This is a genomic window from Ruegeria sp. CF2, assembly GCF_056537385.1.
Map to the genome: position 1 here is coordinate 1,507,899 of NZ_JBQFRL010000001.1, position 56,673 is coordinate 1,564,571.

The 56,673-nt window shown below is 61.3% G+C and carries 53 protein-coding genes (2 of these 53 running past the window's edge); 25 read left to right on the forward strand and 28 right to left on the reverse strand.

Translation table 11 applies throughout. The features are described 5' to 3' along the window. Together ACR0IR_RS07490 and ACR0IR_RS07495 are read left to right on the forward strand one after the other, a co-directional pair. On the forward strand, positions 1–309 hold the final stretch of the coding sequence (locus ACR0IR_RS07490) for a cache domain-containing protein (RefSeq protein ID WP_170363273.1). 1,125 nt of this gene lie to the left of the window's left edge; only the last 309 of its 1,434 coding nucleotides appear in the window; its start codon lies beyond the left edge, outside the window; it ends in the stop codon at positions 307–309. Next, positions 309–953 carry a response regulator transcription factor gene (locus ACR0IR_RS07495; RefSeq protein WP_170363272.1) on the forward strand — a complete coding sequence of 215 codons (645 nt, stop codon included), beginning with the start codon at positions 309–311 and terminating at the stop codon, positions 951–953. Before ACR0IR_RS07490 ends, ACR0IR_RS07495 begins: the two co-directional genes overlap by 1 nt. Positions 954–983: 30 nt before the next feature. On the opposite strand, the gene ACR0IR_RS07500 is transcribed toward ACR0IR_RS07495, so the two are convergent. Then, on the reverse strand, positions 984–1,358 hold the full coding sequence (locus tag ACR0IR_RS07500) for a bleomycin resistance protein (RefSeq protein ID WP_170363271.1): 375 nt from the start codon (positions 1,356–1,358) through the stop codon (positions 984–986). A gap of 44 nt (positions 1,359–1,402) precedes the next feature. Further along, positions 1,403–2,248, reverse strand: a complete 846-nt coding sequence (locus ACR0IR_RS07505) for a HalD/BesD family halogenase (protein WP_170363270.1) — start codon at positions 2,246–2,248, stop codon at positions 1,403–1,405. A 418-nt stretch (positions 2,249–2,666) separates the two neighbouring features. On the opposite strand from ACR0IR_RS07505, the gene ACR0IR_RS07510 reads away from it, so the two are divergent. The 5 genes from ACR0IR_RS07510 (at position 2,667) to ACR0IR_RS07530 (ending at position 7,518) form a co-directional block, all read left to right on the forward strand. Next, complete coding sequence (locus ACR0IR_RS07510; protein WP_170363269.1) at positions 2,667–4,418, forward strand: acetolactate synthase 3 large subunit; 1,752 nt, start codon at positions 2,667–2,669, stop codon at positions 4,416–4,418. Between the two features lie 57 nt (positions 4,419–4,475). After that, the gene (gene ilvN, locus ACR0IR_RS07515) at positions 4,476–5,036 is read left to right on the forward strand and encodes an acetolactate synthase small subunit (protein WP_170363268.1); all 561 of its coding nucleotides are present in this window, start codon (positions 4,476–4,478) and stop codon (positions 5,034–5,036) included. A gap of 278 nt (positions 5,037–5,314) precedes the next feature. Continuing rightward, entirely contained in the window at positions 5,315–6,031 is a 717-nt protein-coding gene (locus tag ACR0IR_RS07520; protein ID WP_480779046.1) for a helix-turn-helix domain-containing protein, read from the forward strand. Between the two features lie 111 nt (positions 6,032–6,142). Then, entirely contained in the window at positions 6,143–7,300 is a 1,158-nt protein-coding gene (locus tag ACR0IR_RS07525) for an aromatic ring-hydroxylating oxygenase subunit alpha (protein ID WP_170390394.1), read from the forward strand. Beyond that, positions 7,297–7,518 (forward strand): hypothetical protein, encoded by a 222-nt coding sequence (locus tag ACR0IR_RS07530; protein ID WP_170338672.1) that lies wholly within the window; start codon positions 7,297–7,299, stop codon positions 7,516–7,518. The genes ACR0IR_RS07525 and ACR0IR_RS07530 overlap by 4 nt, the downstream gene beginning before the upstream one ends. Before the next feature lie 10 nt (positions 7,519–7,528). Here ACR0IR_RS07530 and ACR0IR_RS07535 read toward each other — a convergent pair whose 3' ends face one another. The 3 genes from ACR0IR_RS07535 to prfB all read right to left on the reverse strand — a co-directional run bounded on the left by ACR0IR_RS07535 (position 7,529) and on the right by prfB (position 10,990). Beyond that, positions 7,529–8,332 (reverse strand): DUF2189 domain-containing protein, encoded by an 804-nt coding sequence (locus tag ACR0IR_RS07535; protein ID WP_170363266.1) that lies wholly within the window; start codon positions 8,330–8,332, stop codon positions 7,529–7,531. Positions 8,333–8,356: 24 nt separating this feature from the next. Further along, entirely contained in the window at positions 8,357–9,757 is a 1,401-nt protein-coding gene (locus tag ACR0IR_RS07540) for an amidase (protein ID WP_170363265.1), read from the reverse strand. Between the two features lie 105 nt (positions 9,758–9,862). Next, on the reverse strand, positions 9,863–10,990 hold the full coding sequence (gene prfB / locus ACR0IR_RS07545) for a peptide chain release factor 2 (RefSeq protein ID WP_093962359.1): 1,128 nt from the start codon (positions 10,988–10,990) through the stop codon (positions 9,863–9,865). A gap of 78 nt (positions 10,991–11,068) precedes the next feature. Here prfB and ACR0IR_RS07550 point away from each other — a divergent pair, with 78 nt between their 5' ends. Beyond that, entirely contained in the window at positions 11,069–11,902 is an 834-nt protein-coding gene (locus tag ACR0IR_RS07550; RefSeq protein WP_170363264.1) for an aminoglycoside phosphotransferase family protein, read from the forward strand. Here the strand turns inward: ACR0IR_RS07550 and ACR0IR_RS07555 are convergent. From ACR0IR_RS07555 to ACR0IR_RS07565, 3 genes are all read right to left on the reverse strand, one after another. Further along, on the reverse strand, positions 11,896–14,385 hold the full coding sequence (locus ACR0IR_RS07555) for a penicillin-binding protein 1A (protein ID WP_170363263.1): 2,490 nt from the start codon (positions 14,383–14,385) through the stop codon (positions 11,896–11,898). The two genes, ACR0IR_RS07550 and ACR0IR_RS07555, sit on opposite strands and share 7 nt — an antisense overlap. Positions 14,386–14,480: 95 nt before the next feature. Next, complete coding sequence (locus ACR0IR_RS07560) at positions 14,481–15,701, reverse strand: N-acetylmuramoyl-L-alanine amidase (RefSeq protein ID WP_170363262.1); 1,221 nt, start codon at positions 15,699–15,701, stop codon at positions 14,481–14,483. A gap of 65 nt (positions 15,702–15,766) precedes the next feature. After that, entirely contained in the window at positions 15,767–16,930 is a 1,164-nt protein-coding gene (locus ACR0IR_RS07565; protein WP_170363261.1) for a pyridoxal phosphate-dependent aminotransferase, read from the reverse strand. Here ACR0IR_RS07565 and ACR0IR_RS07570 point away from each other — a divergent pair. Together ACR0IR_RS07570 and ACR0IR_RS07575 are read left to right on the forward strand one after the other, a co-directional pair. After that, positions 16,929–18,311, forward strand: a complete 1,383-nt coding sequence (locus ACR0IR_RS07570) for a M48 family metalloprotease (RefSeq protein ID WP_170363260.1) — start codon at positions 16,929–16,931, stop codon at positions 18,309–18,311. The genes ACR0IR_RS07565 and ACR0IR_RS07570 overlap by 2 nt on opposite strands. Further along, positions 18,308–19,066 (forward strand): DsbA family protein, encoded by a 759-nt coding sequence (locus tag ACR0IR_RS07575; RefSeq protein WP_170338145.1) that lies wholly within the window; start codon positions 18,308–18,310, stop codon positions 19,064–19,066. Before ACR0IR_RS07570 ends, ACR0IR_RS07575 begins: the two co-directional genes overlap by 4 nt. A gap of 43 nt (positions 19,067–19,109) precedes the next feature. Here the strand turns inward: ACR0IR_RS07575 and ACR0IR_RS07580 are convergent, their stop codons facing one another. The 4 genes from ACR0IR_RS07580 to hemA all read right to left on the reverse strand — a co-directional run bounded on the left by ACR0IR_RS07580 (position 19,110) and on the right by hemA (position 23,552). Next, positions 19,110–19,505 carry a hypothetical protein gene (locus ACR0IR_RS07580; protein WP_170363259.1) on the reverse strand — a complete coding sequence of 132 codons (396 nt, stop codon included), beginning with the start codon at positions 19,503–19,505 and terminating at the stop codon, positions 19,110–19,112. A 279-nt stretch (positions 19,506–19,784) separates the two neighbouring features. Beyond that, positions 19,785–20,906 (reverse strand): flavodoxin-dependent (E)-4-hydroxy-3-methylbut-2-enyl-diphosphate synthase, encoded by a 1,122-nt coding sequence (ispG, locus tag ACR0IR_RS07585; protein WP_170363258.1) that lies wholly within the window; start codon positions 20,904–20,906, stop codon positions 19,785–19,787. A 72-nt stretch (positions 20,907–20,978) separates the two neighbouring features. Then, the gene (locus ACR0IR_RS07590) at positions 20,979–22,199 is read right to left on the reverse strand and encodes a helix-turn-helix domain-containing protein (protein WP_170363257.1); all 1,221 of its coding nucleotides are present in this window, start codon (positions 22,197–22,199) and stop codon (positions 20,979–20,981) included. Positions 22,200–22,328: 129 nt separating this feature from the next. Next, positions 22,329–23,552 carry a 5-aminolevulinate synthase gene (gene hemA, locus ACR0IR_RS07595; RefSeq protein ID WP_170363256.1) on the reverse strand — a complete coding sequence of 408 codons (1,224 nt, stop codon included), beginning with the start codon at positions 23,550–23,552 and terminating at the stop codon, positions 22,329–22,331. Positions 23,553–23,893: 341 nt separating this feature from the next. Here hemA and ACR0IR_RS07600 point away from each other — a divergent pair, with 341 nt between their 5' ends. Continuing rightward, positions 23,894–25,279, forward strand: a complete 1,386-nt coding sequence (locus ACR0IR_RS07600; protein WP_170363255.1) for a dipeptidase — start codon at positions 23,894–23,896, stop codon at positions 25,277–25,279. 158 nt (positions 25,280–25,437) lie between these two features. Here ACR0IR_RS07600 and lpdA read toward each other — a convergent pair whose 3' ends face one another. Then, the gene (gene lpdA / locus ACR0IR_RS07605; protein ID WP_170363254.1) at positions 25,438–26,832 is read right to left on the reverse strand and encodes a dihydrolipoyl dehydrogenase; all 1,395 of its coding nucleotides are present in this window, start codon (positions 26,830–26,832) and stop codon (positions 25,438–25,440) included. 209 nt (positions 26,833–27,041) lie between these two features. On the opposite strand from lpdA, the gene ACR0IR_RS07610 reads away from it, so the two are divergent. Continuing rightward, entirely contained in the window at positions 27,042–27,473 is a 432-nt protein-coding gene (locus ACR0IR_RS07610) for a hypothetical protein (RefSeq protein WP_170363253.1), read from the forward strand. Here the strand turns inward: ACR0IR_RS07610 and ACR0IR_RS07615 are convergent. From ACR0IR_RS07615 to ACR0IR_RS07630, 4 genes are all read right to left on the reverse strand, one after another. Further along, positions 27,470–28,048 carry a DUF924 family protein gene (locus ACR0IR_RS07615; protein WP_170338132.1) on the reverse strand — a complete coding sequence of 193 codons (579 nt, stop codon included), beginning with the start codon at positions 28,046–28,048 and terminating at the stop codon, positions 27,470–27,472. The genes ACR0IR_RS07610 and ACR0IR_RS07615 overlap by 4 nt on opposite strands. A 108-nt stretch (positions 28,049–28,156) precedes the next feature. Further along, the gene (locus ACR0IR_RS07620; RefSeq protein ID WP_170338636.1) at positions 28,157–29,428 is read right to left on the reverse strand and encodes an MFS transporter; all 1,272 of its coding nucleotides are present in this window, start codon (positions 29,426–29,428) and stop codon (positions 28,157–28,159) included. A gap of 108 nt (positions 29,429–29,536) precedes the next feature. Beyond that, complete coding sequence (queA, locus tag ACR0IR_RS07625; RefSeq protein ID WP_170363863.1) at positions 29,537–30,583, reverse strand: tRNA preQ1(34) S-adenosylmethionine ribosyltransferase-isomerase QueA; 1,047 nt, start codon at positions 30,581–30,583, stop codon at positions 29,537–29,539. Between the two features lie 44 nt (positions 30,584–30,627). After that, positions 30,628–34,014, reverse strand: a complete 3,387-nt coding sequence (locus ACR0IR_RS07630; protein WP_367647647.1) for a YhdP family protein — start codon at positions 34,012–34,014, stop codon at positions 30,628–30,630. A gap of 68 nt (positions 34,015–34,082) precedes the next feature. On the opposite strand from ACR0IR_RS07630, the gene ACR0IR_RS07635 reads away from it, so the two are divergent. The 6 genes from ACR0IR_RS07635 to ACR0IR_RS07660 all read left to right on the forward strand — a co-directional run bounded on the left by ACR0IR_RS07635 (position 34,083) and on the right by ACR0IR_RS07660 (position 39,761). Next, positions 34,083–34,544, forward strand: a complete 462-nt coding sequence (locus tag ACR0IR_RS07635; protein ID WP_170363251.1) for a peroxiredoxin — start codon at positions 34,083–34,085, stop codon at positions 34,542–34,544. A gap of 77 nt (positions 34,545–34,621) precedes the next feature. Then, the gene (locus ACR0IR_RS07640; protein ID WP_170363862.1) at positions 34,622–35,440 is read left to right on the forward strand and encodes a ferritin-like domain-containing protein; all 819 of its coding nucleotides are present in this window, start codon (positions 34,622–34,624) and stop codon (positions 35,438–35,440) included. A 175-nt stretch (positions 35,441–35,615) separates the two neighbouring features. Next, positions 35,616–36,941 carry a DUF5930 domain-containing protein gene (locus ACR0IR_RS07645; RefSeq protein WP_170358803.1) on the forward strand — a complete coding sequence of 442 codons (1,326 nt, stop codon included), beginning with the start codon at positions 35,616–35,618 and terminating at the stop codon, positions 36,939–36,941. Then, complete coding sequence (locus tag ACR0IR_RS07650; protein ID WP_170338122.1) at positions 36,931–37,434, forward strand: bactofilin family protein; 504 nt, start codon at positions 36,931–36,933, stop codon at positions 37,432–37,434. Before ACR0IR_RS07645 ends, ACR0IR_RS07650 begins: the two co-directional genes overlap by 11 nt. Before the next feature lie 179 nt (positions 37,435–37,613). Continuing rightward, positions 37,614–38,303, forward strand: coding sequence for an aquaporin Z (aqpZ, locus tag ACR0IR_RS07655; protein ID WP_170338120.1), 690 nt, complete (start codon positions 37,614–37,616; stop codon positions 38,301–38,303). Between the two features lie 234 nt (positions 38,304–38,537). Next, positions 38,538–39,761 (forward strand): isoprenylcysteine carboxyl methyltransferase, encoded by a 1,224-nt coding sequence (locus ACR0IR_RS07660; RefSeq protein WP_170363250.1) that lies wholly within the window; start codon positions 38,538–38,540, stop codon positions 39,759–39,761. A 14-nt stretch (positions 39,762–39,775) separates the two neighbouring features. Here ACR0IR_RS07660 and ACR0IR_RS07665 read toward each other — a convergent pair whose 3' ends face one another. From ACR0IR_RS07665 to ACR0IR_RS07675, 3 genes are all read right to left on the reverse strand, one after another. Then, a complete protein-coding gene (locus ACR0IR_RS07665; RefSeq protein ID WP_170363249.1) occupies positions 39,776–40,738 on the reverse strand; it encodes a DUF3179 domain-containing protein in 963 nt (320 codons plus the stop codon). A 116-nt stretch (positions 40,739–40,854) separates the two neighbouring features. Next, the gene (locus tag ACR0IR_RS07670; RefSeq protein ID WP_170363248.1) at positions 40,855–41,400 is read right to left on the reverse strand and encodes a peptidylprolyl isomerase; all 546 of its coding nucleotides are present in this window, start codon (positions 41,398–41,400) and stop codon (positions 40,855–40,857) included. Continuing rightward, positions 41,393–41,899: a peptidylprolyl isomerase gene (locus tag ACR0IR_RS07675; protein ID WP_093962382.1), complete on the reverse strand. Its 507-nt coding sequence runs from the start codon at positions 41,897–41,899 to the stop codon at positions 41,393–41,395. The genes ACR0IR_RS07670 and ACR0IR_RS07675 overlap by 8 nt, the downstream gene beginning before the upstream one ends. Before the next feature lie 134 nt (positions 41,900–42,033). Between ACR0IR_RS07675 and ACR0IR_RS07680 the strand changes: the two genes are divergently transcribed. The 3 genes from ACR0IR_RS07680 to ACR0IR_RS07690 all read left to right on the forward strand — a co-directional run bounded on the left by ACR0IR_RS07680 (position 42,034) and on the right by ACR0IR_RS07690 (position 44,091). Further along, positions 42,034–43,224: a phosphoglycerate kinase gene (locus tag ACR0IR_RS07680; RefSeq protein ID WP_170363247.1), complete on the forward strand. Its 1,191-nt coding sequence runs from the start codon at positions 42,034–42,036 to the stop codon at positions 43,222–43,224. Positions 43,225–43,283: 59 nt separating this feature from the next. Then, a complete protein-coding gene (locus ACR0IR_RS07685) occupies positions 43,284–43,628 on the forward strand; it encodes a lysozyme inhibitor LprI family protein (RefSeq protein ID WP_170338113.1) in 345 nt (114 codons plus the stop codon). Positions 43,629–43,791: 163 nt separating this feature from the next. Beyond that, positions 43,792–44,091 carry an FtsB family cell division protein gene (locus ACR0IR_RS07690; RefSeq protein ID WP_170338112.1) on the forward strand — a complete coding sequence of 100 codons (300 nt, stop codon included), beginning with the start codon at positions 43,792–43,794 and terminating at the stop codon, positions 44,089–44,091. On the opposite strand, the gene ACR0IR_RS07695 is transcribed toward ACR0IR_RS07690, so the two are convergent. Then, the gene (locus ACR0IR_RS07695; protein ID WP_170363246.1) at positions 44,081–44,788 is read right to left on the reverse strand and encodes a hypothetical protein; all 708 of its coding nucleotides are present in this window, start codon (positions 44,786–44,788) and stop codon (positions 44,081–44,083) included. The genes ACR0IR_RS07690 and ACR0IR_RS07695 overlap by 11 nt on opposite strands. Before the next feature lie 224 nt (positions 44,789–45,012). On the opposite strand from ACR0IR_RS07695, the gene pdhA reads away from it, so the two are divergent. Genes pdhA through ACR0IR_RS07710 form a run of 3 tightly spaced genes read left to right on the forward strand, consistent with a single transcriptional unit; the run spans position 45,013 to position 48,719 of the window. Continuing rightward, positions 45,013–46,002: a pyruvate dehydrogenase (acetyl-transferring) E1 component subunit alpha gene (gene pdhA, locus ACR0IR_RS07700; protein WP_170363245.1), complete on the forward strand. Its 990-nt coding sequence runs from the start codon at positions 45,013–45,015 to the stop codon at positions 46,000–46,002. A 15-nt stretch (positions 46,003–46,017) separates the two neighbouring features. Next, positions 46,018–47,391, forward strand: coding sequence for a pyruvate dehydrogenase complex E1 component subunit beta (locus tag ACR0IR_RS07705; protein WP_170363244.1), 1,374 nt, complete (start codon positions 46,018–46,020; stop codon positions 47,389–47,391). Positions 47,392–47,405: 14 nt separating this feature from the next. Continuing rightward, positions 47,406–48,719: a pyruvate dehydrogenase complex dihydrolipoamide acetyltransferase gene (locus ACR0IR_RS07710; protein WP_170363243.1), complete on the forward strand. Its 1,314-nt coding sequence runs from the start codon at positions 47,406–47,408 to the stop codon at positions 48,717–48,719. A 69-nt stretch (positions 48,720–48,788) separates the two neighbouring features. On the opposite strand, the gene cysE is transcribed toward ACR0IR_RS07710, so the two are convergent. Then, positions 48,789–49,598, reverse strand: coding sequence for a serine O-acetyltransferase (gene cysE / locus ACR0IR_RS07715; RefSeq protein ID WP_093962389.1), 810 nt, complete (start codon positions 49,596–49,598; stop codon positions 48,789–48,791). Positions 49,599–49,684: 86 nt separating this feature from the next. Here cysE and ACR0IR_RS07720 point away from each other — a divergent pair, with 86 nt between their 5' ends. Then, positions 49,685–50,023 carry a TraR/DksA family transcriptional regulator gene (locus ACR0IR_RS07720; protein ID WP_170358783.1) on the forward strand — a complete coding sequence of 113 codons (339 nt, stop codon included), beginning with the start codon at positions 49,685–49,687 and terminating at the stop codon, positions 50,021–50,023. Here ACR0IR_RS07720 and ACR0IR_RS07725 read toward each other — a convergent pair. The 6 genes in view from ACR0IR_RS07725 to ACR0IR_RS07750 are tightly spaced (at most 15 nt apart) and all read right to left on the reverse strand, a layout consistent with a single transcriptional unit that may run on beyond the window. Then, positions 50,004–50,300 (reverse strand): DUF7742 family protein, encoded by a 297-nt coding sequence (locus tag ACR0IR_RS07725; RefSeq protein ID WP_170358782.1) that lies wholly within the window; start codon positions 50,298–50,300, stop codon positions 50,004–50,006. The genes ACR0IR_RS07720 and ACR0IR_RS07725 overlap by 20 nt on opposite strands. A gap of 7 nt (positions 50,301–50,307) precedes the next feature. Next, a complete protein-coding gene (locus tag ACR0IR_RS07730) occupies positions 50,308–54,273 on the reverse strand; it encodes a baseplate multidomain protein megatron (RefSeq protein ID WP_170363242.1) in 3,966 nt (1,321 codons plus the stop codon). After that, positions 54,273–54,716 carry a C40 family peptidase gene (locus tag ACR0IR_RS07735; protein WP_170363241.1) on the reverse strand — a complete coding sequence of 148 codons (444 nt, stop codon included), beginning with the start codon at positions 54,714–54,716 and terminating at the stop codon, positions 54,273–54,275. The genes ACR0IR_RS07730 and ACR0IR_RS07735 overlap by 1 nt, the downstream gene beginning before the upstream one ends. Then, positions 54,716–55,603, reverse strand: coding sequence for a DUF2163 domain-containing protein (locus ACR0IR_RS07740; protein WP_170363240.1), 888 nt, complete (start codon positions 55,601–55,603; stop codon positions 54,716–54,718). The genes ACR0IR_RS07735 and ACR0IR_RS07740 overlap by 1 nt, the downstream gene beginning before the upstream one ends. Further along, positions 55,603–56,235: a phage distal tail protein, Rcc01695 family gene (locus tag ACR0IR_RS07745; RefSeq protein WP_480779047.1), complete on the reverse strand. Its 633-nt coding sequence runs from the start codon at positions 56,233–56,235 to the stop codon at positions 55,603–55,605. The genes ACR0IR_RS07740 and ACR0IR_RS07745 overlap by 1 nt, the downstream gene beginning before the upstream one ends. A 15-nt stretch (positions 56,236–56,250) precedes the next feature. Continuing rightward, a protein-coding gene (locus ACR0IR_RS07750; protein ID WP_170363238.1) for a phage tail tape measure protein crosses the window boundary here: on the reverse strand, positions 56,251–56,673 show its 3' portion. Its footprint extends 240 nt past the window's final position; only the last 423 of its 663 coding nucleotides appear in the window; the start codon falls outside the window, past its right edge; its stop codon occupies positions 56,251–56,253.

The following is a 56,673-nucleotide window of genomic DNA, read 5'->3' on the forward strand; positions in this document are numbered from 1 at the left end:
GAGGCGCTGACGAATATCGAACGCCATTCTGGTGCAACCCGCGTCACGATCGACCTGCGCGGCCACAAGAAGGGCGCGACCATGCGCATCACCGACAACGGCCGTGGCCTTCGGTCACGACCGGGCCGGGTCAGCACCGGGATCGGGCTGCGCAACATGCAAGAGCGCATAGAACAGCTTGACGGATCCCTGCGTATCCTGTCATCACGCGGCGCACAAAGTGGTACAGTGATCGAAGTCAGCCTGCCGCTGAGCCACCTGTTGCCGCCGCAGGAAGACGCGACACCCAAAGGAAAGGCCGGTTCCTGATGACCGAAACGATCCGAGTCCTTATCGTCGACGATCACCCCATGGTCGCCGAGGGCATCCAGTCGATCCTCGAGAGTTTTGACGACATCAAGGTCGTCGGCACGTTGGGCAATGGCCGTGACGCCGTGGATCAGGCCGCGCGCCTGCAGCCCGATGTCATCCTGATGGATTTGAACATGCCGGGGCTCGGGGGGCTCAGCGCCACGGAGCTGATCCTCGAACGCTTGACCGACACCCGCATTCTCATTCTGTCGATGCATGACAGCCCGGAATACATCTCGACCGCATTGAGCCACGGGGCCAAGGGCTACGTTCTCAAGGATGTGCCGACGGACGAAATCAAGCAGGCCATAGACGCGGTCATGCGGGGAGAGCGCTATTTGTGCACCGGGGCGATCGGATCGTTGGAACCGAAAGAGGATGCGGCGCGCGAAGCGCTCACCGGACGCGAGCAGACGATCCTTCTGGAACTGGCGCAGGGCAAGTCGAACAAGGAAGTCGCGCTGGCGCTGGATATTTCGGTTCGCACGGTCGAAACCCATCGCAAAAACATCAAGCGCAAGCTGGGCATCTCATCGACTGCCGGCCTGACCCGATACGCGCTGGAACATGGCGTTCTGCAAGGAACCGGCGTGGCCTTCTGACGGCCGCGCCATCAGCGCAGCTTCCGCGCTTCAGCGGATTCCCTCGCCGAAAAAGATCAGCGTGCCGTCCTCATCCAGAACGTGAAACTCTCGCTGTTGATATGGCTGATCGAATGGCGCACGAACCCGCCCTTCGGGGAGGTCTTCGAGTTTGGGACGCAGGCTTTCGTACAAATCGTCTATATCCTCGACATCGATATAGAAGGATTGCTCGTGGCCCAGCGGCAGGCCATCCGCGCGCGGCGGGCATTCCAGCAGGCGAATTGCAACCGGGCCAAGCTTGAGAAAAGCATAGTTGTCTTGCGTGAACCCACACGCGAAACCCAGACGATCGCAGTAGAATGCAATTTGTCGGCTCAGCGAGGAACACAGGACAAAAGGGGTCAGCTGAAGAATACGTGGCACCTTGCACTCCCTGGCAGGATCTGACTGCTCCACCCTAGCACGGGTCAGTCCAGAAGCTCATCGTTTCGCAACCCCTCCCTGTCGCGATGACACGGCAGCACACGGCCATAGAGCTGCCGGGTACGCTCGACCCCGCCGCACATGCCTTCGGCCTCGACAAAGGAGAATATCCCCACGTAGCGCGGCCGTGCACCCGACACTGGCGCCACGCGATGCAAGGAATAGCGCCCCCGAAAGATCTGCAGATCACCGGGATTGAGCTCCAACTGGCGCACCATTCCCATATTGCCGTCTAGAACCGAGGCCACCTTGTCAAAGTTCTCCTCCTCAGCGGTGCGCAGGTTCGGCGCGTATTCAAAGGCGCCGCCTTGCTCGCCATTCTGGATCGCCAGAGTAACCGTGTAGTTGTTCGTGTCGAAATGCCACGGAAAGCCCTGCCCCTCTTCGACCACGTTGATGATCACATCCGCCAATGGATCATCGTAGCGAAAGAACCGATCCGCGGGTTCATTCAACGCGTCGCGGATGAAGGGCAGAAATCCTTCGAACTCGTAGATTCTGCGCAGGGGGCCGGTAGACGGGAAATTGTCGGCCGGAACAAAGGCGTTCGACCGGTCATAGAACCGACGGATCGGGTGGGCGATACCAAAGCGGGGATCGTCCTTGGTGAAATAGGCGTTGGTCCGGTTGAAACTGCGATGCGCACTCGGCGCGACGGCTTCGGCTTCGGTCAGCAACTGACTCAACCCGTCTTCGTGGACAAATCCGGGTAAAACTGCGCAACCATCTTTGTCGAGGTCACGACGAATGTCATCGATCAACCGATCATAGGCCGCCGAATTCGGACGATCGATCGGATAGCGCCCTAGGTCCACCAGATCCACCAGCATGCCGTCCTCCCTGACTTGTTCGCAGCCCCAGCCTGACCCAGCCCGGACCCCGCATCATGCCCGTTTCAGACATCGCTCTGACGCATTCTGACCTCGACCACCGCTCGGAACTCGGCAAAACTCGGCCAGTATTTCCGGAAATTTCTCCACATGCGGCAATCTGCGCAACAAAATGTCGCAAAATTCGAGATCAGAGTCAGGAAATTGGCCAGATTGCCTGTTGACGCCCCTTCGCGCCGCCCATAATGTCTGCCCCACGCAAAAAGGAGCCTCTGGCGATGAGAACGCTAGTCGTAATCGTAGGAACCACGCGCATGGGCCGGTAACGGTAAACCATAATCGAACCCATGCGCCTCCGAAACTTCGGGGGCTTTTTTTTGTCAAACGCAAGACACATGTCGCGAACGGAGCAAAGCAGATGACACGTGAGATGACCGGCGCAAAGATGGTGGTCCAGGCCCTCAAGGATCAGGGCGTGGACACGGTATTCGGATACCCCGGCGGCGCCGTGCTACCGATCTATGACGAGATCTTTCTGCAAAATGACATCCGTCACATCCTGGTGCGGCATGAACAGGGCGCGATACATGCCGCCGAGGGCTACGCCCGGTCGACCGGCAAACCCGGTGTTGCACTGGTGACCTCGGGGCCCGGCGCAACCAACGCGGTGACCGGCCTGACCGACGCGCTTCTGGATTCGATCCCGATCGTGGTTCTGACCGGTCAGGTGCCGACGTTCATGATCGGCTCGGATGCGTTCCAAGAGGCGGATACGGTGGGCATCACCCGGCCCTGCACCAAGCACAATTGGCTGGTCAAAGACACCAACTCGCTGGCGGAAACCATGCACGAGGCGTTTCATGTCGCCACCGCGGGCCGTCCCGGTCCTGTGTTGATCGACATCCCCAAAGACGTTCAGTTTGCCACCGGCAAATACAACGCGCCGAAACCATCGACCTCGCATTATCAACCGGCGCTCAAGGGCGACATCGAAGAGATCACCGAACTGGTCGCCGCCATCGAAACCGCCAAGCGGCCCGTGTTCTACACCGGCGGCGGCGTGATCAACTCAGGCCCCGCTGCCAGCCAACTGCTGCGCGAGCTGGTCGACGCGACCGGGTTCCCCATCACCTCGACCCTGATGGGCCTGGGCGCCTATCCGGCATCGGGCAAGAACTGGGTCGGGATGCTGGGCATGCACGGTCTGTACGAGGCGAACATGGCCATGCATGACTGTGATCTGATGATCAATGTCGGCGCCAGGTTCGACGATCGGATCACGGGGCGTATCGACGCCTTCTCGCCCAAGTCGAAAAAGGCGCATATCGACATCGACCCGTCCTCGATCAACAAGGTGATCCGGGTGGACATCCCCATCGTGGGGGACGTGGCGCATGTTCTGGAAGACGTGCTGAAGGTCTGGAAGGCGCGTGGTCGCAAAACCAACACCGAAGCGATCGCCAAGTGGCAGGCCCAGATCACGGACTGGCGCAAGGTCAACTGCCTTGCCTACACCAACAGCGAAAAGGCGATCAAACCCCAATACGCGCTGGAACGGCTCGAGGCGCTGACCAAGGACCACGATCGCTATGTCTGTACCGAGGTGGGCCAGCACCAGATGTGGGCCGCGCAATTCCTTGAGTTCGAAGACCCCAACCGCTGGATGACCTCGGGCGGGCTGGGCACCATGGGCTATGGCTTCCCGGCTTCGATCGGTGTGCAGATGGCACATCCCGACGCGCTGGTGATCAACGTCGCGGGCGAGGCCAGCTGGCTGATGAACATGCAGGAGATGGGCACCGCGGTCCAATACCGCCTGCCGGTGAAACAGTTCATTCTGAACAACGAACGTCTGGGCATGGTCCGCCAGTGGCAGGAACTGCTGCACGGCGAACGCTACTCGCATTCCTGGTCCGAGGCCCTGCCCGATTTCGTCAAGCTGGCCGAGGCTTTCGGGGCCAAGGGGATCATCTGCAAAGACCCCGCCGATCTGGACGACGCGATCATGGAGATGATCAATTACGACGGTCCGGTGATCTTTGACTGCCTCGTCGAAAAGCACGAGAACTGCTTCCCCATGATCCCGTCGGGCAAGGCCCATAACGAGATGCTGCTGGGCGAGGCCGAAACGAAGGGCGTCATCGATTCCAAAGGCTCGGTCCTTGTCTAATCGATCCATCGCCCCTTGCCGGCTTCCGGCGCACGAAAGTTGAAGAAAGGGACATAAATGTCTGCCCTACATATCAAAAAAGGTTCCACCCGCCACTCGGCCTACAACCTGCGCCCGACCTTCTCGGACGTGCAGGAACGCCACACGATCGCTGTTCTGGTCGAAAACGAACCGGGGGTTCTAGCCCGGGTCATAGGGCTGTTCTCGGGGCGCGGCTACAACATCGAAAGCCTGACCGTGGCCGAGGTCGACCACACCGGACACCTCAGCCGCATCACGATCGTTACCACCGGTACACCGCAGGTGATCGAACAGATCAAGGCTCAGCTGGGCCGCATTGTCCCGGTGCATGACGTGCATGACCTGACTGTCGAAGGCCCTTCGGTCGAACGGGAACTGGCGATCATCAAGGTCGTCGGCGAAGGCGACAAGCGGGTCGAGGCGTTGCGCCTTGCCGACATTTTCCGGGCCAATGTCGTGGACAGCACGTTGAATTCGTTCATCTTCGAAATCACCGGCGCGCCGGACAAGATCGATGCATTTGCCGATCTGATGCGCCCGCTGGGCTCTGTCGAGGTTGCACGGACAGGCGTCGCGGCCCTGCTGCGCGGCAACTGATTTTTCGCGAACCCATCAAAACGCCCCGTCGCGCAGATCGACGGGGCGTTTTGCGTTTTCGGATCGAATTCCGCGGGTGCGTAACTGAGCACTGATAGGAAAAAGACCATACAAATAGGCTTAATGCCTATTGCGTTCGCGCCTGAGCGCGTTACGCTTGGACCAGAATACGCAAACTGCGTGTTCCATGGGGTCAATTTTGCGATTTCTTGACTGGCGACCGGCCTTTCTGGCCGATCCGGTCGTGTTTCCCGAACCGTTGCAAACCAGAGTGAGACATGGCCGTAGACACTCGCACGCCCGCCGAGCTGCGCAGCATGCTGGGGGCGAATCTCAGGCAACTTGCCGACCGCTATCCTTCGGTCGCCGAACTGTGCAGACAGCTGGGCGTCAACCGCACGCAGTTCAACCGGTATCTTTCTGGCGAGAGTTTTCCACGCCCGGACGTTCTGGACCGCATCTGCCGGTTCTTTGACGTGGATGCCCGCATTCTGTTGAAACCGCTTGAGGAAATCCCCGCGCCCCGGCGCTGTGACCTGCCCGAAAGCGTGGTCCAGTTCCTTCGGCCCGGACTGGCAGCCTTGACCGAGGACACGTTTCCAAGCGGCGTCTATCTTGTGACGCAACATGGCGGCGAAGCCGATCCACGCGCCCATCATTGGCTGGTTCAAACCCGGCATTTGCATCAGTGTGCTGCCCTGCGCGGCTTCCTGCCGCCGGCCATGGCCGGTACGCGTTCCGCCACGGGCCGTGAACTTCGTGGCTTCGCCGCCTGCGCCGGACCCAATATCTACGCAGTCTTGTCGCGCGAGGCTGGTCGTGACAGCAAGACGATGGTGATCCGCAAGGACATGACCGATGGCAACGGCGTCTGGATCGGTTCGTGCATGGAGCACTCTGCGGCTACTCCGCACATCTACAGATTGGAAATCCGCCATCTGGGCCACGATTTCCGGGCAACGCTGGAGGCAGCAAGACTGGCGCGCCGGACATAGGAAACCGCCCAAACTCCCGTGCATGTCGTTGTGAGAAAAGCCGGAGTCGCAGAAGTGTAAGCGAGGACTGGCCCCGGATGCCTAGGCTGGTGGAGAAGCGAGGAGAACCAGATGGCCAGCACCCCAACCGAACTGTCGGCTGTTCGTCAGAGCATTGAAACCGCTCTGGGCCTGCCCAACCCACATTATACGGACCCTGCCCTGCACGCCGAAGAAACTCGCGCCCTGCTGCTGGATGGCTGGGCCGGTCTCGCGGTCACCGCCGATGTCCCCGAGCCCGGTGACGCGGTTCCGCTGGAGTTCATGGGTATTCCGCTCCTGTTGCTGCGTGACCGTTCCGGTACGGTCCGTGTGTTTCAGAATATCTGCCGTCACCGCGGCATGATCCTGGTCGAAGAGCCCCGCAAGATCGAAGGCGCCATTCGCTGCCCCTATCACAGCTGGTGCTATTCCACCGAAGGCCGGCTGGTCGCCACGCCGCATGTGGGCGGCCCGGGCCAGAACGCACATGACGCGGTCAGCAAATCGGAACTCGGCCTGATCGAGGTGCGTAGCCATATATGGCGCGACGTGGTTTGGATCAACGTCTCGGGCGACGCGCCGGCGTTCGAGGATGCCAACGCCAGGCTGATCGAGCGCTGGGCCGAGTTCGACAAACCGCTGTACCACGGCGGCCCGGAAAGTTCCTTTCGGTTGGACGTCAATTGCAACTGGAAGCTGGCGGTCGAGAACTACTGCGAAAGCTATCACCTACCGTGGGTGCATCCCGGGTTGAACAGTTACTCGCGGCTTGAGGACCACTATCACATCCAGGAGCCCGGCCTTTATTCCGGTCAGGGAACCTTGGTCTATCGGCAACTGAAAACTGAGGACGGTCGGGTTTTTCCCGATTTCGAAGGTCTCAGCGAGAAATGGGACACCGCAGCCGAATACATTGCCGCCTTCCCCAACGTGCTGCTGGGCGTGCACCGAGACCACGCCTTCGCCATCATTCTGCGGCCCGAGGCCCAGAACCGGACCTCGGAGCACATCCACCTGTTCTATTCGGCGCCGAATACCGATGCGGATCTGCGCGCCCGCAATGCCGAGCAGTGGAAAGTGGTCTTTGAAGAGGATGTGTTCGTCGTCGAAGGGATGCAGCGTGGCCGCGCGGCGCCGGGGTTTGACGGCGGTCATTTCTCGCCGGCGATGGACGGGCCGACCCATCTGTTCCACGACTGGGTGGCGCAGCGTCTGATGGCACATCGCAACGAACTGGCCGCTGAATGACCGACCTGCACACCCGCCTTCTGCAGGCGCATGCGGCGGGTGACATCACGGCTTTGGCTGAATTGTACGAATTGGCCGCCGCCAGCCAGCAGGACGACGACGCCCGGAGCTTTTTTCTGACCCACGCCTATGTCCATGCGCTTGAAGCCAACCTGCCCGGCGCGGGACGTCTGCGTCAGATGCTGGTCGACATGGGCCGCGAAGTGCCTGATTCCTGACCCCGAGAACCTAGGCTTGGGCCGGCTCGGCGACCGGCCCCGCCGCTGCATCGTCTTCGGTGATCTGCCGATACAGGTGCCAGCTGGCATGGCCGAACAGAGGCAACACGATCAGCAATCCCAAAAACCAGGGCACCATGGCGACAAAGGTCGTGACCGCAATGAAGGCACCCCAGCCCAACATGACCCGCTTGTTCACGCTGACATAGGCATAGCTTGAGATCATGGCGGTGACGAAGTCGAGCTCCCGGTCCAGCAGCATCGGGATCGACAACACGGTGATCATGTAAAGCAGGATGGCAAAGATCGCGCCTACAGCAGTGCCGACAGCCAGCATGGCCAGACCGTTGGGTGTCAGAAATACCTCAAGCGATGACGACACGTTTGTCATTGTCGACAGCCCCATGAACAGCGCAAAGATCATGTGGCCGAGAAAGAACCAGAACAGAAACATCACGACGATGATCGCGCAGATCGACGGCAACTGACGGCGGCTCTGCTGGATCACGACACCGAAGATGGCGCCATAGTCCAACGGCTCATTCCTCTCGAGCCGGTGCGATACCTCGTACAAACCCACGGCGGCGAACGGCCCGATCAGCGGAAAGCCGATGGCAGCCAGAACCAGCCAGAACGAGGTGCCCGTTTGCAGGGTTACCCAGGCCATCAACCACCCGACCAGAACGTAGAAGCCGCCGAAAACCAGGCCAAAGACAGGTGCGCGGCGATAATCCTGCCAGGCGCGATGCAGCGCCGTGCGCAACATGCCGATATCCGCCGGTTTCAGCGTTGGCACTCCGAATGGCTTTTCCATGTTCCGTTTCTCCTCCCCTTGCCCTCAGGCCATGGCCGGGCGTTTTTGCGGCCAATGCGTCACGGCATGATAGGCGGCCCCCAAAGCCAACAGTTGCGCGTCGCTGCCGCGCGGCCCGAACAGTTGCATTCCCATCGGCAGCCCTCCGGGGCCAAACCCCGCCGGTATCGAAAGGCAGGGCAGACCAATCAGGCTGACCGGTGTGACCACCTGCATCCAACGATGATAGGTGTCCATCGCGACCCCACCAATGCTGCGCGGATACGGCTGATCCACAGGGAACGGCCACACCTGAGCTGCCGGCAACACCAGCGCATCATACGCGGCGAACAGTTCGACCGCCCGACGGTACCAATCCGAACGGATGACGCTGGCTGCATGGACCTCCATCGCCGTCAGGGCCAGACCTCGCTCCAGCTCCCATTGCGCGGTGTCCTTCAGGACGTCTTTCCGGTCGGCCAAAGGCAGCAGACTTGCTGCTACGTTCCACGACCGCAGGGTGATCCAGCTGTCCCACAGGCGCTCGGCATCGAAGGGCGGCGGTACGTCCTCGACGGTTGCGCCGAGCCCCTCAAAAATCGCCAACTCGTTGCTGCATTGGGTCAAAATCCCCTCCTCGGTCGGGAATGCGCCGCCCCAATCTCCCAGCCATCCGATCCGCATCCCGTCCAGGCTTTCGACAGACAATGGGGTGACGGGTTCGCAGGGAACGCTCAAAGGCTGCCTCGGATCGGGGCCTGAGATCACATCCAGCAATAGCCCGATATCCTGCGGGCTGCGGGCCATCGGCCCCAAGGTCGAGAGCTGGTGCAGGAACAAATCACCCTGCGGTTCAGAAGGAACCCGGCCCCAACTGGGCCGGAAGCCGTACACGTTGTTCCACGCGGCCGGATTGCGCAGGCTGCCCATCATGTCCGACCCATCCGCCAGCGCGACCATCCCAGTGGCCAAGGCCACCGCTGCGCCACCCGACGACCCACCGCAGGACCGGGCCGGATCGTAGGGGTTCCGAGTTGCGCCATAGACCGGATTGAAGGTGTGCGAGCCCAACCCGAACTCCGGTGTGTTCGTCTTTCCGATCAGGATAGCCCCGGCAGCCCGCAACCGTGCTGCGATCAGGTCGTCGACGGCTGGGACGTGACCGCGAAAAACCGGCGACCCCTGGGTCGACGCGATGCCAGCCACATTGACCAGGTCTTTGACGGCAATCGGAAGCCCATGCAGCGGCCCGCGGCCCGACTTGTCGTCGGCGGCCCGGGCTTGTGCCATAAGCACATCCTCGTCCTGCAGCGCGACGATCGCATTGACATGCCCGTTCACCTGGGCAATCCGGTCGAGCGTCGCGCGCATCAACTCGGTGGCCGACAAATGCCCTGTCGCGAGTTTCTCGAGAAGATCAGCGGCTGAAGTATCGCTTAGGTTCATGGGGTTACGTCCGAGCTTTGCTTGCGCTCAGCCTAGCGACCCCATGTGTGCATTTAAACCCGGTGTTTTGGATATATCTTTTCCACGCGGATCAACCGCGCGGCATCAGTCGTCCGACTGCGCCTCGGCCCGGCTTTTGCCCGAGACCTTGAGAGCCAGAGTGGCCGCCATGAATGCATCCAGATCACCGTCCAGAACCCCTTTTGTGTCCGACGTCTCGTAGCTGGTGCGCAAGTCTTTGACCATCTGATAGGGCTGCAGAACATAGGACCGGATCTGGTTGCCCCAGCCGGCATCGCCCTTGGCTTCGTGCGCGGCGTTGATCTCGGCGTTGCGGCGGTCCAGTTCCATCTGGTACAGGCGCGATTTCAGCGCCTTCATGGCGATGTCGCGGTTCTGGTGCTGCGATTTTTCCGAACTGGTCACCACGATGCCGGTCGGGATGTGGGTGATCCGCACCGCTGAGTCGGTGGTGTTGACGTGCTGACCGCCCGCCCCCGAGGACCGGTAGGTATCGACGCGGATATCGGCCGGGTTCACTTCGATCTCGATATTGTCGTCCACCACCGGATAGACCCAGACCGAGCTGAACGACGTGTGCCGCTTGGCCGCCGAGTCATAGGGCGAGATGCGCACCAGCCGGTGCACGCCGCTTTCGGACTTCAGCCAGCCATAGGCGTTGTGGCCCGAGATCTTGTAGGCCGCCGACTTGATCCCCGCCTCTTCGCCCGGAGTTTCCGACTGCAGCTCGACCTTGTAGCCCTTCTTCTCGGCCCAGCGGACATACATCCGCGCCAACATCGAGGCCCAGTCGCAGCTTTCGGTGCCTCCGGCGCCGGCGTTGATCTCCAAGAAGGTGTCGTTGGCATCGGCCTCGCCGTCCAACAGCGCCTCGAGCTCTTTTTCGGCCGCCTTGTCGCGCAGTTTCTTCAGGGCCTCTTCGGCATCCTTGACGACCTCTTCGTCGTCCTCCATCTCGCCCAGTTCGATCAGTTCGATGTTGTCGCTCAGATCGGTCTTGATCGACTCGTAGGTTTCGATTGCATCGACCAGAACCTGCCGTTCGCGCATCAGCTTCTGCGCGTTTTCGGGGTTGTCCCACAGGTTGGGGTCCTCGACGCGGGCGTTGAATTCCTCCAGCCGGTGCGGCGCGGTTTCATAGTCCATACGCTGGGCCAGCAGCTCAAGCGATTTTTGGATCTCGGCCACGATGTTCTGGATTTCGGCGCGCATGGTCAGGTCCCAACTTGCTCAATCAGGCCTGCGTGATAGCAAGAGGTTCAGGCCACCACAAGATGACCCGAAAGGCAAATGCAGCACTTACCGGAGCAGTTCCTGAAGAAATGGCATCTGGCCGACCCGCGGCTGGTGGCGGATACCGGCGCGGCATGTGTCTGGCGGGCCAAACGTGAGGACGGGTCTGAAGTCGCGCTCAAACTCTATCGCCGCGCCGATCGCGGGAACGAGGCGCCGGGATGCCGCCTGCTGGCTGCCTGGCGCAACCGGGGCGCCGTCGCGATTCTGGCCGACGACCGCCGGGCGGTCATGATGGAGTGGCTCGAGGGTCCGACCCTCGGCGATCATGCACGGGCGAGCAACGTGGCCGACGCCCTGACACTACTGGCTGAAACGGCACGGAACCTGCACGCTGCACCGGTTGTCGAAGTGAGCGGGTTGAGGCCTTTGGAGCAAGTGTTTGCACCGCTTTTCGACGTCGGATTTGCCGGTCAATGTACGCGGCCCCTGCAAACCGATATGCGGCGCGCCAAAGCTTTGGCTCAGGAATTGCTGCAGACGCAGCCCGTGCATCGACCCCTGCATGGAGACCTGCACCCCGACAATGTCATACTGACTGCGTCCGGCCCGCGCGTGATCGATGCCAAGGGTTATGTCGGGGATCCGGCGTTCGAACTGGCAAATGCGCTGCGGCACCCAAAAGGCATGCCAGACCTTGTGCGCGAAGTCGGGCAGATTTCCGCGTGTCTGGATCTGTACGCCGCGGCGATGAATGTTTCGCGGGCGCGTCTGGCCCGATGGGCGGCGGCCAAATGCGCCCTGTCCATATGCTGGCGGTCCGGCGGATCGGTCGAGAGTGACCCGGAGGCCGATCTGCTGCGCCTGTTTCTAAGCGCTGCAGGTCAGTAAAGTCCGCCGCCCTGAAGGTCGCCCTGGCTGGCCTTGGGCCCCACGATGATGGTCTGCCCGGTCGAGGTCTGGACCTGGCGCCCGCCATTGGTCACTTCTTCGAACAACGGCAGATCGGACCCCATCGCAAAACCACCGTCATAGACACGGTCGATGAACCCGTCGACGCCATCACGGAAATACTCGGCCACCACATAGTCACCCGATGCGTCATCCGGCAGACGGGCACCGCTGAAACGGTCGATCTTGATGAACTGCCCACCCGGCGGGACTTCGAACGGACCGCCACCGTATTTCTCGACGGCCTTTTCCATAAAGCTCTGGAAGACCGGGCCGCACAGCGTACCGCCGTAAGCACCCCGCCCCATCGGGCGCGGGCGATCATACCCGATGTAGCACCCGGCAACGATGTTCGAGGTGAAGCCGATGAACCAGGCGTCCTTTGACTCGTTGGTCGTACCGGTCTTGCCGGCCGTCGGAACCGGCAGGTTGACTACACGAGACGCGGTGCCGCGATCGACCACGCCCTTCATCATCGACGTCAGCTGATAAGCCGTGATTGCATCCATCACCTGCTCTCGGTCGGTCACGATCGTGGGTGAGGCGTCGGGCTCCAGCCAGCTGGAGTTGCAATCCAGGCACTGCCGGTCATCATGCCGATAGATCGTTTTGCCGAACCGGTCCTGGATCCGGTCGACCAGAGTCGGTTCGACCCGCTCGCCGCCGTTGGCGAACATCGCATAGGCCGCCACCATCTTGTAGAGCGTCGTCTCCTCGGCCCCCAGCGCATTGGCCAGGTAGGGACCCATGTTGTCATACACACCGAACCGCTCCGCGTATCCCGCAACCACCGGCATCGAAACCTCTTGCGCCAGTCGGATGGTCATCAGGTTTCGCGACTGCTCGATCCCGGTGCGCAGGGGCGTCGGCCCGTAGAATTTGTTGGTCGAGTTCTTCGGGGTCCACAAGCCCTGCGGTGTGTTCACCTCGATCGGGGCGTCTACGACGATGGTCGCTGGGCTGTAGCCACTGTCCAGTGCTGCCGCATAGACGAAAGGCTTGAAGGCCGATCCCGGTTGGCGCTGCGCCTGGGTTGCCCGGTTGAACACCGAGTCCTGGTACGAGAACCCGCCCTGCATCGCCAGAACGCGGCCCGAGTTCACATCCATCGCCACGAAGCCGCCTTGGACCTCGGGAACTTGACGGGCGGACCACTGGCCCTCTTCCCCGGCAACGACCAGGATCACGTCGCCGCGTTTGAAGTTTGCCTTGAAGTCACCCTGCATCCATTTGATGTCGCTGCGCGGGATGATGCCGTCAGCCGGACCGTTCTCGATCCCTACCGTCAACTGCTGATCGGCCACATCCAGCACCACCGCGGGGTACCATTGCGTGGGCAGCACCACGTCCCGCGGAATTTCCATGATCGCCAGAGCTTCGCGCCACTGCGCTTCGTCTGCCAGTTTTTCCTCGGGGATGGTTTCACCCGTGCCGCGCCACTTGCCGCGCGACTGGTCATATTTCTGAAGCGCCTCGCGCAGGGCGCGTGCGGCTTCAACCTGCATCTCCTCGTCAACCGAGGCCCGGACGGTGAAACCACCGGTAAAGAACTCACCCTCGCCGAAGTCCTCGCTCAGCTGGCGGCGGATTTCGTCGGTGAAATAGTCGCGCGGTGGCAGTGCGGTGCGGAAGCTTTCGAAATCACCGTTCTGAACCGAACGCAGCGGTTGCGCCACTTCGGTCTCATAGGTTGCCTGATCGATGTATCCGTTCTGGTACATCTCGCGTAGCACGTAGTTGCGGCGATCCAACAGACGCTGTTTCTGGCGCACCGGGTGATAGTCCGAAGGCGCCTTGGGCATCGCAGCCAGCGTCGCGGCCTCATGCGGGGCCAGTTCCTGCAAAGTCTTGTTGAAATACGTCTGTGCAGCGGCGGTCACGCCGTAGGAGTTTTGGCCAAGGAAGATCTCGTTGAGATACAGCTCAAGGATCTGTTCCTTGTTCAGCGTTTTTTCCAACCTGGTCGCGAGGATAATTTCCTGAATCTTGCGTTCGACCCGCCGGTCGCCGGACAGCAGGAAGTTCTTCATCACCTGCTGGGTGATGGTCGACGCGCCGCGCAGCGTCTCACCCTTGGATTGGACCGCCTCGATCCCGGCTGCGATGATCCCGCGCGGGTCGTACCCCTGATGCGAATAGAAGTTCTTGTCTTCCGCCGAGATAAACGCGTGCTTCACGAGGTCCGGGATTTCCTCGGACGGGGTGAACAGGCGGCGCTCCTGCGCGAATTCGTCGATCAGTTGACCCTTGCCCGAATAGATACGGCTGATGGTGGGCGGCTTGTACTGGGCCAGCGACTCGTGGCTGGGCAGGTCGCGGCCATACATCCAGAAGACCGCGCCAATCACCAGCGCGACCATGAAAATACCCAAGGTGACGAGGCTGAAAACCGCCCCGAAAATCGAAAGAATGAACCGGATCACGTTGCTGCCTTTTGTTCGCGGTGACGCCTATATAGTGTCGCTGCACCCAAGGGTCAAAACACACGGGCGCATTCTAGCCACTTTGCGCCGCAGGGTCACTGCCCAATCAAGCCGCGGCGGATCAGATCCTGCTGGCGCCAGGCTTCAAGACCTTGGTGAATTCCTTGCGCCATTCCGATGCGCCACTCGGGATTTACGAGGTTTTTCAGGTCCCTGGGGCTGGAGATGAATCCGATCTCGACCAGAACCGAGGGAATGTCGGCAGCCTTGAGGACGGAAAACGACGCACTGCGGATCGGGCGCCGATTCATGGGGCCGCCCTGCTGCCCCATGCCGTGCGCCAGCGCATGGGCCAAAGCCTCTGAGCGCGGCTGGGTCTCCTGCCGCGCCATGTCCAGCAAAACGTCGGCGATCTGGTCGTCCGAGCCGCTCAGGTCGATACCCGCGATCAGGTCGCTGCGATCGTGCCGTTCGGCCAGTTTCTGGCTGGCCACGTCCGAGGCCTCATCGGAGAGGAAATAGACAGTGGCCCCATGAGCCTGCCCCTCGGACAATGCATCCGCGTGCAACGAAATGAACACATCGGCGCTGGCCCGATGGGCCAGAGAAATGCGGCGTTCGAGCGACACGAAATGATCGTCCACCCGGGTCATCACGACCTCGTATCCGCCGGCGCGCAGCAAGTGTTCCCGCAGTTCGCGCGCAAACGTGAGCATCAGGGTTTTTTCATTAACGCCACCCGACTCTGCGCCGGGGTCGATGCCACCATGTCCCGGGTCCAGCATAACGCGCAGCGGTCTTTCGCCATCTCGCGGCACAACCGGGGGCGTGACGGCAGGCGCAGGCAAATCCCAGCCCGGATTGCGCGGAGCACCCGCGCTGGCGGCAAAACTGTCGAAATCCGTACCTTTCAGATTCAGCGTCAGAACCGCGGCCCCGCTGTCGGGGTCCACGCGCATGGCCGCCGTATCGACGGTCAAGGGCGCCCCCAGATCCAGCACCATCCGGGACCATCCGGGCACATAGGCGCCGAACTGGACCCCGCTGATCCGACGGGTCTGCAACAGCTTGGCCCGGTCAAGGCCGCTCCAGTCGACCTCCTGGAAATCGATGACCATACGGTACGGGTCTCGAAGCGTGAAAACGCGATACGGGACGCCCTGACTGAGCCCCAGCTCAAGCGTCACCCCCGCCCCCTTGCCGTCTGTGATCCGGCTCTGCTCGGGCAGGACCCGCGCCAAGGCGTTGAATTCCTGCGCCAAAACGGCTCCGGCCAGCGCCCAAATCAGCGCACATACGAAGAAGATCCTGCTCATGGCCTCAAGTTTTCCCGAGATCGTTTGGCAGGAGCCTATCGCAGCGTGGCCGGTTTGTGAACGCCTCAGGCCGACTTCTGCGGGGTCTGGCGATCCGCCATGAAGCTGCGCAGCCGTTCAAGGCCCTGCTCGATGTCCTCGGTCGACCGGGCGTATGAAAAGCGCAGGGTCGTGTGGCCGCGCACCGGGTCGAAATCCAGCCCCGGCGTCACGGCGACGCCGGCTTTGTCCAGGATCTCGGCGGCGAAGGCACGGCTGTCATCGGTCAGGTCCGAGACATCGGCATAGACATAGAACGCCCCGTCGGGTGGCGCGATGTTGGTGAACCCGGCCTCGGGCAGGCCCTTCAGCATCAGGTCGCGGTTGCGGCGATAGACGGCGAGGTTGCCCTGCAGTTCGTCCTCGCAATCCATCGCGGCCAGCGCGGCAACCTGGCTGGCATGGGGCGCGCAGATGAACATGTTCTGGGCGATGCGCTCGACCACGCGAACCTGATCTTCGGGCACCACCATCCAGCCTACGCGCCAGCCGGTCATCGAGAAATACTTGGAGAACGAGTTGATGACATAACACTCGTCGGTCTGTTCCAGCGCGGTCACGGCCTTGGCCTCGTATTCCAGCCCGTGATAGATCTCGTCGCTGATGAACGAGGCCCCCTGCCCCCGCGCGGCCTCGATCAGCGCACCCATGGCGGCGTGGTCCAGCATGGTTCCGGTCGGGTTCGCGGGCGAGGCCACCATCAGCCCCTGCAGGTCGAGCCCGGCAAAGTCCTGTGGCACGGGTTGCAGGCGGTTTTCCGGCGCGGTCGGCAGATCGACCGGCACCAGACCCAGCGCCCGCAGAATCTGCCGATAGGACGGATAGCCCGGCGCGCCGATTCCCACCCGGTCGCCGCTGTCGAACAGCGCGGTAAAGGCCAGCAGGAATCCGCCCGAGGACCCGGGCGTGATGACCACCCGTTCGGGGTTCAGGTCGACGTCGTACCACTCGCCATACATCCGGGCGATGCGTTGCCGCAGCGCCGGCAGACCCAGCGCGACGGTATAGCCCAGCGGGCCTTGCCGCATCGCGCGGGCAAGCGCATCCAACGCGCCTTGCGGGGCGCCGGTTCCGGGCTGGCCGACCTCCATGTGAATGATGTGGCGCCCGGCCTCTTCAGCGCGGCGCGCGGCCTCCATCACGTCCATCACGATGAAGGGATCAACGCCCGACCGGGTTGAGTTTCGCATGCCCATCTCCCATGTTGCGACCATGGCTTTTGAACGCGGATCCCGGCTGGCGTCAATCCCGGCAATTCTGCTGGCGGTGGCGCTGTGGATGGCGTCGACCGCGCAAAGCCACGCGCAAAGCCTGATCCGCGACCCCGATATCGAACACGGGCTGCGAGAACTGGCCTTTCCGATCTTGCGCGCCGCCGGACTGAACACCAACCGCGTGCGGGTGATGGTCGTCAAGGACGGGACGTTCAACGCTTTCGTCATCGACTACAACACGATCTACTTGAACCACGGACTGATCCTGACGGTCGACAGCCCCGAGATGCTGCAGGCCGTGATCGCGCATGAGGCCGCCCATATCGCCAACGGGCACCTTGCCCGCCGGGCCGAGAACCTTCGGGCGGCTCAACGCGCGGCCGGTTTCGGCACCGCGCTGGCTCTGATTGCCGCCGCTGCGGGCGGCGGAGAGGCCGCCGCGGGCATTGCCGCCGGCACCCAAGGGGCCGCAATCCGCAGTTTTCTGGGCCATACGCGGGCCGAAGAATCCTCGGCGGATCGCAGCGCGGCCAGCTACCTGCGTTGGGCCGAGATTTCCCCCATCGGCATGGTCGAACTGCACCGCAAATTCGCAGGCCAGGAATTGCTGAGCGAGATCAATCAGGATCCCTATATGCGCTCGCACCCGACCAGCCGTGAACGTCTGCGCGCCGCCGAGGAATTTCTGTACCAATTCGGGGATCGGGCGAAATCTAACCCCAATGCCGACTACTGGTTTGCGCGGGTCAAGGGCAAGCTGTCCGCGTTTCTGCGCTCTCCCGGCTGGACCCTGCGGCGGGCCAAGGAAGAAACGGCGCAGGATATTCGCCTGATGCGCGAAGCCGCCGCCCATCATCAGAACCGCAACCTTTCGGCTGCGCGGGCAGCCATTGATGGTGCGCTGGCCATCCGCCCTGACGATCCGTTCTATCACGAACTGAAGGGGCAGATCCTTTTGGAGAACCTTCGGGTCTCGGAGGCGGTCACGGCCTATGCCAGGGCGTCCGAGCTGGCTCCGACCGACGCATTGATCATGGCTGGCTACGGGCGCGCCCTGCTTGCTGACGGACAGACGAAAAAGGCGCTGCAGGTGTTGGAAAGCGCACGCGCCCGCGACTACCGGAACGGCCGCCTGATGCAGGATCTGGGAATGGCCTATTCCAAGGTCGGCAACAACGGTATGGCATCCGCCGTCACTGCCGAGCGTTTCGCTCTTGAGGGGCGCCTGCTGGATGCCGGCATACACGCAAGACGAGCCATCGGTCAGTTGCCCGAAGGCTCGACGGGTTGGCAACGAGCACAGGATGTGCTGATTGCCGCAGAACAAGCTGAGAAATCGAAAAGGAACCGGAAATGATCCTCAGACACGCAGCACCTGCCCTTCTGGGGCTTTCCCTGATTGCCGGTCCGGCCAATGCGCTGGATCTGTCCTCGATGACCGAATCCGAAAGAGCAGAGTTCGGCGCGCAAGTGCGGGAATACCTCCTGGAAAATCCCGAAGTCATTCTCGAGGCGATCAACATCCTTGAGCAACGCAACGCCGCAGCCGAAGCACAGGCCGACCAGCAATTGATCGCTGAAAACGCCGACGAGCTGTTCAATGACGGCTATAGCTGGGTCGGTGGCAACCCGGACGGCGACATCACCCTCGTCGAGTTCATGGATTACCGTTGCGGATACTGTCGCCGCGCGGTCCCCGAAGTGGACGCGCTGCTGGCCGAGGATGGCAACATCCGCCTGATCATCAAGGAGTTCCCAATTCTGGGCGATGCGTCGGTTCTTTCGTCGCGCTTTGCCATCGCCACCAAGCAGGTCGCCGGGGATGACGCGTACAAGCAAGTCCATGACGCCCTGCTGGAATTCACGGGCGAGCCTTCGGAAGTGACGCTGCGCCGGATCTCGGACGGGCTGGGACTGGACAGTGACGCCATCCTTGCGGCGATGGACAGCGACGAAGTGACCGAAGAAATTGCCAAGACGCGGGCACTGGCGCAGCGCATGCGGATTTCGGGCACCCCATCCTTTGTTCTGGGCACCGAGATGCTGCGGGGCTTCCTGCCAGCAGATCAGATGAAACAGATCGCCGACGGTGTGCGGGCTGAACGCGGCTGAAGCAGCTGGGGCGGCTTGATCGCCGCCCCGTTGAAACGACGCCCTAGTCGTTTGGATACGGGGCGTCGCATTTCATCGACACGACCCATGTCGGAGTTCCAGTTTTTCTAAATTGGGTCGCGGGCACGGATTTGCCCCGAATTCCCGATGGAATGACGTCACGCCCCTGCCGTTTGCTTTCAGCCAGAATTGCCTGCAGGTCCTGGGGATTGTCGTACTTGCGAATACCGGTGTTTTCAGAAATTGGGCCGGTTGGGCAGTAGGTCGCCCTGGCGACCTGTTTCGCCAAAGCATAGGCCGCCTGGGCATCCTGACCGGTTTTGAACGATACCGCGACCCGAGACGCCAGCTGCGGGTCGACATTCATGATCGGGGTCAAACGGCCCCGCGGTTTGCCGGTTCCACCCGGGCTGAGCCGGACATCTGCGCGCGTTGTCACTCCGTCATTTCCGAAACCGGACACATGCACCGACATATACCCAAGTTGCGTCCCCGGTGCAGACTGCGGAACTGGAACACTGAAGAAACCGGGGCGTTTGTCCGACCCGGTAGAGGGGCTGCTGCACGCAGAAAGAAGGACGACGGCAAGGGCCGTCACGAAAGGCATTGGTTTCAAAGAATCGAACTCCGGTCCAGACAGTCGATATCGCGATTGATACCGCAAAAATGGGCCTAAAAATGGCTTATGATGAATTAGTTCCGGATCGAAGTTAAAGTACTACTCCGCCGCCTCGGCCGCGGCTTCCAGCTCGGCCGCCTTCTTTTCCACCTGCTCGACGATGTGGTCGATCATCTGTTCGTTCGACATCTTGTGGCTGGCCTTGCCCGCCAGGTAAACCATGCCCGAGCCCGCGCCCCCGCCGGTAAAGCCGACATCGGTCATCAGCGCCTCGCCGGGGCCGTTCACGACGCAGCCGATGATCGACAGGCTCATGGGCGTCTTGATGTGTTCCAGCCGCCGTTCCAGCGTCTCGACCGTCTTGATCACGTCGAACCCCTGCCGCGCGCAGGACGGGCACGAGATGATGTTCACGCCCCGATGGCGCAGGCCCAGAGATTTCAGGATCTCGAACCCGACCTTCACCTCTTCGACCGGATCGGCGGACAGGCTGACGCGGATCGTGTCGCCGATCCCCATCCACAGCAGGTTGCCCAGCCCGATGGCCGATTTGATCGTGCCGCTGACCAGCCCGCCGGCCTCGGTGATGCCCAAATGGATCGGAGCGTCGGTGGCCTCGGCGATGCCCTGATAGGCGGCGGCCGACAGGAACACGTCGCTGGCCTTCACGCTGATCTTGAATTCGTGGAAATCGTTGTCCTGCAGGATGCGGATATGCTCCAACCCGCTTTCCACCATCGCTTCGGGGCACGGCTCGCCGTATTTCTCCAGCAGGTGCTTTTCCAGGCTGCCTGCGTTCACGCCGATGCGGATCGAGCAATTGTGGTCGCGTGCGGCCTTGATGACCTCTTTCACACGCGCCTCGTCACCGATATTGCCCGGATTGATGCGCAGGCAGGCGGCGCCGGCCTCGGCGGCCTCGATGCCGCGGCGATAGTGGAAATGGATATCCGCCACGATCGGCACCGGGCTTTCGCGCACGATCTCCTTCAACGCTTTCGACGACGCCTCGTCCGGGACCGAAACGCGCACGATATCGGCCCCCGCCTCTGCCGCAGCTTGTACCTGCGCCACTGTCGCGGCGACATCGGTCGTCAGCGTGTTGGTCATGGTCTGAACGGCAATCGGCGCGTCGCCACCTACCGGGACATTGCCAACCATGATCTGGCGGGATTTGCGGCGATAGATGTCGCGCCAAGGGCGCACATGGTTCAGAGACATGAAAACGGATCCGCGTCAGCCTGGGGTCTGGCCTTTAGATAGTCCGGGGGCAAGCTCGCCGCAATGGCAAGATCACTCTGCCGGCGCCTCGGCGGATTGTGTCTGAAGCTCAGCCACCAGCTGTTTGAGCGCAATGTTTTGCTCAGCCTCAAGATCCGCCACGGCATAAGTCTCGGCCACCGCGTCCTTGGACAGAACCACACCCTTGGCGACGGTTCCCGGTGCACCGGCCGGCCCATAGAGCTCGCCGTTCATCGAAAAATACACGTTGCCCGACGCACCGGCCCGCAGTTGCGGCGGCTCTTCCGTCAAGGGGACTTCAAAGCTCTTGCCGTTTTCGACGGTTCCCAACGTGCCTTCGAAGATCACGCTGCCATCCGCTGCGGTGACCCGCATCCAGGCCGGTTCGACCGCGACGATTTTCAGCGACGTGTCGACCTTCTCGACCACCTGCGGAAGGGTCGCGGCAGTTCTTTCGACGGTATGAATTTCAGCCAGCGCGATTTCCGGGACTTCCGGCGGACGGAACGTTCCGACGGTCCGCGGATCGAGTGTGGAAATCGGGGCATCCCGCGCAACCATCACCGGTACATCCAGTGCTTGGGGGCGGTAGAGACGGTCCAGCGCTTCGGGGCTGGGAATTTCAGCGGCCGCAACCTCGGTCGTTCCGGACTCGGTCCGGATGGCCGACAGCGGGTCAAGATCGGACAGCACGACCGGGGCCTGTTCGACGGGCGAGACCTGAACCTGCTGGATCTTGTTCAGAACCGACCAGCCGCCATATCCGATCCCGCCAATCAGCGCGAGGAGAACAAACGACGAGCCTACGGCGCGCGGCTCGATCTGGCTGAACACGGGCTCGCGGCCGGGAATGTAGGGCGTGTTCGGCGAAATGAACGGATCGCGCCCCATCGGGCCACGGTTCGGAAGGTCCCCGACCGATTTCTTGACGACCGATGCCTGTGCGGACATTCCATGGGCCACTTCGAACCCGCTTTCCTTGCAGAACGCAGCAAAAGTGTCGTCAGGGTTCATCCCCAGATAACGGGCGTAAGAACGCACATACCCGGCGATGAAGCCGGGTGTGTCGAATGCGTCGGGATCGGCATTCTCGATGGCAGCGATGTAGTTGGCCTTGATCCGCAGTTCGCGCTGTACGTCGAGAAGAGACTTGCCCATCGTCGCGCGCTCACCGCGCATCACGTCGCCAAGCCGTACTTCGTAGTCGTCGAACCCCTTGGGCCTGACGTCCACGTCTTCCTCGGACTTGCGCTGTGTTCTGCGCCCAATCATTCCTGCTGCCCCATTCTGCCCATCGCGTGTTTCACGCTAACGGCGAATCATCCCCATAACGATTCGTCCGCTACTTTTGTTAGCGTAAGCTTAACACGCGGCAAACAAGTTGCACATGTCGGCGTTAGGTTAACCAGCAAGTTCGGCGCGATTTAGCGCACAATGTGACCAAAGTTCGTCCATGGCCTGGACCAGACGATTCATTTCGTTGGGTCCATGAACCGGCGAAGGCGTAAAGCGCAGACGCTCCGTCCCCCGCGGAACGGTCGGGAAATTGATCGGCTGCACGTAGATCCCGTAGTCGTCCAGCAGCATATCGCTGAGCTTTTTGGTGTGCACCGGGTTGCCCACGATCACCGGAACGATGTGGCTGCCGTGATCGATCAGCGGCAAGCCCAGGCCCTTCAGTCGCAGCTTGAGGATCTTGGCTTGGGTCTGATGCTGCTCACGCAGTTCGGGCGCTGTCTTGAGATACGCCACCGAGGCCGCAGCACCGGCGGCGACCGATGGTGGCAGCGAGGTGGTGAAGATGAAGCCCGGCGCATATGAACGGACCGCATCGCACATCTTCGCGCTTGCTGCGATATACCCACCCATCACGCCGTAGGCTTTGGCCAAAGTGCCATTGATGATGTCGATCCTATGCGCCAGGCGGTCTCTCTCAGTCACACCGCCGCCGCGCGGGCCGTACATGCCAACCGCGTGCACTTCGTCGATATAGGTCAGCGCGCCGAATTCGTCGGCCAAGTCGCAGATCTGTTCGATCGGACCAAAGTCGCCATCCATCGAGTAGACCGACTCGAACGCGATCAGCTTCGGCGCCGCCGGGTCGTCGGCTAGCAGCAACTCGCGCAGGTGCTCAACGTCATTGTGACGGAAGATCCGCTTGGCCCCGCCATTGCGGCGCACGCCTTCGATCATCGACGCGTGGTTCAGTTCGTCGGAATAGATGATCAGCCCGGGAAACAGCTTGGGCAGCGTGCTGAGCGTGGCGTCATTGGCGATGTAGGCGCTGGTGAACAGCAGCGCCGCCTCCTTGCCGTGCAGATCGGCCAGCTCGGCCTCGAGCCGCTTGTGGTAGACGGTCGTACCCGAGATGTTGCGCGTCCCGCCAGAGCCCGCTCCGGCTGCGCCGATCGCCTCGTGCATCGCCTCCAGCACGACGGGGTGCTGCCCCATGCCAAGGTAGTCGTTGCCGCACCAGACGGTGATGTTCTGCTGTGACCCGTCGGGACGCGTACGCACGGCATGGGGAAAATGTCCGTTGCGGCGTTCGATGTCGATGAAGGTCCGGTAACGGCCTTCGTCGTGCAGCCTGGCAATCGCTGAGTCGAGCTGAGCAGTGTAGTCCAAAGGACCCTCCTTCGTGACCCCGCCGCAGGGTGATTGCACGGCAAGGCTGTGTTCCGATGCGTATCATAACCGATTTTTCGGCCGCATCCGCGCCTATTTTCAGGTTTCCTGCCTAACGCCCAGACAGGGGTCGCAACTTTGATTTGCATCAATTATCGCCTTGAACCCGCAGCGACAAGTAAAGTTGAGACCATAAGGCGCGAGGAAACGACGCAGGTTACGTGCCGTTTCGCGCAGAATGTTTCCGATCAGACGCGCGTTTTCCCGCCGCTACGGGCTGGACGGCGCTGCCAGCGCTGTTAGGGTCCGCCGCAATATCTCATACATTCAGGAGTACACCCATGTCGCTTGACGCCACTCTGAGCAAAATCGACTCCGACCTCTCAGCCTCCATCGAGCGGCTGATGGAGTTTCTGCGAATCCCGTCGATTTCCACCGATCCGGCCTTCAAGAAAGACGTGGACAAGGCGGCCGACTGGTTGGTCGACGACCTAAGAAGCATCGGGATCGATGCGAAGAAGCACCCGACCCCGGGCCACCCGATGGTCGTGGGCCATGTCGGCGACGACGCGGACGCCCCGCACGTGTTGTTCTACGGCCATTATGATGTGCAGCCCGTTGATCCCTTGGACCTGTGGAACCGTGACCCGTTCGACCCGGCGCTGGAAGAGACAGAACACGGTCAGGTCATCCGCGGACGGGGCTCTTCGGATGACAAGGGCCAGTTGATGACATTTGTCGAAGCTTGCCGCGCCTGGAAGGCGGTCAACGGCAAGCTGCCTTGCCGCATCACATTTTTCTTCGAAGGCGAAGAGGAATCCGGTTCACCTTCGCTAGTCCCATTTCTCGAGGCCAACAAGGAAGAGTTGAAGGCCGATCTGGCGCTGGTCTGCGACACCTCGATGGTCTCACGCGGTGTGCCCTCGATCGCATCGCAACTGCGCGGCATGCTCAAGGACGAATTCACCATCATCGGTCCGCGCATCGACCTGCATTCCGGCCACTACGGCGGCCCCGGCTTGAACCCGCTGCGGGAAATCTCGCGGATCGTTGCCTCGTTCTACGATGAGGAAACCGGACGGGTCGCTGTGGAAGGTTTCTACGAAGGGGTCCACGAAGTCTCCGCCGAGCAGCTGCGCCAGTGGGAGAACTGTGGTTTCGACGAGGCCGAATACCTCAACTCGGTGGGTTACACGCGACCGCATGGTGAGAAAGGGTACTCGACCCTGGAACAGCAGTGGACGCGCCCGACGCTGGAGATCAACGGATTGTGGGGCGGCTACAACGGCGCCGGTTCGAAAACGGTGATCCCCAGCCAGGCACATTGCAAGATCACCTGTCGCCTGGTCGGTGAAATGGACCCGGACAAACTGCGCGACAAGATCCGGAAGCATGTTGAAGACCGGCTCTCTGCTGACGCCAAAGTCGTCTGGGACAATGATCTCGAAGGCTCCCCCGCATCCGTGATGAACCTGGATCGCCCGGAATTCGAAGCGGCACGCGCCGCACTGTCCGACGAATGGGGGCGCGAAGCCGTTTTCACCGGTATGGGAGGATCGATCCCGGTGGTGGGGTATTTCAATACGGTCCTGGGTCTGGATTCAATGTTGGTCGGCTATGCCAACGACGATGACGCAATCCATTCGCCCAATGAAAAATACGACGTGAAGAGCTTTCACAAAGGGATCCGCTCGTGGGCCCGAATTCTGGACGCTCTGAGCCGATAGCCGCGAATATCGCAAGGCGCTGCCTTGCGCTCCGGGATACTCCGAGCCGGGTGAAGCGCGGATGCGAACTTCATCTGGCCGGCAGTATCCCGGGGGTGTCGCGGGCAACGCGGCCGGGGGCACCGCCCCCATAAGCCGCAGCCCGCGGACAGACCGTTTTACATGTGGATCACGCGCCCGTAGGCGTCCAAAACCGATTCATGCATCATTTCCGACAAGGTCGGGTGCGGGAAGACTGTATTCATCAGGTCTTCTTCGGTAGTCTCCAACTGGCGACCGACGACATAGCCCTGAATCAGTTCGGTCACTTCCGCACCAACCATATGGGCGCCCAGCAACTCGCCGGTTTTCGCGTCGAATACGGTTTTTATCATGCCTTCCGGCTCGCCCAATGCAATTGCCTTGCCATTGCCGATGAACGGGAAGCGGCCCACCTTGACATCAAAGCCAAGCTCCTTGGCCTTGGCCTCGGTATAGCCAACCGACGCGACCTGGGGATGACAATAGGTACATCCAGCGATGCTCTCCGGTTTCACGGGATGGGCATGTTTGCCAGCGATGAGTTCTGCGACCATCACACCTTCGTGGCTGGCCTTGTGCGCAAGCCAAGGCGCTCCGGCGATGTCGCCGATTGCATAGAGGCCATCGACCCCGGTCCGGCAATATGCATCCGTCACAACATGGGTGCGGTCAATTTTGACGCCCAGCGCCTCGAGCCCGAGGTTCTCGACATTTCCGACGATCCCAACGGCAGAGATGACAGTATCGAAGTCGTGCTTTTCGACCTTGCCACCGGCTTCGATATGAGCCGTCACCTTGCCTTTGCCGCGATCCAGCTGCTTGACCATGGATTTCTCCATGATCTTCATGCCCTGTTTGACAAACGATTTCTTGGCGAACGCGCTGATCTCGGCATCTTCGACCGGCAAGACCCGATCCATCACTTCGACCACGGTCGTGTCTGCGCCCAACGTATTGTAGAAGCTGGCAAACTCGATCCCGATCGCTCCGGACCCGATAACAAGCAGCTTTTTCGGCATCCGGGCCGGTTGCAGCGCATGTTTGTAGGTCCAGACCAGATCACCATCTGCCTCCAGGCCCGGCAACTCTCGCGCCCGGGCACCGGTGGCCAAGATGATGTTCTTCGCCGTCAGCTCCTCGGTGCCCTTGTCGGTCTTGACCGTCACCTTGCCTTTCGACGGGATTGTCGCCTCACCCATCACGACAGTGACTTTGTTCTTTTTCAGCAGATGACCGACGCCGCTGGTCAGCTGCTTGGCAACCCCGCGCGAGCGTTTGACGACCGCGTCCAGATCGTAACCGATCTTGTCCGCACTCAGACCGAAATCCTTTGCGCGCTCCATCAGGTGGAACACTTCGGCCGACCGCAGCAAGGCCTTGGTCGGGATGCAACCCCAGTTCAGGCAGATGCCGCCCAGATGCTCGCGCTCGACCACGGCGGTCTTGAGGCCCAGTTGGGCCGCACGAATGGCAGCCACATAGCCGCCGGGGCCCGCACCGATTACGATCAGATCAAAGGATTGTGCAGCCATGTTTACCTCTCGGCGCAGGTCGATTGAAAACTAGTTTACCGTTAAACTATTTTTTTGAACGCATCAATATGCTGCCCCGCGACATATGTGACGCAGGGTCATCAAAACAAGAGCGCGCGCTATTCAGCCTATACCCCGCGTCCCTCCAAGGCTAGAAAAGACCTGCAACCATGTTCGAATTTCGGATCTACAGATTTTAGGGAACAATCATGGCCAAGACTCTCAAAGATTTGTTGCTTGCCCTTTTGAACGCCACACTGATCCTTGTGGCTCTGTGTCTGTTCCTTGGTTGGAAGCTGGCGCGAAGCGTCGAGAATATTCAGGACAACTTCAGAGAAAGCCTGCAAATCGTCCAGCCGCTGCGTGAACAGGCGCAGGGCGTCCGAGAGGATCTTGCAAGTCTGCGCGCTGATCTGTCCGGTATTCGCATCCTGGGAGATGATGAGCCGGAGTTGAAGCAGAAGCTTCAGCAGGCGCTGGTGCGATTGGACGAGGTCCAGGCCAAGCTGGAAACCACGCAGGCCCGCCTCAACGAACTGGTCGAAAACCCTCAGCTACTGATTGATTACGCAGTCACCACGGCCGTCGATGCCACAACGGCCAGGCTAATCGAATTGCGCGGATGTGGAGAGGCGGCTTAACCCGCCGCCTGCAACTCACGCACCGTTGTGCCGTATCCGCCGCCGCTGACATATGCGGCTTCGGGTGCCGTGGTCTCACGGGCAAGCGCCGCGTTGCGGTATGGGAAACGCCCAAACTTGCGGATCACCTCACGATGGGCGCGGGCATGCAGCAGATTGCTTGCACCATGTTCCGGCATGCGCTGGCACATCAGGCGCACACAGCGCTCCTGATCGCACAGGTTCTCTGAGTGCATCATCGGCAGGTAGAAGAACTGTCGGGCTGGCTCGTCGATCTTCAGATCCCATTCCTTGTCGACGGCACATTTCGCTGCTGCCAGTGCCGCCTTGTCGGATGAGAAGGCTTTGCCGCTGCCTCGGAACATGTTGCGCGGAAACTGGTCCATGAGGATGATGTAGGCCAGCGATCCGCTGGGATATGTCAACCACAGAGAGAACTTACCCTCGCACGCGGCTTGCCATGTCTCAAGGAAGCGGTCCCGTATCTGCGCATCCAGCGCTTCATCTTCGCGGTACCACCCCTCGGGGCCTACTTCATCCAACCAGAAACTCAGTACTTCTTCAGGACCAACCATTGCCCTTGACTCCGTCTGTTCCCCCCCGAGGGACGTAACGTCATATAAGTCGGTTTTACAGACTTGTTACAGTAACATATTGCAACATTGACGACATAAATCCGGCGGTCAGGCAGGTTGGTGTTCTTCCTCTTCGTCCTGCGCGGCTTCGATCGCGACTTCTTGCGCAACTTCCAGTGCGACCGGCGATGCCGTCGGGTACAGCGGCGACATGGTGCCGGTTTCGTCCACGGGCACCGAGGCCCGCTGGGTCATCCGGTAGACCGCATAGACCGCCATGGCAAACAGTAGTGCGGCAATGAACAGGAAGAAGCCGGACGGCCCGAACACGGCATCCCCCATCAACCAACCGGTGATCAGCGGGCCGGCAATTGCGCCAAGCCCGTTGATGAAAATCAGCCCGCCGGACGCGGCTGCCATATCTTCGTGCTCGAGGTAGTCGTTGGTGTAGGCGATCAGCAGGGAATACAGTGGATTGGACATTCCGCCGATGACAAAGGCCGCAGCCAGCAAAACCGGGAAGTCGACCCCGAAAACCATGCCCACCGCCGCACTGATGCCGCCAACGACCGACACCAGCAGGATCAACAGGCGCCGGTCCATGCGATCCGAAAACCAGCCCAACGGGTACTGCAGAACCAATGCGCCGATGTAGAATGACGCCACGAAGGTTGAAATCTCGACCAGTGTCAGCCCGGCCCGCGCGCCATAAACCGCGGCCATGCCGAACTGAGCCGAGAAGATGCCACCCAACAGGAACATGCCGACACAGCCCAGGGGCGACGTGTCCATCAACTGCCTGAGCGTCATCGGCTTGGTCGTATCAAACGCCGGCGTCGGTGAAATCGACAACAGGATCGGAGCAAAGGAAACGGAAACCAGGATCGAGGCAATCACAAAGGTTTCGTACCCGGCCGGGTCACCCGCAAGCATCAGCGCCTGAGCGCTGACAATGCCGATCATCTGGACGATCATGTAAAGCGACAATGCCTGGCCACGGTTTTCGTTGCTCGCGGCGTTGTTCAGCCAGCTTTCGGCGGTCACGTACACGCCGGAAAAGCAGAACCCGATCACCACACGGCCCAGCGACCACGCGATCGGATCGGTCAACATCGGATAGCTGATCATCACGGCAGAGATGAAGGACGCCAGCGCCGCGAAGACCCGCACGTGCCCGACCCGCCGTATCATCTCGGGTGCAAGACGGGATCCGCCCAGAAAGCCCACGAAATACGCGGACATGACAAATGACATCTGCAGGGTCGAAAACCCTTCGATCTCGCCCCGGACACCCAACAGGGTGCCCTGCAGGCCGTTGCCGATCATCAGCAGACCCATTCCGAGTAGAAGCGCCCACGCGCTGGCAAGTACCTGAAGCATGTTTGCACTCCAAATCCGCTGAACAATGGCTTTCGTTAAAGGATCAAACGATGTCCCGGTCGCGCTTGTCTACGACATTCGCCAGATTCGATCCCGCGATCCCGCCCTCTAAGGGATCAAAAGCGACGCGTCACCATAGGAAAAGAAGCGATAGCCACTTTTGATCGCATGATCATAGACCCTCAGCATCCTGTCCCGACCCATCAGCGCCGAAACCAGCATCAGAAGCGTCGATTTCGGCAGATGGAAATTGGTCATCAGCGCGTCGGTGACCTGAAACTGGAAGCCGGGGTAGATGAAGATGTCGGTCTCCCCCTCCCAAGGCCGGATAGATCCATCGCGCGCGGCACTTTCGATCAGTCGCAAGGCCGTGGTGCCAACCGGGATGACGCGACCACCCGAGGCTTTGGTCGCCTGAATCGCGGCTGCGGCCTGCGGGCTGACCTGTCCCCATTCGGCGTGCATCTTGTGGGTCGTCACATCCTCGACCTTGACCGGCAGGAACGTTCCGGCCCCGACGTGCAGGGTAACATGGGTGAACTCGACACCTCGATCCGCAAGGGCCTGCAGCAATGGCTCGTCAAAGTGCAGAGAGGCGGTCGGTGCCGCCACGGCCCCGGCCTGCCGCGCCCAAACGGTCTGATAATCGGTCTTGTCACGCTCGTCCGCCGGCCGCTTGGCCGCGATGTAGGGGGGCAAAGGCATTGCTCCGGCCTGCTCGAGCGCCCGGTCGAAATCATCGCCCTTCAGATTGAAGCGCAGATGGGCCTGGCCGTCGGCGACCCCTTCCAGAACCGCGCTGAGGTCGTCGGAGAACACAATTTCTTCGCCCACCCGGATCTTCTTGAGCGGTTTCAGCAATGCACCCCAGGTCCCGTCGGCGCGGGGCTCCAGCAAGGTGGCCTCGATCGCGGCCGAGACCGGACCCTGGGCGCTGTCGCGATGACGCCGGCCGCTCAGCCGGGCCGGGATGACGCGCGTGTCGTTAAGCACCAGCCGATCACCGGGGCGAAGCCAGTCGGGCAGGTTGAACACCCGATCATCCGAGATCGCGTCACCCTGTGCCACCAGCAGGCGCGCCGAAGACCGCGGACTGGCGGGCCGCGTGGCAATCAGGTCATCAGGCAGGTAGAAATCGAAATCACTCAGCTTCATGGCCGCGCCATACATCGCCCGAACAGATTCGGCCACACTCTGCGTCAGCGGTCCTCGCCCCGGCTTCCCACCGACGGGCTGGGTCCGTCCGGTGCGACAGGCGTTGCGTTGGGGCCGTCGGAAACGGTTGGGGCAGGTTCTCGTAGCAAGTTGCGCAGAAACAGTGGCGCCAGACCGGACAGCGGGTTCACGGACACTTGCGGGGCCGAGATCGGGCCCACCAGCGTATAGTTGAACGCGAATACGCCCTCGCCCTTCTTGGTCAGGACGCTGCCAATCGCGTTCACCATATAGATCGGAGAGATCGCGCCGCGCAGGTTCAGGAACTTTCGTTCGGTATCCACCGTCCCGTCGAAGGACAGCCCCATCGACGGTCCAACCGCACTGCCGCTGAGAATCTTGACCTCGGTCGGCGTGATCCGCATCTCGCTGTCGATTGATGAGAAGTAGATCCCCTGCCCGGCCATCTCGGTCAGTAGACCGACCAGACTGATGGCATTCAGCAACGCCGCCATGGCCGGAGCATCCTGGATCCGCGTGTCCGTGATTTTCAGGGTCAGATCGTAGTTGCCCGGACCAGCCACCGGATTCAACCGGAGTTGCAGCTTTCCTCCTCTGGCCTGGGTCAGCAAACCGGCAGACCGCAGCACTGCACCGGCGTCCACGGATTGCAGGCTGACCGCACTGCGCGAACCGCTGGGCACAACCTGCCCCTGGACCGGGGCACCTCCGTTGACCTGAGCGGAAAATCCACCCTTCAACCCTCCGGTCGTTTCGAAATTGCCCTTCAAACCGGTCAGGGCTACTTCCTCGGTCACCTGCAGCCGGTCCAGCGCCACGTCAAGGTTCGGGCCTCGACCGGATGACGCGCCGCCACCGCTGCTACTGCCGAACGTCGCTTTGCCCAGGTTGAGAACGCCCCCCAGAACGCGGATATCCGGCGCCGCGGCGCCACGGCCGATCAACTCGGCCGGAACGGCCAACCAATCGCCCAGTTCAAAAGAACTGAACTGAACCCGATCCAAAGCGCCATTTGCGATCGAGATCGAAGCCACCGCGCGCAATCCGGCGGCATCAATCCGCAGGCTGTCCACTCGCAGTTGATCGCCCAGCGTCGCCTCGGTGGCCAACGTCCCGGCAGTGGCTGCGGATTTTTGCCACCCCAGTTCGGGAATTGCCATTCCGACGCCGACCAGATCAGAGGTCGCGGTCAGCTTTGTCGGCTCTCCCCCTCCAATTCCAAGACTGATCTCAGCCACGCCTTGCCCGGTCAGCATACCGGACGGCAATCCGGCCTTCAGTTCATCCATCAACCGCGGGGACAGTTCGATCTGCCCACTGAGTGTGCTGCGTTGTGCTGTCTTGCCGCCGATCGGTTGTCGCCAAGTCGCCTGTATCGGCACCTCACCGAACAGACCGTCTCCGTCTATGGCCACCTGGGTCTGATCCCCGCTCAGGCGCAGTTTGGCGGCGCTGATGCGGAAGCCCGGAACCAGTTTTTCCGTATCCAGATCAATCAATTCTCCCAGAAAGTGAAATTGCGTGTCCTCGAATTTCAACCACTTGATCAAGGGCAGAGACAGAGTGCCGCCCAGTCGCACGCTGCCCGAAGCCAGATCAACCGGAAGGTTTGCCTTGGTCAGCAATTGCAGCGGCGCCCGGTCAAGCAACGACAAGGCCGAGGTCACACTGCCACTGGCCTGAACACGCACAATGCCCGGTGTGTTCTTTTTGATGTCTGTATCCGGGATGATGAACGACGTACCAGAGGCATCAACCGCGCCACCGTCATCGGCGATCACGACGCCCTTGCGGGCGGTCACCGTGAACCGACGGCCAATCAGCGTGGCCTGCCCACGCCCGCCTTGGATCGGCGGCAAGGTCTTGGCAAACCGAACCAGCGCATCATCGAAATCGAAATCAAGATACAGTTCGGGCTTGGAGTCTCCGGGCCGCAGCCTCAGAACGAAGTCCATGTCCGACAGATTGCCTTCGTACAGGTTTTCGGTCACCCATTTGCGCGGCTTCGGGGCCAATCGGGGCGGCCAGTAATGCAGCAGCTTGTCCGATGCCATGTGCCCCAGCCGCGCGTTCAGATCCACGCTCCACCCCTCCGGCAGGCCCACAAGCTCGCCCGAAGCGCGCAACAGGTCTTCGCCATCCTCGACCACGACCTGCCCCAGCTGCAGCCGGAACGGGTTCAGGCGCACTTGAAAGTCCAGATCGGCCTGCTTGACCTCTAACGCATCAACGAACAGGTCGGCTGGGTTCACCCGGATACCGTTCAGACGAAACTGCACCGCCATGCTTTCCAGCGCGCCGGCCTCTACACCCTTCAGATAGGCCTTGCCCTCGCCCTGTACGCTGCCCCAGCCCGACACCACGGAAACCTCGTTGAAATCCAGAACCTGCTGCGCCGGGTCATAGGTGAAATACGTGCGGGCAGAGTCGAACGGAACCGGTCGGGTCTCGGGGTTGGGCTGAACGGCCCCGGCCCCAAGGTTCAAGGTTGCAAATACCGGCCCGAGCGCGCCGGCCCCGTCGATACTGCCGCGCAATGCGCCCGAGATCGGCGTGTCCAATACCTGCAACCAGGCCAGCGCCGGGGATTGCGCCGCGACGTCGGTCGCCGGAAGATCGGTGATCGAAATCCCGAACTGCGCCTCGGGTGAGCCGAGCGTGCTGGTGTAATTCGCTTCGATCATGCTGACATAGTCACGGCCCGCCAACACCGAGAACCCGGTCGCCAGGCGCAAGGCGCCTTCGCTCCGCGTCGCCAGAATATGCCCGCCGTCCAGAACCCAGGACCGCCCAAGGCGCAAGTCGCGGTAATCCAGCGTGATGGCGTCAAGCTCGACCGAGGTCAGGGACGACAGGACCGGTGACAGGAACACCTGATCGGACTGTTCGATCAATTCGGCCAAGGTCGGCGCATTCTGCACGGGCGCGCTGCCGGAACCGACGGTCAGCGAAAGCGATCCGTCCTCGGCTCGGGTCAGTGCGATCTGCGCGCCGTTGAGTGTGATCCGCTTGGGCCGGACATGGCCGCGCAGCAGTGGGCGCATCGCCAGGCTGGCCTGCATGCTTGAGACCTGAGCGATCTGGCGCCCCTCGGCGTCGCTGATCGAAACATCGCTGAGCCGCAGACGCGGGCGCCATTCCTGATTGATGATAAAGCTGACATCGCCGAACCGGATCTGCAGACCGCCCAGTGCGTTTTCCAGACGCGTTTCGACCCGGTCGCGCAGCCATTCCGGCGCGTGGATCCGATGGCCGAACACCATGACCCCGGACAGGACGGCCAGAAACACCAGCAGGAACACCCCGCGCAAGGCCCACAGCCCGGCTGTCCGCCGACGGGATCGGCGGCGCGGCGGTTTCCCGCCCTTCTCAGCCTGGTCCTGTTCGTCTTGCGCCAATTTGCCGTCCACGTCTTTCAACCTGCCCGAGCCGCCCTATGATACGCGGCATCACCTACAAATCCTGACCGGAGTTCAAAATGCCTGACGTTGCAGACATCGCCCCCGATTTCACCTTGCCCCGCGATGGCGGCGGCACGGTCACCCTGTCGGACCTGCGCGGTCGTCCCGTTGTTCTGTTCTTTTATCCCCGCGATGATACGCCGGGCTGCACCAAGGAATCCATCGGTTTCTCAGAGCAGCTTCAATCCTTTGCCGACGCCGGCGCACAGGTTTTCGGCATCTCTCGCGACAGCGTCTCCAAGCACGACAAGTTCGTCGCCAAGCACGGGCTGACCACTCCGCTGCTGTCCGACGAAGGTTCGACCGTGTGCGAGGTTTACGGCGTCTGGGTCGAAAAAAACATGTATGGCAAGAAGTCGATGGGGATCGAGCGCTCGACCTTCCTGATCGACGCCGACGGAAAGATCGCCCGCGTCTGGCGCAAGGTCAAAGTTCCCGGCCATGTGGATGAGGTGCTGGAGGCCGTACGCGCGCTTTGACGCTGCGGGCCATCCGGTCTAAGAGGCGGCAGTTTTCATCCAGTTCGAGGATTACCGTGGCCAAAACCCTGACCCAAATGGCAACCGAGGTTCTGACCACTGCGGATGGGCGGTCCAAGACCGCCCTTTCCAAACGCTATGCCGCCGAATGGTTTGCAGCGCGCAACGGCGATGCCCCCGCGATCGAAGTCGGGACAGCCAAGCCACCGTTGCATCCATCGCGTCCTGACAAGCCCGAGCTGCTGTCGCCGCGCGACGTGCCGCGCCGTCGCCCCGGCTCCGAGGCTGGACGCATCGCCCTGCTGCACGCTGTGGCCCATATCGAGTTGAATGCCGTGGACCTGCACTGGGACATCATCGCCCGGTTCGGGCATGTGCCGATGCCGGTCGGCTTCTATGACGACTGGGTCAAATGCGCCGAGGAGGAATCGCGCCATTTCGAAATGGTCTGCGACTGCCTGGAGGCGATGGGCAGCTATTACGGCGCCCTGCCCGCCCATGCCGGGATGTGGCGCGCGGCCGAGGACACAGCCGAAGACCTGATGGGCCGGTTGGCGGTGGTGCCGATGGTGCTCGAGGCGCGCGGCCTTGACGTGACACCGGGCATGATCGACATCTTCCGCAAGGCCAAGGCCGATCAGGCCGTGGCCGCGCTTGAAGTGATCTATGCCGAAGAAGTCGGGCATGTGGCCTATGGCTCGAAATGGTTCCACTTTCTGTGCGGCCGCGAGAATGCCGACCCCAAGGACGTGTTCCACCAACTGGTCCGGCGCTATTTCCATGGCGCGCTCAAGCCGCCCTTCAACGAGGAAAAGCGGGCCGAAGCCGGCCTGCCGCCCGATTTCTACTGGCCTTTGACCGAGGATCTGCCGCCCCCGGGAGACGCGAAACGCTGACGGAAACGTGCCGCTTTCGGCAATTTTCTGCCGATGACGTGCGGGAAAACACCGTAATTGTCGACCAATCGGTTAACAAACTTGCCCAACCGGGACCGGCCCTTTAAGCAATCGGCCCAAGGGGCGGCGATCCACTCACGACCGGTCCCGACATTGGGGATGAGAGGTAAGGCGCGTGAGAACACGTCTGGCAATCAAACTACACTCACTGCTCGAACGGCACTTCCCGGAACGCCGGGTCTTCCTGAAATCCGACAATGACACACGCTTCATCCGGCTCAGCTCGGAGACACAGATCGTGGCCGCACTTGGCGTTTCGATCATGGTCGGCTGGACGGCGGTCGCCACGGCGATCCTGCTGATGGACAGCATCGGGTCTGGCAACTTCCGTGAACAGGCCAAGCGCGATCAGGCGACCTATCAGGAGCGGCTGAACATCCTGTCGCAGGAACGCGACGCGCGCGCTCAGGAAGCACTGGCCGCGCACGCCCGGTTCAACTCGGCGCTTCAGCAGATCTCGGCGATGCAGTCGGAACTGCTGGAATCCGAAAACCGTCGACGCGAGCTGGAAACCGGCATCGAGGTCATTCAGACCACCCTGCGGTCGACCATGAAGCAACGTGAGGAAGCCCGGGCGCAACTCGCCGAGCTTCAGGAGAAATCCGATGGCGCATCGGTTGCGATGTTCGCCTCTGCCGCTCCGGCACAGATCGAATTCATGGCCGACGCCCTGACCCGGACAGCACAGCAGCGGGACCAGATCGCAACTGATGCACAGGCGGCACTGGACCAGCGCGATGAGCTTGAGCTGGAAATCCTGCTGATGCAGGAACGCAATGACGAGATCTTCCGCCAGTTGGAAGAAGCCATGGTGATCTCGGTTGAACCGCTGGACAAGATGTTCCGCGAGGCCGGAATGCCCACCGACCGGATGCTTGACGAAGTGCGGCGCGGCTACAGCGGCATGGGCGGGCCGCTGACGCCGATTTCCTTCAGCACCCGCGGCGAAGAGCTTTCGGCAGATGAGGTGCGCGCAAATCAGCTTCTGCAGCAGATGGACCAGCTGAATCTGTATCGCATAGCGGCCGAAAAGGCCCCGTTTGCCACACCGGTCAAATCGGCGTTCCGGTTCACCAGCGGATATGGTTATCGCCGCGACCCCAAAACCGGCGGGCGCCGGATGCACAAGGGCACCGACTTTGCGGCCCCGACGGGCACGGATATCTTCGCCACCGCCGACGGTGTCGTGACCCATGCGGGCTGGCAATCCGGTTATGGCCGTCTGATCAAGATAAAGCACGCCTTCGGGGTTGAGACACTTTATGCCCATAACTCGAAGATCCGCGTGAAGGTCGGCCAAAGGGTCTCGCGCGGGGATCACATTGCTGATATGGGTAATTCTGGACGGTCGACCGGAACGCATCTGCACTACGAGGTGCGCGTGAACGGAAAACCTGTAAACCCAATGGACTTCATCAAGGCTGCGAACAATGTTTTCTAAAAGCAAAATCAACGAGCCCGCACCCAAGGCATCCGAAACGGCCAAGCCGGCAGCCCCGGCGCCTCAGGCGACCCCTGCCCCGACCGAACAGAAGGCCGCAAGCACCGCGCCCAAGCCCAAGCCGCCGGCATCGGTTCTGTCGTCGGACCTGCATATCACCGGCAACATCAAGACCACCGGTGACATCCAGGTCGAAGGAACCGTCGAAGGCGACATCCGCGCGCATCTGCTGACTATCGGCGAAACCGCGACCATCAAAGGCGAAGTGACCGCGGACGACGTGGTTGTGAACGGCCGCATCGTGGGTCGTGTACGGGGTTTGAAAGTACGTCTGACCTCGACCGCCCGGGTTGAGGGCGACATCATCCACAAGACCATCGCCATCGAAAGCGGCGCGCATTTCGAAGGCTCGGTTCAGCGTCAGGACGATCCGCTGAACCCGGGACGCAGCGGCAAAACCGGAGCCAATCCGGCGGCTGAAGTCAGCCAGTAAACCGCTCCGAGTACCGAATTCCAAGAACGCCGCGGCCACTGTCCGCGGCGTTTTTCTATGCCCATCAGGCAACAATCGGGACCCCTATCAGGGCCGCAAAGCCCTGCACGCGCGATACATTTTCACAAAAGGTGTTTTTTGAATTAAACTTCACCTCGTTGAAATTGGGAGGTTTTATCATGCGAGCAAAACTGATGGCCGAATTTTTCGGCACGTTCTGGCTGGTTCTCGGCGGTTGTGGCAGCGCGGTGCTGGCTGCCGGGGTCGCCGATGTGGGCATCGGATGGCTGGGCGTGTCGTTCGCCTTCGGCCTGACGGTCCTGACCATGGCCTTTGCGGTCGGCCACATATCGGGTGGTCACTTCAACCCCGCCGTCAGCCTCGGGCTGATGATCGGTGGGCGTTTCCCGTCCAAGGATCTGCTGCCCTACTGGGCTGCGCAGGTGCTTGGAGCGATACTGGCCGCAGCCGTTCTGTACGTGATCGTCAGCGGCGCACCCGGCTTCGAAGGCGTTGGCAGCTTTGCCTCGAACGGGTATGGCGAGGCCTCGCCCGAAGGGTATTCGATGATGTCGGCGCTGGTGATCGAGATCGTTTTGACCGCCTTCTTCCTTATCATCATTCTGGGCGCGACATCCGAAAAGGCTCCGGCCGGGTTCGCGCCCATTGCCATCGGTCTTGGGCTGACGCTGATCCACCTGATTTCGATCCCGGTCACCAATACGTCGGTGAACCCGGCCCGCTCGACCGGGGTGGCGCTGTTTGCCGATGGCCCCGCCTTGGCGCAGCTGTGGTTGTTCTGGGTCGCCCCGCTGATCGGTGGCGCTTTGGGAGCCGCGATCTGGAAAATGATGGCCTCGGACGAATAGAAACCCGTCCTACTAATGCAAACCCCCTCCCGGCCTACGCCGGGAGGTGACTCTGTTATACGGTTGCGTGGGCCACACCCGCGGCAAGAATTCGACCGGTCGGATCAGGGTGGTTGAATTTCCGGAACGAACCGCCAGAATTCGCAGAACTCTGTGAAAGACCTGATCATGATTTCCTGGCCAAAGTTCCGGCGCCCCGCTTCCGCAATTCCCGCATCCACCGCCTGGATTGCGATGGCCAGTATTCCGCTGGTTCATTATTTCTGGCCAGACCTCGGCGCGGTCTCTGATCGGGATCAGACTGTTCTGTTCGCTCTGACGATCTTTGCCATTCTGGCCCTATCCGAGATTTTCATAGCGCGAATTCATCGCAAGCCGGGCAGCGGCTTGGTCTACAACCCGGAAAACTTCAAAGACCCGGCGTATCTGGCTGATTTCTGGATCAAACTTATTGGTCTGTCGGCCAGTCTTGCGCTGCTTGCGCTGTTCTACTCCACCGCCGACCTCTACCGGGATGAATGGTATCAGCCGTTCTTTTCGCTGTTCGGCGACTACTGGCCGCTGATCCTTGCGATTGTCCTTTCCGTTGTCACGGCGGTTCATTTCTCGATGCGGCATCCTCGCGACGGCATGTGGCATCTGGGACGTGTGGTTTTGTCTTTTGGTCGCCAATCCACCGGGGCCCGCGAGTTGAAATCCTTTCTTCTTGGGCTTGGCGTCAAAGGGTTCTTTCTGCCACTGATGTTCTGCTATCTGGTCTATGACTGGAGCTTTCTACAGACCCGTTCGCTGTGGGATGCGCAGGACTTTCAGCAGGTCTATGCATATCTCTACCGTTTTGCCTTCTTTCTGGACCTGACAATCGTCACCATCGGCTATGCCACCGCCACCCGGCTTCTGACCTCTCATATTCGCTGGACCGAGACGACGGTGAGCGGATGGCTGGTCTGCGTGATCTGCTATGCCCCGTTCTGGCAACTGCTGTCGCGCAGCTATTTCAACTATGTCGAGGATGGCTTCGCCTGGGGTGTCTGGCTGTGGGATTACCCTGTCCTCTACGGATTGTGGGGCGGCACCATCCTGTTCTTCCTGGCGGTCTATTGCCTGACCGCCGCGCGCATGGGTCTGCGGTTCTCGAACCTGACCTATCGCGGGCTGGCCTGCGACTTTCCTTACAACATCAGCAAACATCCATCCTACATTAGCAAGAACATCACCTGGTGGATGATTTCGATCCCGTTCATCGCGGTCGACTTCTGGGCAGGCCTGGCCAACTGTCTGGCCCTGCTGGGTGTGAACCTGATCTATTTCGCACGGGCCTGGCACGAAGAGCGCTGCCTGTCACGCGCGCCGTCCTACCGAGCCTACAAAAAGCACGTGAACGAATACGGTCTTCTGGCCCGCATCCGGCGCGGTCTGAGCGGCTGGACCCGGAGCGTTGCCAGACAGGCGAATTGATAGCGCGGCGCGGGTCAGCGCCCTGTCATCCAGATACCGTCGGGCCAGAAGGCGTGGAAGGCGAACGCGAACATTACATCATGCACGACATCCCGTCCGGCGCCATCCGTGACGCGGATCGATCCTATGTCGCGTCCCTTGTCGACGCGCCCGGCGTCCAGAGCCGAAGCCTGCCCCGCCGACCAAACGATGACAACGCCTGCTTCTGACAATCGCCCAGCCGCACGCAATCGCGTCAGAGGCCAGGCCCGCTCACCGACACGCACCACCCGCTCGAGCGGTTGAATACCATGCGGAGGCAGCGCGCCGTCATACAGGAACGGTCTGCGCGCGCTGTCATACCCTCGATAAGGGTTGCGCCCGTAGTCCCGCGCAAAATTCGGCTCGGCCATCACCAGACCGTCGGGATTGCGCTTGCGGAACTGATCCCACCCTTCCATCCACGCTGGCAGCGCTGTCAACTGAGCACCGGTCAACTGGCCCACAATCGCCTCGCCGGTGGCTTGCTGCCACCAGCTTTCGGTTTCGCGGTCATACATGATCATGTCCGAATTTCGCAGCTTGCCGGACACGCCGAAACTGAGAACCCGTCCCGGGATACGCCGATCAAAAACCAGCCCCGAATTGCACAATGGGCAATATGTAACCGCGACTGGACGGTTGCCGATGCGATCATTCACGATCTCATGCCAGATCAGGTAACGCAGGGGATAGGCGCGCGAGCGCTTACCGGGCAGTTCCACCGTGATCACGGCCTCGGTCAGCCCCAACCCGGTTTCCGCCGAAGCCGGGACAAACTCGGGTTTGTCGATGGCAGGGATGCCCTCTTTCGGCGGCCCGCCGGACCGGACCTCAGACCAGTCACCGATCGAGGTAACCGCAAAATCGGTTTTGGGCCATTCGTCGCGCCACAGGTTCGGGTCCGCGGACACCGCGGTTGCGCAGAACAGCAGAAGGGCAAACAGACGGCATCGCATGAGGCACCTTTGGCTACCTGCCATCGTGCGTCAGCCGTGCGGCCGGGCCAAGCCCCTTACACAGTGAAGCGCCGTGCGCGGACAACCCGGCGCGCAATCCGCGCCGGGTCTAGGGATCATTCGGTGACGGTCACCTTGGTCATGACGTCCGGTTGGCCGACCACCGCGCCGTTCGGGCCTGTGCCGCGTTTGATCGCATCAACAACGTCCATGCCGTCGGTCACCTTGCCCACCACCGTGTACTGGCCATTCAGGGTCGGGGCCGGTTCGAACATGATGAAGAACTGCGAATTTGCGCTGTTCGGATTGCTGGCGCGAGCCATTCCGACGATGCCGCGCTCGTACGGAACTTCGGAAAACTCGGCTGGCAGGTCCGGACGGCTTGAACCGCCGGTGCCGGCGCGACGCATGTCGCTGCCCAGTTTACCGTATTCCACGTCCCCGGTCTGTGCCATGAACCCCTCGATCACGCGGTGGAACACCACCCCGTCATACTTGCCTTCGGCGGCCAGAGCGGTGATCTGCTCGACATGCTTGGGCGCGACGTCTTCGAACAGGTCGATGGTGATCGTGCCGTTGGCCTCGCCCTCGACTTCGATCTGCAGGCCTGCGGCCAGCGCGGGGCTGGCCAACAGGGCAAAAACGGCGGCCAGCTTATACATCGGCGGCCACTTTGACGCTGATCATGCGGTCGGGGTTCGCAGGCGGCTCACCACGGGTGATGGCATCGACATGCTCCATCCCCTCGATCACGCGGCCATAGACTGTGTATTGGCCGTTCAGGAAATGGTTGTCCTTGAAGTTGATGAAGAACTGCGAGTTGGCCGAGTTAGGGTTGGCCGAACGGGCGGCACCCAGCGTGCCCCGGTCATGCGGCAGCTTGGAAAACTCGGCGGGAAGGTTCGGCAAGGACGACCCGCCAGTGCCTGCCATGCGGATGTTGAAGCCGTCTTCCATATCGCCGTGCTGCACGTCGCCGGTCTGGGCCATGAAGCCGTCGATCACCCGGTGAAAGGCCACGTTGTCATACTCGCCCGCGCGCGCGAGTTCCTTCATGCGCTCGCTGTGCTGAGGCGCCACGTCTGGCAGCAGTTCGATGACGACGTTGCCGTCCTTCAGCTCGATGATGATGGTGTTTTCGGGATCCTTGATCTCGGCCATGGGGCCCTCCTGTGGAATTGATTTGCGCAAATACCTATGCGCCGGACGCGCGAAAGCCAAGTGACGCATTGACCTGAGGGCAAAATGCAGGAAAAGAACCGCTTACGCGTGGTGACAACGGCGAGGATGACACGATGGGCTGGAAAACTCTGGACGACATGGATTTGCAGGGCAAACGCGTTCTTGTGCGCGTGGACATCAACGTCCCGGTTTTGGATGGCGCCGTGACCGATGACACCCGGATCCAGCGGATCGTGCCCACGGTGCGCGACATTCTGGCCGCTGGCGGCAAACCCATCCTGCTGGCCCATTTCGGCCGGCCCGGCGGTGAGCGTCGGCAGAACCTGTCGCTGAAACAGCTGGTGCCCGCGCTGGAAGCCGCCTTTGGAACCAAGGTCCGCTTCGGAGAGGATTGCGTCGGATACGAGGCTGAAATCGCTGCCGCAAACCAGGGCGACGGCGAGGTCTTGCTGCTGGAGAACACCCGCTTTCACGCCGAAGAGACCCAGAACAGCATGACCTTGGCCGAAGGTATGGCCAAGATGGGAGACATCTACTGCAATGACGCTTTCTCGGCGGCTCATCGGGCGCATAGTTCGACCGAGGCACTGGCGCGCCTTCTGCCCTCCTGCGCCGGGCGCCTGATGCAGGCAGAGCTCAGCGCACTCGAAGCCGCTCTGGGCAACCCTCAGCGTCCGGTGACCGCCGTGGTCGGTGGGGCCAAGGTATCAACCAAGCTGGATCTGCTGGGCAACCTGATCGAGAAGGTCGACAACCTGATCATCGGCGGCGGCATGGCCAACACCTTTCTGCTGGCCAAAGGGCTGGACGTTGGTAAATCGTTGGCCGAGCACGCGATGACCGATACCGCAGCCGAAATCATGGCAAAAGCAGACAAGGCAGGCTGCCGGATCGTCCTGCCCAGCGATGTTGTCGTTGCAGAGAAATTCGAAGCACACGCCCCACACAAGGTCGTCCCAGCGCACAAGTGCCCCGCAGATTCGATGATCCTCGACGCCGGGCCGGACAGCGTCGCCGCAATCTGCACCATCTTCGAACAGAGCAAGACTCTGATCTGGAACGGCCCATTGGGGGCATTCGAACTGGAACCCTTCGACGCGGCGACAAATGCCGCTGCATTGAAAGCCGCAGAACTGACGCGGGCGGGCAAACTTGTGTCGGTCGCCGGTGGCGGCGATACGGTTGCAGCCCTCAACGCCTCGGGTGCCGCGCAGGACTTCACCTACATCTCGACCGCCGGCGGTGCGTTCCTGGAATGGATGGAGGGCAAAACTCTGCCCGGTGTGGCAGCGCTGGCCCAATAAACCCATTCTAGTTGGTGATCTGCATTCGTGGTATTCTCCTACAGACCGGGAGATGGGCCATGAAAGCCGTTGCCACGTTCGCTGTTATCCTCTTGCCCAGTGTTTCTGGCGCGCAGTCCCATTGCGCCGGTCAAACTCAGATCGACGCCACTTTCTGTGCCAAAGAGAAATGGGAAATCGCTGATAAAGAACTGAACCGCCTCTGGAAAGAGGTCAAATCAGCGGCGGACAGGCGCGGAAACGGTGAGGCTTTGTTGAACGAACAGCGCGCTTGGTTGAAACGCAGGGACGCAACTTGTGACCCCGAACTCAAAAGCGATGGCAGTGCCGCGCAAATGTTCTATTGGTCTTGCATGGAAGAACAGACCCTGAATCGAAATCAGGAACTGTCCGCTTTGCGTTGAGCGGATACCTACGCGGTCATGGCTCTTCGAGCATCACTTTTTTCGTCGAATTACAAAAAGTGCGAATCGGGGGATTCACAACCCGAATCACCTGTGACATAGTGCTGACAGATGCCCGCAAAGGGCACGTTTTTGAGGCAGTATTCATACGGCGGTCAACAGAGTGTCCCGTTCCAATCGGCCCGGTCTGGGCGCAGTCGCATTCTTTTCGGTGGCTTTCATGCTGGGTGTCTATTTCACCTTTGCTGCCGTTCAGGGCGACTACGGCCTGTTCCGACGGATCGAGATTTCAGCGGAACGGGACGCTCTGTCACGCGACCTTGCGGCGCTGAACGCCGACATCGCTCGGATGGAAAACCTGACCCGACGCCTTTCAGACACCTACCTGGATCTCGACCTGCTGGATCAGCAGGCCCGAACCGTTTTGGGAATGATCCGGGCTGATGAAATCGTCATCCGTTAATAAAATACCCATGGCTGTAAGGCACGTTATAATCTAGTGCCGCTATTTCAGCGGAGAAAACATCAGCAACCAAGTCTACGTTTCTGCTACGCCAGTTTCTTCCATAGAACAGGTCCAATCGCCTTGTTTTCCGGATACCCGCTTTTGCTTGAACCTCATTTAGCGACACATCACCAATTCCGACTTCTTGCATAAGCTCACCGAATTCTGCTGCAAGTCTTTCGTACCTGATTACACGATCAACAACTATTTCTCCATCCGTCGAGTATAGGTCGAAGTCAGAAAAGAATTGTAACTGCTCTTGGCAAAATCGCGTGAACATCGCATGGGGATCGACGACTTCAATTCCACGTCTGTACATCCAAAAGTAGAAAGCCGAAACGGCCTTGTCCCACGGATTGCGTTCCACGCAAAAGCTGAAACATCCCTCCGCAATATCTGACAAATAGGTCGCGACCACTGAGTGGGGGTTGTGGGGTTGACGGGCCCGAACCTGGCCGTTTGATCGCTCTCGCAACAGTCGGACCGATTGACGCACAATGGGTCTTTTTCCGGGCCTTTGAGCCTCCTCCTCCGGTAAAAGCGGGGACGCGAAGTCACCATTTTTCAGATGCTTGCTCAGTGCAATTTCGATGGATGATCCGGCGGTTTTCTTCGTTTTGATGAAAACCAGCTTCGGCTCTCTGAGGATCATCATGCCAATTTGTCTCCGGCGCCTGTTCAAAACTGCCTGCCAATGGAAGCATACTAACCGTGCATAGGGCGAACCAAAAGGCGAAAACCTGCCGGATTTCGGGTGGAAACAGATACTCCTATCCGGTCCAGGACGCTGCGTCACATTTCCGCTCGCCAGAAAGCACGAAATGCTTTATGAGATAGTTTAACGCTAAACTATCTTGCCGGAAGGGAGAGGTCGCCACGATGGCTGCGCGAAAAACCACAAAGAAACCAAACGTTTCTGCGGAAGAACTCAAAACCTACTACCGCGAGATGCTGTTGATCCGCCGATTCGAGGAAAAGGCCGGTCAACTATACGGCATGGGTCTGATCGGCGGTTTCTGCCACCTCTACATCGGTCAGGAAGCCGTCGTCGTGGGGCTCGAAGCTGCGGCCGAGGATGGCGACAAGCGCATCACCTCCTACCGCGACCACGGCCATATGCTGGCCTGCGGGATGGATCCGGGCGGCGTCATGGCTGAATTGACCGGACGCGAAGGCGGCCTGTCCAAGGGCAAAGGCGGCTCGATGCACATGTTCTCGAAAGAAAAGCATTTCTACGGTGGCCATGGCATCGTCGGCGCACAGGTTCCGCTGGGTGCAGGCCTGGCCTTTGCAGACAAGTATAAAGACAACGGCCGCGTGACCTTTACCTATTTCGGTGACGGCGCAGCGAACCAGGGTCAAGTCTATGAAACCTTCAACATGGCGGCCATTTGGCAATTGCCGGTGGTCTTCGTGATCGAGAACAACCAGTACGCGATGGGCACGGCGCAAGCGCGCTCAACCTCGACCAAGGACATCTATCACCGCGGCGAGGCGTTCGGCATTCCCGGCGAAATCGTCAACGGAATGGACGTTCTGGCAGTGAAAGAGGCCGGCGAAAAGGCCGTGGCTCACTGCCGGGCTGGGAAGGGCCCGTACATCCTCGAGGTCAAGACCTACCGCTACCGCGGCCACTCGATGTCGGACCCCGCCAAGTACCGTACCCGCGAAGAGGTGCAGAAGGTGCGCGAGCAAAGCGACCCGATCGAACACGTGCGCGAGCTGCTGCTGACCGGCAAGCACGCCACCGAGGATGACCTGAAGGCGATCGACAAGGAAATCAAGGAGGTCGTCAACCAGGCCGCCGAGTTCGCCAAGGAAAGCCCCGAGCCGTCGCTGGACGAGCTCTGGACCGACATTTACGCCTGAGAGGACGAATAAGACATGGCAACCGAAATTCTCATGCCCGCCCTTTCGCCGACCATGGAGGAAGGCACACTGGCCAAGTGGCTGGTCAAGGAAGGCGACACCGTAAGCTCTGGCGACATTCTGGCAGAGATCGAAACCGACAAGGCCACGATGGAGTTCGAAGCCGTCGATGAAGGCATCGTCGGCAAAATCCTGATTGCCGAGGGCACCGAAGGGGTAAAGGTCAACACGCCGATCGCGATCTTGGTGGAAGAGGGGGAAGACGCATCGGCCGTGACCGCGGCTGCCCCCGCAGCCGCAGCGGAGGCCGAAGCCGCCCCGGCGGCGGTTGAAGCCCCCGCTCCTGCCCCTGCTGCACCGGCCGCGCCTACCGTGGACCTGTCGCCGGACTGGCCAGCCGATGCCGAGATGAAATCGATGACGGTCCGTGAGGCTCTGCGCGATGCGATGGCCGAGGAAATGCGCTCAGACGAAGACGTCTACCTGATGGGCGAAGAAGTCGGTGAATACCAAGGCGCCTACAAGGTGAGCCAAGGCCTGCTGGACGAATTCGGCGCAAAACGCGTGATCGACACGCCGATCACCGAGCATGGCTTTACTGGCATTGCCGTGGGTTCCGCCTTTGGCGGCCTGAAGCCGATCGTCGAGTTCATGACATTCAACTTCGCCATGCAGGCGATCGACCAGATCATCAACTCGGCTGCCAAGACGCTGTATATGTCCGGCGGTCAGATGGGCTGTCCGATCGTGTTCCGCGGCCCCAACGGCGCCGCCGCGCGCGTGGCGGCCCAGCACTCTCAGGACTATGCCGCCTGGTACATGCAGATCCCGGGCCTGAAGGTCGTGATGCCCTATTCGGCTGCCGATGCCAAAGGTCTGCTGAAATCGGCCATCCGCGATCCCAACCCGGTCGTGTTCCTGGAAAACGAAATCCTCTATGGCCGCTCGTTCGACGTGCCGCAGGTCGATGACCTGACCGTGCCGCTGGGCAAGGCCCGCATCTGGCGCGAAGGCACCGATGTGACCATCGTCAGCTTTGGGATCGGTATGCAATACGCATTGGAAGCCGCCGACAAGCTGGCTGAAGATGGCATCAGCGCCGAGGTGATCGACCTGCGCACCATCCGCCCGATGGACACTGGCGCGATCATCAACTCGGTGATGAAAACCAACCGTCTGGTCACCGTGGAAGAAGGCTGGCCGCAAGGCTCGGTCGGCAGCTACATCAGCTCCGTGGTCATGCAGGAAGCGTTCGACTATCTGGACGCGCCCGTCATCACGCTGACCGGCAAGGACGTGCCCATGCCCTATGCGGCGAACCTGGAAAAGCTGGCGCTGATTACCACCGACGAGGTGATCGCCGCCGTTAAACAAGTGACCTATCGGTAAGGAGCGACTGACAGATGCCCACCGAAATTCTGATGCCCGCCCTTTCGCCGACCATGGAGGAAGGCACGCTCGCCAAATGGCTGGTCAAGGAAGGCGACACTGTCTCCTCCGGCGACCTGCTGGCCGAGATCGAGACCGACAAGGCCACGATGGAATTCGAAGCCGTTGACGAAGGCGTCGTCGGCAAGATCCTGGTTCCTGAAGGCACCGAGGGGGTCAAGGTGAACACCCCCATCGCCGTGCTGCTGGAAGAAGGCGAAAGCGCCGATGACATCGCCGCGGCCCCGACCAAGGCACCCGAGGCTGCGCCCGCAGCCGACGCGGGCAACGAGGCTGCCGCCCCTGCGGCATCCGAGGCGCCCGCACCTGCCCCGGCTCCGGCGGCTCCGACCAAGGCCGATGGCGGTCGCATCTTTGCCTCTCCGCTGGCCCGTCGCATTGCCGCCCAAAAGGGTCTGGATCTCGCACAGATCAAGGGTTCGGGCCCGCATGGCCGCATCGTCAAAGCAGATGTCGAAGGCGCAACCGCTCCGGCAGCGGCACCGGCACCGGCTGCTTCGGCAAGCGCGGCGCCGGCCCCTGCCGCTGCTCCTGCAGGCCCCTCGGCCGACATGGTGGCCCGCATGTACGAAGGCCGCGAGTACGAGGAGGTCAAGCTGGACGGCATGCGCAAGACCATCGCCGCCCGTCTGGCCGAGGCCAAGCAGACTATCCCGCATTTCTATCTGCGCCGCGACATCAAGCTGGACGCGCTGCTGAAATTCCGCAGCCAGCTGAACAAGCAGCTGGAAGCCCGCGGCGTGAAGCTGAGCGTCAACGACTTCATCATCAAGGCCGTCGCCAACGCGCTGCAGCAGGTGCCCGAGTGCAACGCCGTATGGGCGGGCGACCGGGTTCTGCAGTTGAAACCTTCGGACGTGGCCGTGGCGGTGGCGATCGAAGGCGGGTTGTTCACCCCGGTCCTGCAGGACGCCGACACCAAATCTTTGTCGGCCCTTTCGACCGAGATGAAGGACTTGGCCGCGCGTGCGCGCGAACGCAAGCTGGCCCCGCATGAGTATCAGGGCGGCACCTTCGCGGTTTCGAACCTGGGCATGTATGGCATCGACAATTTCGACGCCATCGTGAACCCGCCGCATGCGGGCATTCTGGCCGTCGGCACCGGCGCCAAGAAGCCGGTCGTGGGCGAAGATGGCGAGCTGACAGTGGCGACCGTGATGTCGGTTACCATGTCGGTCGATCACCGGGTGATCGACGGCGCGCTTGGAGCACAGCTCCTGCAGGCCATCGTGGACAACCTGGAAAACCCCATGGTCATGCTGGCCTGATCCAAGTCACAAAAATCAAAAAAGCCGCCTCGGACCCCGAGGCGGCTTTTTTCGCACCTGAGAACAGGCTTACTGATCCTTGCCCAGCATGTGATCCATCGAGATCGAGGGCTGGTCACATCCCGCCTCACCCACGATCTTGGCCGGGATACCCGCCACGGTCTTGCAGGGCGGCACGTCCTGCAGCACCACCGAACCGGCGGCGATGCGGCTGCAATGACCCACGCGGATGTTTCCAAGAACCTTGGCCCCGGCCCCGATCAGAACGCCATCCTCGATTTTGGGATGGCGGTCCTCTTCTTCCTTGCCGGTCCCGCCCAGGGTCACCGAATGCAGCATCGAAACGTTGTCGCCCACAACCGCAGTTTCACCGATCACGATGGAATGCGCGTGGTCGATCATGATGCCCTTGCCGATCTTCGCGGCGGGGTGGATGTCGATCCCGAAGATTTCTGAACTGCGCATCTGGAAGAAATAGGCCAGATCGTGCCGGCCCTTCTGCCAAAGCCAGTGGGCCACGCGATAGGCCTGCATGGCTTGGTAGCCTTTGAAATACAGAATTGGCTGCAGCAGACGGTGGCAGGCCGGGTCGCGCTCGTACACGGCCATCAGGTCCGCGCGGGCGGCATTCATCAGCGCCTTGTCATCGGCATAGGCCTCTTCGACGATTTCACGCAGAACCATCATCGACATCTCGTTCGAGCACAGCTTGGCAGAGATGCGATAGGACAACGCACGTTCCAGAGACTTGTGGTGCAGGATACAGGCATGCACCAGTCCGCCCATCAAAGGCTCTTTTTCGACGGCGGCCTGTGCTTCGGCCGTGATCCGGTCCCAGACGGGGTCAACTGACGTAACTTGGGTGCGCGTTTCAAACATGGCTTTTGATCCTCTGCTGCGCCTAGAATAGCCATCTAGGCCCAAAAAGGCCAAACGCAAACCCTTGATGTGCAACACAACAGAAAATGAACCGGTCCGAACTCAGGGAATTTGAAACACTTATCCTGTCCCGGCTGGAGGAATTGGAACGCAATTCCCTCGCCGGTCAGGACGCTCAATCCGTGGTCGAGCTTGACCAGCAGGCGGTCGGGCGGCTCAGCCGAATGGATGCGTTGCAGAATCAGGCCATGGCCAAGGCGCAACAAACGCGACGAGATCTCGAAGTCCGACGGCTGAGAGCCGCCCTCGACCGGATGGCCGAGGGCGAATTCGGGTATTGCGAGGATTGCGGTGACGACATTCCGCGCAGACGGCTGGACCTGGACCCGGCCGCCAGCAAGTGCGTCAGCTGCGCGGCCGGTTGAGTTGAAACCGGATAAGATGGCGCAGTACCGTCTCGAAACAACGGCAATACTCGGTGTCGCTGAAACTTGGCTCGTCTGCCAACGGGCGGCTGCGTGCAGCTGCCATCAATGCTCCGTTACCGTAAACAGGATGCAAACGACCCGTCGCGGCCACGTGACGGTCAGCCAACTCGGCCTCGGCGATCATGCGCGCGCACAGCCGCTCACGCTGGGCTTGCGGCACGGTCAGCAAAACCCGCGCCGCAGAACTGACATCGCCGTGCAAAACAGGGCGCATGATCCCTCTACCCCACACTCAGACTCGCGGCCGCGCCCGGCCCGTAGCTGGCCGAAACCTGCGCCACCTCGACCTCGTAGAGGCCCGCGACGCCGTCCGAAGACTGTGCCGCCGCGGAATAGGTCCAAATTGGCGTCGTGGCGATCTCTTCTCGAACAAGGGCGCCACCTGACCGAATGCGGATCAGATAGGTCTCGGACTCCTCGCCCAGCGGCACGTCCAGCACGTCCCAATCGTCGCCGTCGATCCGGGTTCGGCGTACCCAGGTGAACAGGTCATCGCCCCCGTGCCTTTCGACCTTCAGATGAACTGGCGCGTAGGGGCGCAGACCGTTTCCATCAAAGGCCTCAACCTTATGGACATAGGAATCGTCGTCGTATCCGCGAGTTGCGGGCCCGATCCGGTAGTGCCGCGCAATTCGGCGTTCGGTCCGCAGCAGACTGGTCTGAAGAACCCTCTCGTCAAGCAACACGAACACGGAACCCTCCGGCCAGATTTCGGGCATGACTGCGTCCGTACCCAATTGGCCGCGCAGGCGGCCAGACAGGGCATGGACCCCGGGTTCCTGCAAGACGGCATCCGCGAATTGAAACACTTCCCAATTTCCGGGCGTGCCGTCTCCGATCGCGGCCAAGTTGGCGCCGGTCAGAAGTGAGTCACGCGACCACGACTGCAAGACGCCATCGACAAAGCGCACGCGCAGCGGCTCACCTTCATCCCAAACCCCTGCGCTCGCGGACGGCAAGGCGGATTCGGTAAACCCGATCACAGCCTGACCTGTCACCAGATCGCGCAGCGCGTAGCCCTCGTCGCTGTCCGAGGAATAGACGGCGACGCTGCCATGCCAGGGATCGGCCGTGACGGCCAGATAAGGCGCGTGCGGCTCTTCGGCACCTGTAATGAGTGGCAGATCAAGAAAAACCGGAAGAACCGGGACTGGGGCCACAAAGGGTTGTGACACAAACCCATCATCCGCCATATCGGACGGCGAATAGACCCCGGGCTCGATCCGCACGGCATCTGCCAGCTGGATGTCAGCCTGTTCCAACCTGTCTATGCGATACAGCGCACCGTCTCCCCCATTCCAGGATGGAAGTCGAACAATGTCGCCGGCGCCCAGATTCATCTGCGACGGCGGCAGCGCAAAGCGAGCGGTATTGCGCGCGACGCGGGCCTCGGCCAGCCAGCGTTCGACCGTCTGCCGTCCTTCGGAGCGGGTCATCGACAGAGGCATTTCGTTCACGGCTACAGAATGGGTCCGATCATCGGGCAGCACGGCCTCCTCCGCTACCACATCATGGTCCGCATCCGACTGAACAAAACGCAGACGCACGCGGCCGGCCATTTCGGCCTCGGCTTCGCGCTGGTACTGGACCCTGCCATCGACCTCGGGGCTTTCCGCGACCTGATCCAGCGACAGATCGAATGCCCGGCGCCCGGCCCTCATGCGGAATGTCAGAACACCGTCCCGCTCGATCGCATCAAATCCGTAGCGCAGCATCAGTGGCTGCAGGGCCGCCCGCGCGTCCGAAACATCTTCGATCACGTATCCACGGACGACTCCGTCCAGCGCAGACACATCAAAATCGGAGACGTCTGCAGCCTGACAAATCTCGGCCACCACCGAGGCCAATGTCCTGGCACCAGAACGTCCGTTCAACCAATGACCACGGGCGTAGTTTTCGCCGTCGCTCCACTGTGAACGCAGGTTCGGGAATTTCGGGTAAGGTCTCGCGTCCCACGCCCATACATAGGCGTTCGAAACGTCCACCATCGGACCATCGTAGATGTCCGAAACCGGGTTGATCTGCGGATCGGCCCAATATCCAAGAACTGCCTTCAAATACTGAACCTGAATGAAATCGTCGCGTTGACCGTTCGAGTATTTAGGCAGATCGGATTCCGAGGATTTCGGATCCAAAAACTTGTTGGGCTGGTTCGTTCCCTTGTCTATGGCCGCACAGCCCAATTCCGTGAACCAGATCGGCTTTGATCCCGGAACCCAATCGGTCGGTTCAGCTTGGCGCACTCCTCCGATCCGTTCGTGGTGCAAGTTCGACCACCAGTTGCGGATGTCTTTGTATCGCCACACCCATGGCTCTGCATGTTCGCCGTCCTCGATCGGATACCTTATCTGCGCGTCCTGTTCTTCTGGTGTTGGATAGTACCAGTCGTATCCTTCACCGCCTTCGATGTTGCCGCGCAAATAATCCAAGTCGTAGATTGACCTAGCACCATCCAGCGCATCCAGATGCTCGTCGCCATCCCGCCAGTCCGAGACCGGCATGTAGTTGTCGATCCCGACGAAATCGATGTTTTCGTCTGCCCACAGAGGGTCCAGATGGAAGTATCGGTCACCGCTGCCATCGGCAGGCTGGTACCCGAAATACTCTGTCCAATCCGCGGCGTAGCCTATCTTGGTGTCTGGCCCCAGTATCTGCCGCGCTTCCGCCGCCAATGCCTTCAACTGAGCGACGGCCGCGAACCCGGACGCGCCGCGTATCTGGGTCAGGCCACGCATTTCCGAGCCGATGCAAAACGCCTCGACCCCGCCTGCGGCCTTGCACAACGCGGCGTAGTGAAGAATAAAACGGCGCATGCTCCATTCTTCCGGGCCGGTATAGGTGACGGTGCCATTACCGATGATGAAATCCGAGGCTTGGGCTGCACCAAAGAAGCTTGCCACCTGAGCGTCCGCACCTGCGGTTCCGTCCACCGACCCCGGACGCCCCGGAGCCACGTCCAGCGTGATCCGGCCGCGCCACGGCAGATGCGGCTGATCGCCGGCATCCGACCATGGGTCTGGAAGACCATTACCCTGCATCTGATCCATCAGGATGAAAGGATAAAACATCACCCGGCTGCCGGATTCCTTGAGGTGTTGAATGGCCTGAACCACCGACGCATCGGCCGGGGTACCGCCATAGACCGGTCGCCCGTCCACATGCTGCACGACCTGGGCCGATTTGCGCTTCAGCCCAGAGACTTTCCACGGCATGTTGGCGCCATCCACGTCATCGCGGATCACCTTGGGTCGAATGCTGCAAGCGCCGCAACGCAAGTCATCTCCGAACCACGAGACCACGAGCGACGCAGCCTTGCAGCCCGGAAGTTCTTTGCTCAGGGCACGCATCGAGGCCACCAGATCGGGCTCGCCGGAGGGCGAGTTGACGTTGGCGGCCCAGCTTTGGCCCGACCCTTTGGAGTAGTTTACCTGAGCGCTGGCCAGCGTGTATTCCCCGGTGCCAGGCATCAGGGCCACGGCACGGACAATCCGTTGCAATTCGGATTCGTAGTCCGGTGCGGATTTCTGGTCCGGCCGAACAACCTCGAAGGAGAACTGGGGAACGCGGTTGCCAAATTGCGCCAGCGGCAGGTCTTCGATCACCACATACGCAGTGCCGCGATAGGCCGGAACCGTTCCGGCACCTTCGATCGTTTCGATCAGTGGATCCGGCAGCTGATCCTGGCTACCGGTATAAACCCGCATGTTCACGCTGTTGCGCTCAAGCTCTTCCCCATCGGCCCATATCCGCGCGATGTCCGCGATCTCTCCGACGCCGACAGCAATCGCCAGTGAGATCGAATAGCTGTAGCTATGGGTGGTCGTGGTGACTTCGGCGGGTTTAGGGGTTCCTTTTCCGCCAGCAGACTGCGTAGACGTCGTGGTCTTGCGGGTCTCAAGGAAATCCGACGCCCAGATCACCTGCCCTCCGACCCGCATTCGGCCGAACACGGTGGACAACGGCGCGCCCTCACCTGTTTCCGTAAGTCTGAACCGGTCCAGCCGGCCGGACTCGACCACCTCGCTTCCGGCGCCCATGACCGACTGGCTCATCAATCGCTGGTCGATAACCCGCCCGAGTGTCGCGCCGACTGCGCGCCCCAAGATGGCCGTTGACAGCCCGGCAACGGTTCCACCGATGGACCCGCCCAGCGCAGCCCCCGCCGCAGATAAAACTATCGTCGCCATCAGTTGCCCTCCAAAGGAAATTCAAAACAGGCGACCACACGGCGGCGCCAGGGGTCGCTCAGTGCGTTTTCGACAACGCCATGTCCGGAATAGGCATGGATGAAGCGTGGCACGGCGCCCGCTTCACTCACGATACCAAGGTGTTTGGCCACACCGGCATCGCGCATCCGGAACAGCAGCACGCACCCGGGGGCCAGAAAGTTGCGCGGACGTTCGACCAGATTGCGCCGCGCAGCCGCCCACATGCGCTCTTCCCCCTGCGGTTCGGACCAGTCCATGCTGTAGGTAGGCACCGCCTCGGGCTCGTGGCCGATGACGGATCGCCAGACGCCGCGCAGCAATCCCAAGCAATCGGTTCCCGCTCCCTTGACCGAGGCCTGATGCACATAGGGCGTTCCCAGCCAGCCTCGCGCTTCGTCCACGATATCCTGCGCCGTCACCATCACCGCCTGCTGCCTCCATTGTTCGCGTTGCCCTGTTTCGGCATGGCCATCACCCAGTCTTCGCTCGGCAGATCCGGAAAACCCTGGAAATTTATGATGTTGTTGAATTTCAACCGACAGGTCTCCATCCGCTTGTCGCAGCCCGCCAGCACCCGCACACGGTCACCGACGACCAGACCCGAGCCCAAGGCAGTCCAAAGGTGCAATTCCCGCCCGATCTTGATGCACCGGTCCGTCTTCACCGAAGCCCAAAGACCCTGAGAGCGGCCGGTCAGCACATCGACGCGGCCGCGTTCAAACCAGCCGTCCTCAAACGCCTCCGCCCCCTGCAGTCTGAGGATCGGACCCTCGTCGATCTCGGCAATCTCGGCCTCGGCCCAGTAGCCGGGCGTCAACCTGTCGAAGCCGCAGGCTTTGTCACCCAGAACGGCCGTACAGGGTTTTTGGTAGATCCGCCCCAAGGGTCGGTTCAGCAGATCGGTCAGCCCGCGCAACTCGGCATGAAACGCGCCCCCAGCGCGGCGCAGCTCGCCGATTGAGCCACGGAACTGCAACATGCGCTCTTCCGGCGCGGCCCAGTTGACCAACCATGCTCGGACATCGGCACCGTCAAAGCGGCCGTCTTCGATATCCTCGTCGCGCACGGCCGCATCAGACAACGCCCCCATGGCCTCGGAATTGTCGATCGACAGGCCCGTCGCCTGTTCGATGGCCGAGGCTGTGAGACCGGTGCTTGCCTTGAACACCAGCCCGTCAAAGGCCAGTTCGCGGTCATGGTCGGTGAACCCGAAGGACATGCCATCGGTGCGGGTGATCGCCCAACAGCGGCAGACCGTGGTCATGCCCGACTGCAGATGGGCCAGCAATGCCTGCTTGTCGCCGCTCATCAGACCCGCACCTCCACCACCGGAACATTGGGCACGTCGCCAGCCTGAAAGCTGGCCACGCTGACCTGGATCCTGTCGGTGTCAAACCGCACCGGCACGTCGAACTCGAACCCTGCGGTCACCTCGACCCCCTCGGCTGGGGGGACCGCGAATTGGATCAGGCCGCTATTCAGGTCCACCTCGAAATCGACGCCTTCGCGAGCCTCATCCTGATCCAGCCCAATCTTGACCGTACCCAGCACCGGCTTGACGATCGGGCGCACATAGCCGACCCCGCCCGAGGCATAGGTCTTGACCAGTTGGAACGCGGTCGTGACCCCGTCGCCTTGCCCGATCACCTGGTCGCCCTTGTCGACCTCGGCAGTGGCGGCGCAGGACTTGTAGTCCGACCAGTCCTTCCAGCGAAAGCCGTACATCTGCCCCTGACGCGCCTCGAAAAAGGCGATCAGCGTCTGGATGTCGTCCAGCGACCGCATCCCCAAACCGGCGTCGTATCGCCGCCGCGAATGCACCCAGGGCGTGTTGCGTTCCTCGAACCCGTTGGCCAGCGTCACGATATCCGTGCGCCGCTCGGGTCCGCCGACCGAGCCGAAACTCAGGCTGGCGGGAAATCTGACTTCGTGGAAATTCATGTCCTGCTCCCCAAACTAGCGGTTCCGATTGCCGCGCCCCAGGGCGCGGCTCATCTGGGCGGCGATCTGGCCCTGGCTGCGGCGGAAGCCCTGCACGTCGGGCGTGGTGATATTCATCACCACGTTCACCGCCCCTCCGCCGCCCGAGTTGCGCACGCCCAACTTGCCGTCGGGTCCGCGTGCCAGCGGCATGATCGCCTCGGGGCCGGCCTCGCCCATCAACCCGGTCGCACCGCGCATCGGAAAGGTGGTGGGCCCGGTGACCACGCCGCCATTGGCAAAAGGCATGACGCGCCCCTGCGCGAAACTGCCGCCATCGGCAAAGGGCAGCAGCCCCTGAACCAGGCCGCCGACCGTATTGGCCAGCATGCCGCCGAAATGATCCGTCACCGGCTTGATCGCCGCCGAATAGGCCGTGCGGATCATCGAGTTCTTCAG

Bases quoted from the DNA above. Each gene is read 5' to 3' on its own strand.
- ACR0IR_RS07495 (WP_170363272.1), top strand. From the start codon at position 309: ATGACCGAAACGATCCGAGTCCTTATCGTCGACGATCACCCCATGGTC.
- ACR0IR_RS07505 (WP_170363270.1), bottom strand. From the start codon at position 2,248: ATGCTGGTGGATCTGGTGGACCTAGGGCGCTATCCGATCGATCGTCCG.
- ACR0IR_RS07510 (WP_170363269.1), top strand. From the start codon at position 2,667: ATGACACGTGAGATGACCGGCGCAAAGATGGTGGTCCAGGCCCTCAAG.
- ilvN (WP_170363268.1), top strand. From the start codon at position 4,476: ATGTCTGCCCTACATATCAAAAAAGGTTCCACCCGCCACTCGGCCTAC.
- ACR0IR_RS07520 (WP_480779046.1), top strand. From the start codon at position 5,315: ATGGCCGTAGACACTCGCACGCCCGCCGAGCTGCGCAGCATGCTGGGG.
- ACR0IR_RS07525 (WP_170390394.1), top strand. From the start codon at position 6,143: ATGGCCAGCACCCCAACCGAACTGTCGGCTGTTCGTCAGAGCATTGAA.
- ACR0IR_RS07530 (WP_170338672.1), top strand. From the start codon at position 7,297: ATGACCGACCTGCACACCCGCCTTCTGCAGGCGCATGCGGCGGGTGAC.
- ACR0IR_RS07535 (WP_170363266.1), bottom strand. From the start codon at position 8,332: ATGGAAAAGCCATTCGGAGTGCCAACGCTGAAACCGGCGGATATCGGC.
- ACR0IR_RS07540 (WP_170363265.1), bottom strand. From the start codon at position 9,757: ATGAACCTAAGCGATACTTCAGCCGCTGATCTTCTCGAGAAACTCGCG.
- prfB (WP_093962359.1), bottom strand. From the start codon at position 10,990: ATGCGCGCCGAAATCCAGAACATCGTGGCCGAGATCCAAAAATCGCTT.
- ACR0IR_RS07550 (WP_170363264.1), top strand. From the start codon at position 11,069: ATGCAGCACTTACCGGAGCAGTTCCTGAAGAAATGGCATCTGGCCGAC.
- ACR0IR_RS07560 (WP_170363262.1), bottom strand. From the start codon at position 15,701: ATGAGCAGGATCTTCTTCGTATGTGCGCTGATTTGGGCGCTGGCCGGA.
- ACR0IR_RS07570 (WP_170363260.1), top strand. From the start codon at position 16,929: ATGCCCATCTCCCATGTTGCGACCATGGCTTTTGAACGCGGATCCCGG.
- ACR0IR_RS07565 (WP_170363261.1), bottom strand. From the start codon at position 16,930: ATGCGAAACTCAACCCGGTCGGGCGTTGATCCCTTCATCGTGATGGAC.
- ACR0IR_RS07575 (WP_170338145.1), top strand. From the start codon at position 18,308: ATGATCCTCAGACACGCAGCACCTGCCCTTCTGGGGCTTTCCCTGATT.
- ispG (WP_170363258.1), bottom strand. From the start codon at position 20,906: ATGTCTCTGAACCATGTGCGCCCTTGGCGCGACATCTATCGCCGCAAA.
- ACR0IR_RS07590 (WP_170363257.1), bottom strand. From the start codon at position 22,199: ATGATTGGGCGCAGAACACAGCGCAAGTCCGAGGAAGACGTGGACGTC.
- ACR0IR_RS07600 (WP_170363255.1), top strand. From the start codon at position 23,894: ATGTCGCTTGACGCCACTCTGAGCAAAATCGACTCCGACCTCTCAGCC.
- lpdA (WP_170363254.1), bottom strand. From the start codon at position 26,832: ATGGCTGCACAATCCTTTGATCTGATCGTAATCGGTGCGGGCCCCGGC.
- ACR0IR_RS07610 (WP_170363253.1), top strand. From the start codon at position 27,042: ATGGCCAAGACTCTCAAAGATTTGTTGCTTGCCCTTTTGAACGCCACA.
- ACR0IR_RS07615 (WP_170338132.1), bottom strand. From the start codon at position 28,048: ATGGTTGGTCCTGAAGAAGTACTGAGTTTCTGGTTGGATGAAGTAGGC.
- ACR0IR_RS07620 (WP_170338636.1), bottom strand. From the start codon at position 29,428: ATGCTTCAGGTACTTGCCAGCGCGTGGGCGCTTCTACTCGGAATGGGT.
- queA (WP_170363863.1), bottom strand. From the start codon at position 30,583: ATGAAGCTGAGTGATTTCGATTTCTACCTGCCTGATGACCTGATTGCC.
- ACR0IR_RS07635 (WP_170363251.1), top strand. From the start codon at position 34,083: ATGCCTGACGTTGCAGACATCGCCCCCGATTTCACCTTGCCCCGCGAT.
- ACR0IR_RS07640 (WP_170363862.1), top strand. From the start codon at position 34,622: ATGGCAACCGAGGTTCTGACCACTGCGGATGGGCGGTCCAAGACCGCC.
- ACR0IR_RS07650 (WP_170338122.1), top strand. From the start codon at position 36,931: ATGTTTTCTAAAAGCAAAATCAACGAGCCCGCACCCAAGGCATCCGAA.
- aqpZ (WP_170338120.1), top strand. From the start codon at position 37,614: ATGCGAGCAAAACTGATGGCCGAATTTTTCGGCACGTTCTGGCTGGTT.
- ACR0IR_RS07660 (WP_170363250.1), top strand. From the start codon at position 38,538: ATGGCCAGTATTCCGCTGGTTCATTATTTCTGGCCAGACCTCGGCGCG.
- ACR0IR_RS07665 (WP_170363249.1), bottom strand. From the start codon at position 40,738: ATGCGATGCCGTCTGTTTGCCCTTCTGCTGTTCTGCGCAACCGCGGTG.
- ACR0IR_RS07670 (WP_170363248.1), bottom strand. From the start codon at position 41,400: ATGTATAAGCTGGCCGCCGTTTTTGCCCTGTTGGCCAGCCCCGCGCTG.
- ACR0IR_RS07675 (WP_093962382.1), bottom strand. From the start codon at position 41,899: ATGGCCGAGATCAAGGATCCCGAAAACACCATCATCATCGAGCTGAAG.
- ACR0IR_RS07680 (WP_170363247.1), top strand. From the start codon at position 42,034: ATGGGCTGGAAAACTCTGGACGACATGGATTTGCAGGGCAAACGCGTT.
- ACR0IR_RS07685 (WP_170338113.1), top strand. From the start codon at position 43,284: ATGAAAGCCGTTGCCACGTTCGCTGTTATCCTCTTGCCCAGTGTTTCT.
- ACR0IR_RS07695 (WP_170363246.1), bottom strand. From the start codon at position 44,788: ATGATGATCCTCAGAGAGCCGAAGCTGGTTTTCATCAAAACGAAGAAA.
- pdhA (WP_170363245.1), top strand. From the start codon at position 45,013: ATGGCTGCGCGAAAAACCACAAAGAAACCAAACGTTTCTGCGGAAGAA.
- ACR0IR_RS07705 (WP_170363244.1), top strand. From the start codon at position 46,018: ATGGCAACCGAAATTCTCATGCCCGCCCTTTCGCCGACCATGGAGGAA.
- ACR0IR_RS07710 (WP_170363243.1), top strand. From the start codon at position 47,406: ATGCCCACCGAAATTCTGATGCCCGCCCTTTCGCCGACCATGGAGGAA.
- cysE (WP_093962389.1), bottom strand. From the start codon at position 49,598: ATGTTTGAAACGCGCACCCAAGTTACGTCAGTTGACCCCGTCTGGGAC.
- ACR0IR_RS07720 (WP_170358783.1), top strand. From the start codon at position 49,685: ATGAACCGGTCCGAACTCAGGGAATTTGAAACACTTATCCTGTCCCGG.
- ACR0IR_RS07725 (WP_170358782.1), bottom strand. From the start codon at position 50,300: ATGCGCCCTGTTTTGCACGGCGATGTCAGTTCTGCGGCGCGGGTTTTG.
- ACR0IR_RS07730 (WP_170363242.1), bottom strand. From the start codon at position 54,273: ATGGCGACGATAGTTTTATCTGCGGCGGGGGCTGCGCTGGGCGGGTCC.
- ACR0IR_RS07735 (WP_170363241.1), bottom strand. From the start codon at position 54,716: ATGGTGACGGCGCAGGATATCGTGGACGAAGCGCGAGGCTGGCTGGGA.
- ACR0IR_RS07740 (WP_170363240.1), bottom strand. From the start codon at position 55,603: ATGAGCGGCGACAAGCAGGCATTGCTGGCCCATCTGCAGTCGGGCATG.
- ACR0IR_RS07745 (WP_480779047.1), bottom strand. From the start codon at position 56,235: ATGAATTTCCACGAAGTCAGATTTCCCGCCAGCCTGAGTTTCGGCTCG.